The organism is Klebsiella sp. KE9456 (assembly GCF_043832615.1).
GTDB classification, from domain to species: domain Bacteria; phylum Pseudomonadota; class Gammaproteobacteria; order Enterobacterales; family Enterobacteriaceae; genus Klebsiella; species Klebsiella indica.
The window spans coordinates 57,672-101,052 of sequence record NZ_JBDYQK010000020.1; the positions used below are offsets into that span (position 1 = coordinate 57,672).

The 43,381-nt window shown below is 54.6% G+C and carries 40 protein-coding genes (1 of these 40 running past the window's edge); 16 read left to right on the forward strand and 24 right to left on the reverse strand.

What is annotated here, in order from left to right:
- From ABK821_RS19210 to ABK821_RS19230, 5 genes are all read left to right on the forward strand, one after another.
- A protein-coding gene (locus ABK821_RS19210; protein ID WP_138358115.1) for an NIPSNAP family protein crosses the window boundary here: on the forward strand, positions 1 to 239 show its 3' portion. 82 nt of this gene lie to the left of the window's left edge; 239 of the gene's 321 nt are visible here — the last part of the coding sequence; its start codon lies beyond the left edge, outside the window; the stop codon is at positions 237 to 239.
- Between the two features lie 10 nt (positions 240 to 249).
- Positions 250 to 1,953, forward strand: coding sequence for an FAD-dependent oxidoreductase (locus ABK821_RS19215; RefSeq protein WP_343178337.1), 1,704 nt, complete (start codon positions 250 to 252; stop codon positions 1,951 to 1,953).
- 65 nt (positions 1,954 to 2,018) lie between these two features.
- Entirely contained in the window at positions 2,019 to 2,837 is an 819-nt protein-coding gene (locus tag ABK821_RS19220; protein ID WP_308561231.1) for a TIM barrel protein, read from the forward strand.
- A 10-nt stretch (positions 2,838 to 2,847) separates the two neighbouring features.
- On the forward strand, positions 2,848 to 4,212 hold the full coding sequence (locus ABK821_RS19225) for an aromatic acid/H+ symport family MFS transporter (protein ID WP_343178338.1): 1,365 nt from the start codon (positions 2,848 to 2,850) through the stop codon (positions 4,210 to 4,212).
- Positions 4,213 to 4,457: 245 nt separating this feature from the next.
- Positions 4,458 to 5,822, forward strand: coding sequence for an MFS transporter (locus ABK821_RS19230; RefSeq protein WP_343178339.1), 1,365 nt, complete (start codon positions 4,458 to 4,460; stop codon positions 5,820 to 5,822).
- 245 nt (positions 5,823 to 6,067) lie between these two features.
- On the opposite strand, the gene ABK821_RS19235 is transcribed toward ABK821_RS19230, so the two are convergent.
- Positions 6,068 to 6,559, reverse strand: a complete 492-nt coding sequence (locus ABK821_RS19235) for a YajQ family cyclic di-GMP-binding protein (RefSeq protein WP_138358125.1) — start codon at positions 6,557 to 6,559, stop codon at positions 6,068 to 6,070.
- Positions 6,560 to 6,701: 142 nt separating this feature from the next.
- Here ABK821_RS19235 and panE point away from each other — a divergent pair, with 142 nt between their 5' ends.
- Positions 6,702 to 7,613 carry a 2-dehydropantoate 2-reductase gene (panE, locus tag ABK821_RS19240; protein ID WP_138358127.1) on the forward strand — a complete coding sequence of 304 codons (912 nt, stop codon included), beginning with the start codon at positions 6,702 to 6,704 and terminating at the stop codon, positions 7,611 to 7,613.
- Complete coding sequence (gene yajL / locus ABK821_RS19245) at positions 7,576 to 8,166, forward strand: protein deglycase YajL (RefSeq protein WP_142501773.1); 591 nt, start codon at positions 7,576 to 7,578, stop codon at positions 8,164 to 8,166. Before panE ends, yajL begins: the two co-directional genes overlap by 38 nt.
- A 57-nt stretch (positions 8,167 to 8,223) precedes the next feature.
- Here the strand turns inward: yajL and thiI are convergent, their stop codons facing one another.
- Positions 8,224 to 9,672 carry a tRNA uracil 4-sulfurtransferase ThiI gene (gene thiI / locus ABK821_RS19250; RefSeq protein WP_138358131.1) on the reverse strand — a complete coding sequence of 483 codons (1,449 nt, stop codon included), beginning with the start codon at positions 9,670 to 9,672 and terminating at the stop codon, positions 8,224 to 8,226.
- A gap of 199 nt (positions 9,673 to 9,871) precedes the next feature.
- Between thiI and xseB the strand changes: the two genes are divergently transcribed.
- The 4 genes from xseB to ABK821_RS19270 are packed head-to-tail and all read left to right on the forward strand — an operon-like array spanning position 9,872 to position 13,930.
- Positions 9,872 to 10,114, forward strand: a complete 243-nt coding sequence (xseB, locus tag ABK821_RS19255) for an exodeoxyribonuclease VII small subunit (RefSeq protein ID WP_138358133.1) — start codon at positions 9,872 to 9,874, stop codon at positions 10,112 to 10,114.
- Positions 10,115 to 11,014, forward strand: coding sequence for a (2E,6E)-farnesyl diphosphate synthase (ispA, locus tag ABK821_RS19260; protein ID WP_138358135.1), 900 nt, complete (start codon positions 10,115 to 10,117; stop codon positions 11,012 to 11,014). It begins immediately after the preceding gene.
- 18 nt (positions 11,015 to 11,032) lie between these two features.
- Positions 11,033 to 12,895 carry a 1-deoxy-D-xylulose-5-phosphate synthase gene (gene dxs, locus ABK821_RS19265; protein WP_343178340.1) on the forward strand — a complete coding sequence of 621 codons (1,863 nt, stop codon included), beginning with the start codon at positions 11,033 to 11,035 and terminating at the stop codon, positions 12,893 to 12,895.
- Positions 12,896 to 12,955: 60 nt separating this feature from the next.
- On the forward strand, positions 12,956 to 13,930 hold the full coding sequence (locus ABK821_RS19270) for an aldo/keto reductase (protein WP_343178341.1): 975 nt from the start codon (positions 12,956 to 12,958) through the stop codon (positions 13,928 to 13,930).
- Positions 13,931 to 13,962: 32 nt separating this feature from the next.
- Here ABK821_RS19270 and pgpA read toward each other — a convergent pair whose 3' ends face one another.
- The 6 genes from pgpA to nrdR all read right to left on the reverse strand — a co-directional run bounded on the left by pgpA (position 13,963) and on the right by nrdR (position 18,063).
- The gene (gene pgpA, locus ABK821_RS19275) at positions 13,963 to 14,478 is read right to left on the reverse strand and encodes a phosphatidylglycerophosphatase A (protein ID WP_138358141.1); all 516 of its coding nucleotides are present in this window, start codon (positions 14,476 to 14,478) and stop codon (positions 13,963 to 13,965) included.
- Positions 14,456 to 15,433, reverse strand: a complete 978-nt coding sequence (gene thiL / locus ABK821_RS19280) for a thiamine-phosphate kinase (protein WP_142501775.1) — start codon at positions 15,431 to 15,433, stop codon at positions 14,456 to 14,458. The genes pgpA and thiL overlap by 23 nt, the downstream gene beginning before the upstream one ends.
- Positions 15,434 to 15,508: 75 nt before the next feature.
- Positions 15,509 to 15,928 (reverse strand): transcription antitermination factor NusB, encoded by a 420-nt coding sequence (nusB, locus tag ABK821_RS19285; protein WP_138358145.1) that lies wholly within the window; start codon positions 15,926 to 15,928, stop codon positions 15,509 to 15,511.
- Positions 15,929 to 15,947: 19 nt separating this feature from the next.
- A complete protein-coding gene (gene ribE / locus ABK821_RS19290) occupies positions 15,948 to 16,418 on the reverse strand; it encodes a 6,7-dimethyl-8-ribityllumazine synthase (protein ID WP_045440500.1) in 471 nt (156 codons plus the stop codon).
- An 88-nt stretch (positions 16,419 to 16,506) separates the two neighbouring features.
- Positions 16,507 to 17,610 (reverse strand): bifunctional diaminohydroxyphosphoribosylaminopyrimidine deaminase/5-amino-6-(5-phosphoribosylamino)uracil reductase RibD, encoded by a 1,104-nt coding sequence (gene ribD, locus ABK821_RS19295; protein ID WP_343178342.1) that lies wholly within the window; start codon positions 17,608 to 17,610, stop codon positions 16,507 to 16,509.
- A 3-nt stretch (positions 17,611 to 17,613) separates the two neighbouring features.
- Complete coding sequence (gene nrdR / locus ABK821_RS19300; RefSeq protein ID WP_138358149.1) at positions 17,614 to 18,063, reverse strand: transcriptional regulator NrdR; 450 nt, start codon at positions 18,061 to 18,063, stop codon at positions 17,614 to 17,616.
- Between the two features lie 146 nt (positions 18,064 to 18,209).
- On the opposite strand from nrdR, the gene ABK821_RS19305 reads away from it, so the two are divergent.
- Both ABK821_RS19305 and ABK821_RS19310 read left to right on the forward strand, forming a co-directional pair.
- Positions 18,210 to 18,752 (forward strand): DUF3251 domain-containing protein, encoded by a 543-nt coding sequence (locus ABK821_RS19305; protein WP_343178343.1) that lies wholly within the window; start codon positions 18,210 to 18,212, stop codon positions 18,750 to 18,752.
- A 296-nt stretch (positions 18,753 to 19,048) separates the two neighbouring features.
- Entirely contained in the window at positions 19,049 to 19,903 is an 855-nt protein-coding gene (locus ABK821_RS19310; protein ID WP_138358153.1) for a nucleoside-specific channel-forming protein Tsx, read from the forward strand.
- 76 nt (positions 19,904 to 19,979) lie between these two features.
- Here the strand turns inward: ABK821_RS19310 and yajD are convergent, their stop codons facing one another.
- From yajD to queA, 6 genes are all read right to left on the reverse strand, one after another.
- Entirely contained in the window at positions 19,980 to 20,327 is a 348-nt protein-coding gene (yajD, locus tag ABK821_RS19315; protein WP_138358163.1) for an HNH nuclease YajD, read from the reverse strand.
- A 331-nt stretch (positions 20,328 to 20,658) separates the two neighbouring features.
- Positions 20,659 to 21,630: a protein translocase subunit SecF gene (gene secF, locus ABK821_RS19320; protein ID WP_138358169.1), complete on the reverse strand. Its 972-nt coding sequence runs from the start codon at positions 21,628 to 21,630 to the stop codon at positions 20,659 to 20,661.
- A 10-nt stretch (positions 21,631 to 21,640) separates the two neighbouring features.
- Positions 21,641 to 23,488, reverse strand: coding sequence for a protein translocase subunit SecD (gene secD / locus ABK821_RS19325; RefSeq protein ID WP_138358171.1), 1,848 nt, complete (start codon positions 23,486 to 23,488; stop codon positions 21,641 to 21,643).
- A gap of 27 nt (positions 23,489 to 23,515) precedes the next feature.
- On the reverse strand, positions 23,516 to 23,848 hold the full coding sequence (gene yajC / locus ABK821_RS19330) for a preprotein translocase subunit YajC (RefSeq protein WP_004099423.1): 333 nt from the start codon (positions 23,846 to 23,848) through the stop codon (positions 23,516 to 23,518).
- A gap of 22 nt (positions 23,849 to 23,870) precedes the next feature.
- Positions 23,871 to 24,998, reverse strand: coding sequence for a tRNA guanosine(34) transglycosylase Tgt (gene tgt / locus ABK821_RS19335; RefSeq protein ID WP_138358174.1), 1,128 nt, complete (start codon positions 24,996 to 24,998; stop codon positions 23,871 to 23,873).
- Positions 24,999 to 25,106: 108 nt separating this feature from the next.
- Positions 25,107 to 26,171 (reverse strand): tRNA preQ1(34) S-adenosylmethionine ribosyltransferase-isomerase QueA, encoded by a 1,065-nt coding sequence (gene queA, locus ABK821_RS19340; RefSeq protein ID WP_138358176.1) that lies wholly within the window; start codon positions 26,169 to 26,171, stop codon positions 25,107 to 25,109.
- Between the two features lie 252 nt (positions 26,172 to 26,423).
- Here queA and acpH point away from each other — a divergent pair, with 252 nt between their 5' ends.
- Together acpH and ABK821_RS19350 are read left to right on the forward strand one after the other, a co-directional pair.
- Positions 26,424 to 27,005 (forward strand): ACP phosphodiesterase, encoded by a 582-nt coding sequence (gene acpH / locus ABK821_RS19345; protein WP_138358178.1) that lies wholly within the window; start codon positions 26,424 to 26,426, stop codon positions 27,003 to 27,005.
- A gap of 221 nt (positions 27,006 to 27,226) precedes the next feature.
- Positions 27,227 to 27,829: a peroxiredoxin gene (locus ABK821_RS19350; protein ID WP_138358180.1), complete on the forward strand. Its 603-nt coding sequence runs from the start codon at positions 27,227 to 27,229 to the stop codon at positions 27,827 to 27,829.
- 242 nt (positions 27,830 to 28,071) lie between these two features.
- Here the strand turns inward: ABK821_RS19350 and ABK821_RS19355 are convergent, their stop codons facing one another.
- The 3 genes from ABK821_RS19355 to ABK821_RS19365 all read right to left on the reverse strand — a co-directional run bounded on the left by ABK821_RS19355 (position 28,072) and on the right by ABK821_RS19365 (position 31,306).
- The gene (locus ABK821_RS19355) at positions 28,072 to 29,940 is read right to left on the reverse strand and encodes an amidohydrolase (RefSeq protein WP_343178344.1); all 1,869 of its coding nucleotides are present in this window, start codon (positions 29,938 to 29,940) and stop codon (positions 28,072 to 28,074) included.
- Positions 29,941 to 29,964: 24 nt separating this feature from the next.
- Complete coding sequence (locus tag ABK821_RS19360; protein ID WP_138358184.1) at positions 29,965 to 30,510, reverse strand: antibiotic biosynthesis monooxygenase; 546 nt, start codon at positions 30,508 to 30,510, stop codon at positions 29,965 to 29,967.
- A gap of 154 nt (positions 30,511 to 30,664) precedes the next feature.
- Positions 30,665 to 31,306: a hydrolase gene (locus ABK821_RS19365; protein WP_138358187.1), complete on the reverse strand. Its 642-nt coding sequence runs from the start codon at positions 31,304 to 31,306 to the stop codon at positions 30,665 to 30,667.
- A 284-nt stretch (positions 31,307 to 31,590) separates the two neighbouring features.
- Between ABK821_RS19365 and ABK821_RS19370 the strand changes: the two genes are divergently transcribed.
- Positions 31,591 to 32,493: a LysR family transcriptional regulator gene (locus ABK821_RS19370; RefSeq protein ID WP_142501780.1), complete on the forward strand. Its 903-nt coding sequence runs from the start codon at positions 31,591 to 31,593 to the stop codon at positions 32,491 to 32,493.
- Here ABK821_RS19370 and malZ read toward each other — a convergent pair.
- The 7 genes from malZ to ABK821_RS19405 all read right to left on the reverse strand — a co-directional run bounded on the left by malZ (position 32,490) and on the right by ABK821_RS19405 (position 43,024).
- Positions 32,490 to 34,307 carry a maltodextrin glucosidase gene (gene malZ / locus ABK821_RS19375; RefSeq protein ID WP_185929222.1) on the reverse strand — a complete coding sequence of 606 codons (1,818 nt, stop codon included), beginning with the start codon at positions 34,305 to 34,307 and terminating at the stop codon, positions 32,490 to 32,492. The genes ABK821_RS19370 and malZ overlap by 4 nt on opposite strands.
- Positions 34,308 to 34,457: 150 nt before the next feature.
- Positions 34,458 to 35,828: a proline-specific permease ProY gene (gene proY / locus ABK821_RS19380; protein WP_138358193.1), complete on the reverse strand. Its 1,371-nt coding sequence runs from the start codon at positions 35,826 to 35,828 to the stop codon at positions 34,458 to 34,460.
- 121 nt (positions 35,829 to 35,949) lie between these two features.
- On the reverse strand, positions 35,950 to 37,269 hold the full coding sequence (gene brnQ / locus ABK821_RS19385) for a branched-chain amino acid transporter carrier protein BrnQ (RefSeq protein ID WP_138358195.1): 1,320 nt from the start codon (positions 37,267 to 37,269) through the stop codon (positions 35,950 to 35,952).
- 623 nt (positions 37,270 to 37,892) lie between these two features.
- Positions 37,893 to 39,242 (reverse strand): GntP family permease, encoded by a 1,350-nt coding sequence (locus ABK821_RS19390; protein WP_138358197.1) that lies wholly within the window; start codon positions 39,240 to 39,242, stop codon positions 37,893 to 37,895.
- Between the two features lie 105 nt (positions 39,243 to 39,347).
- Positions 39,348 to 41,315, reverse strand: coding sequence for a xylonate dehydratase YjhG (gene yjhG, locus ABK821_RS19395; protein WP_138358199.1), 1,968 nt, complete (start codon positions 41,313 to 41,315; stop codon positions 39,348 to 39,350).
- Positions 41,316 to 41,325: 10 nt separating this feature from the next.
- Positions 41,326 to 42,231, reverse strand: coding sequence for a dihydrodipicolinate synthase family protein (locus tag ABK821_RS19400; protein ID WP_138358201.1), 906 nt, complete (start codon positions 42,229 to 42,231; stop codon positions 41,326 to 41,328).
- Positions 42,232 to 42,235: 4 nt separating this feature from the next.
- Positions 42,236 to 43,024 (reverse strand): IclR family transcriptional regulator, encoded by a 789-nt coding sequence (locus tag ABK821_RS19405; RefSeq protein WP_138358203.1) that lies wholly within the window; start codon positions 43,022 to 43,024, stop codon positions 42,236 to 42,238.
- Positions 43,025 to 43,381 lie beyond the last annotated feature (357 nt).

The window sequence follows — 43,381 nt, forward strand, 5'->3', positions numbered from 1 at the left end:
CCGTTCAGACCGAACATCTCGGTAAACTCATCGGCTTCTTCTTTACCGAAATTGGCGTCGTCAATCAGGTGGTGCATATCTGGGCTTATGAAAGCCTCGACGATCGTCTGGCACGTCGTGGGCGAATGGCCCAGGACCCACGCTGGCTGACTTTCTCGCGTAAAAATCGCGAACTGGCCGCCGTTGAACGCCTGGAGTCGGTACTTCTGCGCCCCACTGATTTTTCACCACTGCAATAAGGAGCCAGCGATGAGCGGACAGATGAACGTTGATGTTCTGGTGGTCGGCTCCGGCGCGGCGGGGCTCTCCGCCGCCGTTACCGCCGCGCTCGGCGGCGCCAGCGTGCTGGTCGCGGAAAAGGAGTCGGTCATTGGCGGCACCAGCGCCTGGTCCGGCGGCTGGCTGTGGATCCCACATAATCCGTTGGCGCGCGAGGAGGGCATTACCGAAGATCCCGATGCGCCGCTCACCTATCTGCGACATGAAATGGACGGGCAGGAAGCTGACGCGCGCCTGCGCGCCTTTCTGAAGTACGGGCCGGAGATGATCGACTTCTTCCGTCGTCACACGGCGGTGCAGTTTCTTTCCGGCAGCAAAATGCCTGATTTTCATAACTCTCCGGGATATGCACAGGGCGGCCGCTCGGTCACGGCCCGGCCTTTTGATGGACGCCTGCTGGGGGAGTGGTTATATCGCCTGCGCCCGCCGCTGGAAACCATCAGCCTCGCGGGAATGGGCATTGCCGGCGGGACGGATATGGCGCACTTTTTCAACGCCACCCGTTCACCGCGCTCGGCGCTGTATGCGACCCGTCGCCTGCTACGTCACGGCTGGCAGCGTCTGCGCGCCGGACGCGGACAGCACCTGGTGAACGGCAATGCGCTGGTCGCCCGCCTGCTACGTTCGGCGCTGGACGCAGGGGTTAACTTTCAGCTTAACGCGCCGGTACAACGCCTGCTCACCGCCGACAACCGCGTTGAAGGGGCGATATTGCACTGCGATGGCGGCGAGATACATGTCCGCTCCGGGGCGGTGATCCTTGCCTGCGGCGGCTTTCCTCACGACAGACAACGGCTGGCGGAAAATGTGCCGCACGCCGCCAGCGGCTATGGACACTTCTCCGCGGCGCCCCCGGGCAATCAGGGCGACGGTATTCGGCTCGGCGAATCGGTCGGCGGCCAGTTTGATACCTCGCTCAGACACCCCATGGCCTGGGCGCCGGTCTCGCGCGTCACCCTCGCCAGCGGGCTGCAACTGGTGTTCCCGCACCTGGTGGAACGCGCGAAACCCGGCTTTATTGCCGTGTTGCCCAACGGCAAACGCTTCACCAATGAAGCCGACTCCTATCACGATTTTATCGCCGCGCTGCTTAAAGCGACGCCACCCGGCGAAACGCCGCAAGCATGGCTGATTGCCGATAGTCGGGCGCTGCGGCGGTATGGATTAGGCCATGCCCGCCCCTTCCCTTTTACCCCGGAGGCCTGGCGACGGACCGGCTATCTGCACACCGGCGAAACGCTGAAAGCACTGGCGGAAAAATGCGCAATCAATCCGCAACAGCTGGTGGAAACCATCGCCCGCTTTAACGGCTTTGCCGACAAGGGCGAAGACACAGACTTTCAGCGCGGCGCATCGGCCTATAACCGCGCCCAGGGCGATGCCAGCAGCTCAGGCCACCCCACGCTGGGAAAACTCAGCGATGCGCCTTTTTATGCCGTGCGCATTCTTCCCGGCTCTTTAGGTTCCTTTAGCGGACTACAAACCGATGACTGCGCCCACGTGCTGGATGCCCGGCAACAGCCGATTCCGGGCCTTTACGCCATCGGTAACGATATGTCGAGCGTGATGCGGGGATTCTATCCCAGCGGCGGCATCACGCTTGGGCCAGCGATGACCTTTGGCTATCTGGTCGGAAAAAAATTAACGGAAAGCATTAATAAAACAATGCATTAAAAAGATTTTACCAGGGACGGCGATACACATAACAACAACCACCTGCAACTGTACTGGAGTCCATTATGAACATGCGTACCCTGTCACTCGCTGCGCTTACCCTACTCGACGTCCCTCCGCCGGAACAGGTGCGGATCGCGGCACAAACCGGTTACAGCCACGTAGGCCTGCGCCTGCTCCCCGCAACACCGTCCGACCCGGATTATGACATGCTCGGCGATACCGCCACCGTCCGTGATACCCTGGCGGCGCTGAAGGAAACCGGTATTGGCGTCTCAGACGTTGAGATCGTCCGCCTGACGCCGGATTTTTCATTGAACGCCCGTCTGCAGCGGTTCTTCGACACCGCTACGCGCCTGGGGGCCAAACAGGTACTGGTCGCCGGAAACGATGAAAACCTCGCGCGCAGCGCGGAAAATCTCGCCCGCCTTGCCGAAGCCGGTCGGGAGTATGACTTAACCATGAACCTGGAACCCATGCCCTGGACTCACCTGCGCACCATCGCCGATGCCCGGGCGCTGATCGACGCCAGCGGCCGCTCAGATATCGGTATTTTGATCGACGCGATCCACTTCTGGCGGGCTGGCGAGTCGCTTTCGACGCTCGCTGAACTGCCCCAAAATAGCCTCAACTATATGCAACTTTGTGATGCCTCGCCGCTCATGCCCGCTGATGAACAGGAACTGATTTACCAGGCCCGCGCCGCACGTAAGGTGCCCGGCGAAGGCGGGCTCGATCTGCATGGCCTGATGGCGGCGCTTCCGCCCATGCTGCCGGTCTCGATCGAGGTTCCACTGAGCGGAGAACGTGGCGCGTTGCCGCCGCTGACTCGCGCGCAACTGCTGTTTAACGCCGCGCAGTCCTATCTGCGCCCTTGCGCATAAGGAGAGGCTAATGACACAGACTCATCGCCTTGACGTTCGGGAGTTAATCAACGCCAATCCGCTCAGCCGATTCCAGAAACTGGTGGTGTTTTTAGGTTTTTGCGTGATCGCGCTGGACGGTTTTGATATCGCCATCATGGGTTTTATCGCCCCGGCGTTAAAACAGGAGTGGGGAGTAAGCAATCACGAACTTGGCTTCGTGATTAGCGCGGCGCTGATCGGCCTCGCGCTGGGCGCCATTTTCTCCGGGCCGCTCGCCGACTGGCTGGGGCGGAAAAAAATTATCATCAACAGCGTCTTTTTCTTCGGCTTCTGGACCATCGCCACTGCGCTTTCACACAATATCGAACAGATGGTGTTCTTTCGCTTTATGACCGGGCTGGGATTAGGCGCCGCGATGCCGAATATCGGCACTCTGGTATCGGAGTACGCCCCCGAGCGCCAGCGTTCGTTTCTGATTACGATTATTTTTTGTGGTTTCACCTTTGGCGCGGCGGCAGGCGGTTTCTCCGCATCATGGCTGATCCCGAAATTTGGCTGGCATTCACTGATGCTGCTCGGCGGTATTCTCCCGCTGTTGTTCGCGCCGCTACTCATCTGGCTGTTGCCCGAATCAGTGCGCTTTCTGGTGGTTAAGCGAGCGCCAGCCGAACGCATTCGCAAGATTTTGCGGCGCCTCTATCCCGGACAAATCGCCGATAATGCCGAATTCAGCCTCCCGGTACAGCCCGCCAGTACCAATGCGATGCGCATCGTGCTCTCCCGCCAGTATCGCTTCGGTTCGCTGATGCTATGGCTGGTTTACTTTATGGGGCTTTTTTTGGTTTATCTCCTCGGTAGCTGGCTACCGACGCTGGTTAAAGAGGTGGGCCTGACGGTCAGCCAGGCGGCGGTGATGACGGCAATGTACCAGGCGGGCGGAACTATTGGTTCGCTGTTCGCTGGCTGGCTGATGGACCGAATCAACCCGCATCGGGCACTTGGGTTTATTTACGCGGTGGGCGGCCTGTTTACGATGGCGATGGGCTATGCGGCGGCAAGCTTTGCGCTCATTTGCCTGCTGGCATTTATCAGCGGTGCCTGTTTAAACGGCGCAAATACGGGTATGAACGCGCTCTCCGCCCGCTATTATCCCACAGAAGCGCGGGCCACTGGCTCCAGTTGGATGCATGGGGTTGGTCGGATGGGGGCCATCCTCAGCGCCTTTGCCGGGGCTGAAATGCTGGCGCTGAACCTCCGCTTCGAAAGCGTTTTCCTGATCCTTGGCATTCCCGCCGCGATCACCGTCGCCGGGCTGGTGGCTAAAAGTATTTTTGCCGCCGATGCGACGAAAAAATCCGCATCCCCGGCGGCGGCAATCAGGAGCGCGCCATAAATTAACCGCGCGGAACCAGGACAAAAACCACCGGAGCCCCCGGTGGTTTCAGATTGGGCTGACCCGTTATCCGTCATTCATCCTCGCCGTTGCGTCTGACCCGCATCGGTGCCGCTGGCAGACCGTCCGGCGATTACCGCCTCCCCTCATCATGCAACACTGTCGTAATATCTGTTAAACAAACATTTATTTACGCTTCATGCTACCACCACTACACTAGTCGCAATTTTTATATTGAGGTAGTAATGAACGATAACAAAATGACGCCAGGCGAACTGCGCGCGACCTGGGGTTTGGGGGCCGTATTCTCTCTGCGTATGCTCGGCATGTTTATGGTCCTGCCGGTTCTGACCACCTATGGCATGGCGTTACAAGGCGCCAGTGAAGCGCTCATCGGTCTGGCAATTGGCATTTACGGGCTGGCCCAGGCAATATTTCAGATCCCTTTCGGCCTGCTTTCTGACAGGATCGGGCGCAAACCGCTGATAGTCGGCGGTCTGTTAATCTTTATTCTCGGCAGCGTTATCGCCGCCCTTTCCGACGCTATCTGGGGCATTATTCTGGGCCGTGCGCTGCAAGGCTCCGGGGCGATTGCCGCGGCGGTAATGGCGCTGCTTTCCGATTTAACACGTGAACAGAATCGCACGAAAGCCATGGCCTTTATTGGCGTCAGTTTTGGCATCACCTTTGCTATCGCGATGGTTCTCGGCCCCATAGTGACCCATCAGTTGGGCCTGCATGCGCTCTTCTGGATGATTGCCGCTCTGGCAACGCTCGGCATTCTGCTCACGCTATGGGTGGTGCCAAACAGCCGTCATCACGTACTGAATCGTGAGTCCGGGATGGTAAAAGGCTGCTTCAGTAAAGTGCTTGCTGAACCCAGACTGCTAAGACTCAACTTCGGCATTATGTGTCTGCATACCATGCTGATGTCCACCTTCGTCGCCCTGCCGGGACAGCTTGAGGCCGCCGGTTTTCCCGCCGCCGAACACTGGAAAATCTATCTGGTCACCATGGTGGTCTCCTTCATCGCCGTGGTGCCGTTTATTATCTACGCCGAAGTAAAGCGCAAAATGAAACGCGTTTTCCTGCTGTGCGTTGCGATCCTGCTGATTGCTGAGATCGTGCTCTGGGGTGCCGGGGGCTACTTCTGGGAACTGGTGGCGGGCGTGCAATTGTTCTTCCTCGCGTTTAATCTGCTGGAAGCGCTGTTGCCATCGTTAATCAGTAAAGAATCACCGGCCGGTTACAAAGGCACCGCAATGGGGGTTTACTCCACCAGCCAGTTCCTCGGCGTGGCGATTGGCGGAGCTATTGGCGGCTGGGTGGATGGCTTCTTTGACGCACAAACCGTGTTCCTGCTTGGCGCGCTGCTGGCAATGCTGTGGCTACTGGTGGCCAGCACCATGAGTGAACCACCGTACGTCAGCAGCCTGCGGGTCGAGATCCCCGATGATGTCGCTGCGGATGTGATATTACAGGAACGTTTACAGGCCAAAGAGGGCGTAAAAGAGGTGCTGGTGATTGCTGAAGAGCGTTCGGTCTACATCAAAATAGACAGTAAGATCACTAACCGCTTTGAGATTGAGCAGGCTATCAAAGGGGTATAAAAAAGGTTCATCGCAGGTTAGCGTGAACCAATAGAAAACGGCAGTCAGCATTTGCAGGCCGGGTCAGGCGTCAGCCGCCACCCGGCATATAAAATCAATAATATCATATATGTTATGGGTTTTTCGTAGGCCCGCGCAAGCGAAGCGCCGCCGGGCAATTCCGGAAAAACGCACTTTGTCAGCAATCTGAAGCGGGGTTAACCCGCTTTTATAGTAATATCAATCCTGCAAAGGCTCCCGCGCGCTTAATCGCGGAAGTTTTTGAACTGGAACGGCTGGCCTAAATCACCGCCGCGCACCAGCGCCATAACCGACTGCAGATCGTCGCGAGACTTACCGGTAACGCGAATTTCTTCCCCTTGAATCTGTGCCTGTACTTTCAGCTTGCTGTCCTTAATAAGCTTGACGATTTTCTTCTGCGTCGCGCTCTCAATCCCTTGCTTCAGCTTTGCATCGACAAACCAGGTTTTACCGCTGTGCACAAACTCATCCGGCACCTCGATTGAGCTGCCTTCAATGCCGCGTTTCAGCAGCTTGGCGCGCAGGATATCCAATAGCTGGTTAACCTGAAAATCAGACTCGCTGAGGACCTTGATGGTCTCGTTTTTTTCGTTCAGTTCAAAGCTCGCTTCAACGTTACGAAAATCAAAACGCGATTCAACCTCACGGCCCGCGTTCTCTACGGCGTTTCGAACTTCCTGAAGATCGACTTCAGAGACAATATCGAAAGATGGCATCTTTTCCTCTCCTTCCGTTTCTTTTGCGTTGCATAATACCTGCAACGCAACATAACTCAACTTGTTATCCCGAGAGGATAACTGATAACGCTATACTTTAGCCATGAACACCTGATGCAGCACTTACAGGTGAGGAGGAATAATGAAAGTAACCGTACTCGGATGCGGTGCACTGGGACAGTTATGGCTAACTGCGCTGTACAAACACGGACATGAAGTCCAGGGCTGGCTACGCGTCCCTCAACCATTCTGCAGCGTTAATGTGATTGAAACCGACGGTAGCGTGTTTAACGAATCCTTCACCGCTAACGATCCTGAATTCCTCGCCAGCAGCGACCTGTTGCTGGTGACGCTAAAAGCCTGGCAGGTTTCTAACGCAGTGAAAAATCTCAGCGCCGCCCTGCCCGCATCATCGCCGGTTCTGTTAATGCATAATGGCATGGGCACTGTGGATGAACTTAAAACCATCAAACAGCCGTTGCTGATGGCTTCGACAACCCAGGCGGCCCGTCGCGACGGCAACGTCATCATCCATGTCGCCAACGGTACCAGCCATATTGGCCCGGCAAAAAACTATCCGCAGGACTACAGCTATCTCGCCGATGTTCTGCAGCGCGTGTTGCCCGACGTTGCCTGGCATAACAATATCTATCCCGCAATCTGGAGTAAGCTGGCGGTGAACTGCGTGATTAACCCGCTGACGGCGTTGAAAAATTGCCGGAACGGCGAGTTACGCGCATACCCGCAGGAGGTCGCCGCGATTTGTTATGAGGTTGCGGCGGTTATGGAGCGCGAGGGAATGCATACCTCGCCGGAAAACCTGTTATTCTATGTTCATCAGGTTATTGAAAGTACGGCAGAAAATACCTCTTCTATGCTGCAGGATATTCTCGCCCAGCGCCATACGGAAATCGACTATATCACTGGTTTTCTGTTAAAACGCGCTCGCGCCCACGGCATCGCCGTACCGGAAAATACCCGTCTGTTTGAACTGGTAAAGCATAAGGAGAATGAATATGAGCGCGTCGGCACTGATTTGCCTCGCCCCTGGTAGCGAAGAGACCGAAGCAGTCACCACCATTGATTTACTCGTTCGCGGCGGCATCAGGGTCACCACGGCGAGCGTCGCCAGCGATGGCGATCTGACCATCGTCTGCTCACGCGGCGTCAGGCTGCTGGCCGATGCGCCGCTGGTTGACGTGGCCGACGGCGATTTCGATATCATCGTTTTACCCGGCGGCATTAAGGGGGCAGAGTGCTTCCGCGACAGCCCGCTGCTGGTCGAAACCGTTAAGCAGTTCCACCGTTCCGGGCGTATTGTCGCCGCGATTTGTGCAGCGGCCGCCACGGTGCTCGTTCCGCACGCTATCTTCCCCATCGGCAATATGACCGGCTTCCCGGCATTGAAAGACAAAATCCCCGCCGAACAGTGGCTGGATAAACGTGTGGTATGGGACCCTCGCGTAAAACTGCTCACCAGTCAGGGGCCGGGAACAGCAATTGATTTCGCCTTGAAGATAATCGATCTGCTGGTTGGGCGCGAAAAAGCGCACGACGTCGCTTCACAACTGGTGATGGCGGCGGGTATTTATAACTACTATGAATAGACGCAAAACGGCAACCCAGGATTGCCGTTTTTCATGTTTGCGCCTTGATGCAAAAAACTAAGGGCGATACACCTTCACGTTGTCAAAGCCCTGCTCGCGCAGATACAGCGCCTGCAGACGGCTCATCACGCCGCGCTCGCACCACAACAGCCAGGTTTTACTCTGGTCGAGATCGCCAAATTTGGTGCTCAGCTTATAGAACGGCAGAGAAACCACCTCCACGCCGTCCACCTTCAGCGGCTTATCGTCCTGTTCATCAACAGAACGGATATCGAGGATCATGTCATCGGGGCCGAAACCGCTGACGGTCTCCACTTCCACCACGTCCTGCCCGGTCTGCTGAGCGATATCGCGAATATCAATGTTATTCGCTTCCGCCACCACTTTATCAAGGATACTGAAATCGAAATGCTCTTCTTCCGCCTCGATCCTGGCCTTCACCGCTTTCACCGTCGGACTTTTCGAAATAACGCCGCAATATTCGGGCATGGTGCGGGCAAAATCTTCGGTGCCGATTTCGCGCGCCAGATTAATAATGTGCTCTTTATCGTGCGAAATCAGCGGACGCAGAATCAGCGTATCCGAAACGTTGTCGATCAGGCGCAGGTTGGTCAGCGTCTGACTGGAGACCTGGCCTAAGGCCTCGCCAGTCACCAGCGCCTGCACGCCGTAGCGCTCGGCAACTTTTGACGCCGCGCGGACCATCATACGCTTGAGCACCACGCCCATCTGGCCGTCATCGACTTTCTCAAGAATTTCACCAACCACCGGTTCAAAGTTAATCGCCACAAAACGGACACGATGAGAACTACCGAAGCGATTCCACAGGTAATGCGCCACCTGACGCACGCCGATTTCATGCGCCGCGCCGCCAAGGTTGAAGAAACAGTAATGCACGCGGCAGCCGCGACGCATCAGCATATAGCTGGAGACGCCGGAATCGAAACCGCCGGAAATCAGTGACAGGACATCTTCCTGAGTACCGATCGGGAAACCGCCAATACCTTCGTAGCGCCCTTTCACCAGCAGCAGACGATCGTTTTCGATCTCAAGGTTGACCGTCACATCCGGGTTGGTCAGCTTCACCCGCGCCGTTTCAATATGCTGGTTTAAACCGCCGCCGACGTAGCGTTCTACTTCAATAGAGGTAAACTCATGCTTACCGCGACGCTTAACGCGCACGCAGAAACTTTTGCCTTCCAGCGTTTCACGCCATAGCGGCAGAGTCTGTTCGAAAATGTCGTGCAGGGAAGTAAAAGGAACATCTTCAACTTCCAGAATATGGTGAATACCGGGAATGCGGGTCAGCGCGTCGCGGATAGCCGGGCGCTGATTTTCATCTTTCGCCCGGACTTCGATATGGTCCCAGTGACGAACGACGGCAAGCGTCTCATCATAGTTCTTGAGAACGTTACGAATGTTCCCGGTTAAGATTTTAATGAAGCGCAATCGCACAGATTGGCTTTTGATGGTGATTTCCGGGAACAATTTAATGATAAACTTCATAGCGACAATAGTTCGTTAGCAAGCCCGGTGGGCTTTTAAGCATAAAAAGTTGTACAGGCGCGATCGGCGTCTGCATCCAGGGCGCGGAGTATACCACTATTGGGCGCTTTTCACCTGGCATTGCGCGTTATTTGATTAACCGCGCGACTTCGTTACCATATTGATCGCTATTAAGACATGACAAGAGTCTATATTCACTATGCCAAAGAAAAATGAGGCCCCGGCCAGTTTTGAAACCGCCCTGAGCGAGCTGGAACAGATTGTTAATCGTCTGGAAAGCGGCTCACTGCCGTTAGAAGAAGCGCTCGGGGAATTTGAGCGCGGAATACAGCTGGCGCGCCAGGGGCAGGCCAAACTGCAGCAGGCAGAGCAGCGCGTACAAATTCTGCTGGCGGATAGCGAAGACGCGCCGCTTACATCTTTTACGCCGGACGCTGAATAAATGGACTTTCCCCAACAGCTACAGGCTTGTGTTGAACAAGCCAACGATGCCCTTCGTCGCTTTATCGCGCCTCAGCCTTTTCAGAACACTCCGCTGGTCGAAGCCATGCAATATGGCGCACTCTTGGGCGGCAAACGCCTGCGCCCGTTTCTGGTTTATGCCACCGGCGACATGTTTGGCGTCAGTCGTTCCACGCTGGACGCCCCCGCCGCCGCCGTTGAGTGCATTCATGCTTATTCGCTGATACACGACGATCTGCCGGCGATGGATGATGACGATTTACGCCGCGGCCAGCCGACCTGCCATATTAAATTCGGCGAAGCGAACGCTATTCTTGCCGGAGACGCCCTGCAAACGCTGGCGTTTTCTATACTGAGTGATGCCTCCATGCCGGAAGTGCCGGATCGCGATCGTCTGGCGATGATTTCTGAACTGGCGCAGGCCAGCGGCATCGCCGGTATGTGCGGCGGTCAGGCGCTGGATCTGCAGGCGGAAGGTCAGCAGGTTGATCTGCAGGCGCTGGAGCGTATTCATCGCCACAAGACCGGGGCGCTCATCCGCGCGGCGGTGCGACTGGGAGCATTGAGCGCGGGGGATGCGGGGCGTAAAGCGCTGCCCGCCCTTGACCGCTATGCGGAAAATATCGGTCTGGCTTTCCAGGTCCAGGATGACATTCTTGATGTAGTAGGGGATACTGCGACACTCGGCAAACGTCAGGGAGCCGACCAGCAGTTGGGCAAAAGCACCTACCCCGCCCTTCTGGGACTTGAGCAAGCCCGGAAAAAAGCCCATGATCTGATTACTGATGCTCGCCAGTCGCTAAATGAACTGGCCGCGCAATCTCTGGATATCACGGCGCTGAACGCGCTCGCGAATTACATAATTCAGCGCGATAAATAAACAATAAATGAGTCTCTGATGAGTTTTGATATTGCCAAATACCCGACCCTGGCGCTGGTGGATTCCACCCAGGAGTTGCGTCTGTTGCCAAAAGATAGTCTGCCAAAACTGTGCGATGAACTACGGCGTTATCTGCTGGACAGCGTCAGCCGTTCCAGCGGGCACTTTGCCTCCGGCCTCGGTACAGTAGAGCTCACTGTGGCGCTACATTACGTCTATAACACGCCGTTTGATCGCCTGATCTGGGACGTGGGCCATCAGGCATACCCGCATAAAATTCTGACCGGTCGCCGCGACCAAATCGGCACCATCCGCCAGAAAGGCGGGCTTCATCCTTTCCCGTGGCGCGGAGAAAGCGAGTATGACGTACTGAGCGTTGGTCACTCTTCAACCTCCATCTCCGCCGGGATTGGGATTGCGATCGCCGCGGCCAAAGAAGATAAGCAGCGCCGCGCGGTCTGCGTTATCGGCGATGGGGCAATAACCGCCGGGATGGCATTTGAAGCGATGAACCACGCGGGCGACATCAAACCCGACCTGTTGGTGGTCCTCAATGACAATGAAATGTCGATCTCCGAAAATGTCGGGGCGCTAAACAACCATCTGGCGCAACTGCTCTCCGGCAAGCTTTATTCCACACTGCGTGAAGGCGGCAAAAAGGTCTTTTCAGGCGTACCGCCCATCAAAGAGTTGCTCAAACGCACCGAAGAACATCTCAAAGGCATGGTGGTACCGGGAACGCTGTTTGAAGAGCTGGGCTTTAACTACATTGGGCCGGTGGATGGCCACGATGTTATCGGCCTGGTTAATACGCTGAAGAATATGCGCGATCTGAAAGGACCCCAGTTCCTGCATATTATGACCAAAAAAGGCCGCGGCTATGAGCCCGCCGAAAAAGACCCGATTACCTTCCATGCGGTGCCGAAATTCGACCACACCAGCGGCGTGCTGCCCAAAAGCAGCGGCGGTCTGCCTACTTACTCAAAAATCTTCGGCGACTGGCTGTGCGAAACCGCCGCGAAAGATGACAAATTAATGGCCATCACCCCGGCGATGCGCGAAGGCTCCGGGATGGTCGAGTTCTCGAAAAAATATCCTGACCAGTATTTCGACGTCGCTATCGCCGAGCAGCATGCGGTGACTTTTGCCGCCGGGCTGGCGATTGGCGGCTACAAGCCGGTGGTGGCGATTTACTCCACCTTCCTGCAGCGCGCCTATGACCAGGTGATTCACGATGTCGCGATCCAGAAGCTACCGGTGCTTTTCGCCATCGACCGTGCGGGGATCGTCGGCGCCGATGGGCAGACCCATCAGGGCGCGTTTGATATCTCCTTCCTGCGCTGTATCCCGGATATGGTTATCATGACCCCGAGCGATGAGAACGAATGTCGCCAGATGCTGTATACCGGCTATCACTACAACGATGGCCCGAGCGCCGTGCGCTACCCGCGCGGTTCAGGTACCGGCGCGGCATTTGAACCGCTGTCTTCGCTGGCTATCGGTAAAGGGGTGGTGAAACGCGAAGGTAAGAAGATCGCCATGCTTAATTTCGGCACGCTGCTGCCGCAAGCCGCAAAAGTAGCGGAAAAGCTTGATGCCACTCTGGTGGATATGCGTTTTGCCAAACCGCTGGATGACGCGCTGATCCTGCAACTGGCCGCCGAACATGAAGCGCTGGTGACCCTTGAAGAGAATGCCGTTATGGGCGGTGCGGGCAGCGGCGTGAATGAGCTGCTGATGTCCCGCCGCCGCATGGTTCCGGTGCTGAATCTTGGCCTGCCTGATTGCTTTATTCCGCAGGGAACGCAAGAAGAGGTTCATGCCGACCTCGGCCTCGATGCCGCCGGTATTGAAGCCAAAATCCACGCCTGGTTAGCATAATTCCCATCACGGCTCCTGCTATGCTTAAACGATATTCTTTATTCGTAGCAGGAGCGCATTATGCACTACATTCCCCTTGGCAATACCGATCTGCGCGTTTCCCGGCTGTGCCTCGGCTGTATGACGTTCGGCGAACCGGATCGCGGTAACCACGCCTGGACCTTACCGGAAGAGAGCAGCCGTCCGCTGATCAAGCATGCCCTTGAAGGCGGCATCAATTTTTTCGACACCTCGAACAACTATTCCGACGGCAGCAGCGAAGAGATCCTCGGTCGCGCGCTGCGTGAGTATGCCCGCCGCGATGCCGTTATCGTCGCCACGAAGGTTTACCATCAGGTGGGCGATCTGCCCCAGGGACTGTCACGGGGGCAAATCCTGCGATCCATTGACGACAGCCTGCGCCGTCTCAACATGGAGTATGTCGATCTGCTGCAAATCCACCGCTGGGATTACGCCACCCCGATTGAAGAGACCCTGGAAGCGCTAAACGATGTCGTTAAGGCGGGTAAAGCGCGCTATATCGGCGCCTCGTCGATGCATGCCCGGCAGTTTGCCCAGGCGCTGGCGTTGCAGGAGCAGAATAACTGGGCGCGCTTCGTCACCATGCAGGACCACTACAATCTGATTTATCGTGAAGAGGAAAACGAGATGTTGCCGCTGTGTAGCCGTAAAGGCGTCGCGGTGATGCCGTGGAGCCCGCTGGCGCGCGGTCGCCTGACTCGCCCGTGGGGGGAAACCACCGCCCGTCTGGTATCGGATGAATTCGGTAGGTCCCTCTACAACACAACGGATGAAAACGATAAACAAGTTGCGGCAAACCTTGCCGAAGTCGCGGAAGAACTTGACGCCGGGCGCGCTCAGGTGGCGCTGGCCTGGCTGTTAAGCAAGCCGACCGTGGCCGCGCCGATTATCGGCGCCTCAAGACAGGAACAACTGGATGAGCTGCTTCATGCGGTCGATTTAAGCCTCACGCCGGCGCAGATTGAAAAGCTGGAAGCGCCATATAAACCGCATCCCACAGTGGGATTCAAGTAAACACAACGCCCGGCCTGCTGGCCGGGTTGTCGTCAGAACAGGCCTATCGGCCAGTGATGGCCAATTACGTACAGGACCCCGGCGGAAATCACTCCGGCGACGATATCGTCCACCATAATGCCCATCCCGCCGTGGATATTGCGATCGAACCAGCGGATCGGCCACGGCTTCCACATATCAAAAATACGGAAAATAACAAACCCTGCGGCAACCCACTGCCAGTCCAGCGTCGGCAAAGCCATCAGGGTGATCCACATCCCGACAAACTCGTCCCAGACGATACTGCCGTGATCGTGGGTACCCATATCTTTCGCCGTACGGTGACAGATATACACGCCGATGCAGATGCTCATCATCACCACCAGCGAATAGAGCTGCCAGGGGAGAAAAGTCATCAGATACCAGAATGGAATCGACGCCAGCGATCCCATGGTTCCAGGCACGACAGGACTTAACCCGCTGCCAAAACCGGTCGCCAGCAGATGCCAGGGATTACGCATCTTCAGGCGGCTTTTCGCGACATCTTTACTCCGCACCAAAATGGTCATACCCCTTAAAGTTCAGCGTGACCGCCTTCCCCTCGCGGGTAAAGTGCAGACCTTCGTTTTCCGGCAGGATCTGCCCGATACAGGTAAAACGCGCGCCAAGATGGGCGAGAGCGACATCCAGGGCCCCGCGGTTAAGTTCAGGCACGGTAAAGCACAGCTCGTAATCTTCGCCGCCGGAAAGCGCCCAGCGGAGCGCCTGCTCCGCGTCAACCTGGCGCAGCATCGCATCCGAGAACGGCATCATATCCAGATCAACGCGCGCGCCGCAGCCGCTGGCGTTGAGAATATGCCCCAGATCGGAAATCAGGCCGTCGGAAAGATCGATGGCGGAGCTTGCCAGATCGCGCAGCGCCTGGCCCTGCAGAATACGCGGTAGCGGGCGCAGATGGCGCGCCAGCAGATAATCGGCATCGGCCGCGTCTTCAACCTGTAGCCGCGCCTGCAAAATCGCCAGGCCCGCAGCGCTATCCCCCGGCGTCCCGGTGACATAAATCCAGTCGCCCGGCTTCGCTCCGGAGCGCTTCAACGCACGTCCCGGCGGCACGAAGCCGTGAATGCCCAGCGTCATCGACAGCGGCCCGCGAGTGGTATCGCCGCCAATCAGCTGCATATCATAATAGCTAAGCTGAACAAACAGGCTGTCGCTAAAGGCCTCCAGCCACGCTTCGTCCGCTTCCGGCAGGGTCAGAGCCAGCGTTAACCACGCCGGTTCAGCGCCCATTGCCGCAAGGTCGCTCAAATTCACCGCCAGCGCTTTATAAGCCAGGTCGGCAGGGTCGATATCAGGTAAAAAATGGTTTCCCGCCACCAGAGTGTCGGTGCTGATTGCCAGCGTTTTTTTCTCGGGGATATTCAGGAGTGCGCAGTCGTCACCAATGCCGGTTTCAACATCAAGACGGGCGCTTTTTACACGATCAAAATAACGGGCAATCAGGGAAAATTCGCCGCATGCCATACGTTATGCCTCAGCAAAAGAAAAAAATAAGACCGGATTGCAGAGAGCAGAACTCTGCAAAACCGGCCCTGGCGTTTACTTTTTGTTGGGACGAATTACCGGGGCTGCTTTGTCCAGCACGCCGTTGACAAACTTGTGGCTATCTTCAGCGCCAAAGGTTTTTGCCAGCTCGATGGCTTCGTTAATCGCAACTTTGTACGGTACATCGCTGCGCTTTGCCAGTTCAAACAGCGCGATACGCAGCACTGCCTTTTCCACCTGACCCAGCTCGTCCAGCAGACGAGACAGGTACGGCTTCATCAGGCCGTCGAGATATGCGCTGTTAGTCGCCACTCCGGACAGCAGCTCACGGAAATACAGAATGTCCACATCTTTCACATCCTGTTCCGCCAGGAACTGGTATTCGACATCAGCGATGTCGTTCTGGGACAACTGCCAGGAGTAAAGCGCCTGGACAGCACACTCACGAGCGCGGCGACGAGCAGCAGGTTTCACGGAATTCCCCTTACAAAAATCAGGCCTTAATGGCTTTCAATACGTTAATCATTTCCAGCGCGGTCAGCGCGGCTTCAGCGCCTTTGTTACCGGCTTTGGTACCAGCACGTTCGATGGCTTGTTCAATACTTTCAGTGGTCAGAACACCGAAGGCTACCGGAATGCCGCTATCCTGAGCGACGTGCGCCAGGCCATTGCTTGCTCCGCCAGCCACATATTCAAAGTGCGCAGTGCCGCCCCGAATAACGGTACCCAGCGCAATCACCGCGTCATATTTACCGGTTTTTGCCAGCGCGCCAGCCGCCAGCGGCAGCTCATACGCGCCGGGCACCCAAACAACGGTAATGTTTTCATCTTTTACCTGACCAATGCGTTTCAGGGCGTCAATCGCACCCTCCAGCAGGCTGTCATTGATAAAGTTGTTGAAACGCGCAATGGTGATGGCGACGCGAGCGTCCGGGGTAGCAACGTTAGCTTCAATAATGTTCATACTCTTCCTTCGGGTTCATTTGGCCCCGCAAGGGGGGCGGATTCTATCACAATAATCGGCACACTGCTTTCCCTTTTGACCGGGGAAATCAGGCATTCACTAAATGCAGGCAAATATCCGGGCCTACATGACGTATCTCGTTGAATTTGAAATGGGGCGCCTGGCTAAGTTTCTCAAGCCCCGGCAATACGCACAATCCCCGCGCGTCGTTGCCTAACAGTTTAGGCGCAATATAGACGATAAGCTCATCCACCACCCCGGCCTGTAACAGCGCGCCGGCGAGCGCTGGTCCGGCCTCGACCCAAATCGAGTTAATCTGCTGTTTCCCCAGCAGCATCATCAGCGAAACCAGGTCAAGATGGCCGTTATGCGCCGGCACCAGCAGGCTACGCACGTTCTCCGGCCACTGGCGTTCATCTTCGCGGGTACGGGCAAACAGCGTTTCGCCTGCCTGCTGCACAATACGATGCCGCGGCGTCACGCGATTCTGGCTGTCGATGACGATCCGTAAAGGCTGGCGCAGGTCTTCTTGCGGATACAACGCCTGGGTATCGGCATCCAGTTCCTGCCAGCGCACCGTGAGCGCCGGATCGTCCGCCAGCACCGTGGCGCCGCTGGTGAGGATGGCGTGGCTTTGCGCGCGCAGACGCTGCACGTCGCGTCGCGCCTGCGGTGACGTTATCCACTGGCTCTCGCCGCTGGCCATCGCCGTGCGGCCATCCAGCGACGCGCCCATTTTAAGCTGGACATACGGGAATCCCGTGCGCATCCGCTTCAGAAAGCCTTTATTCAGCGCTTCGGCCTCGTTCATCATCAGCCCGTGGCTGACGTCAACGCCTTCCTGCTGCAGACGGTATAAACCGCGCCCCGCGACCTGCGGATTCGGGTCCTGCATCGCGGCGACCACCCGGGCCACGCCCGCCACAATCAGTGCTTCGCAGCACGGCGGCGTCCGCCCGTGATGACTACAGGGTTCCAGCGTGACGTAAGCCGTCGCCCCTTTTGCTTTTTCGCCCGCCATGCGCAGCGCATGAACTTCCGCGTGCGGTTCGCCAGCGCGATAGTGAAAACCCTCGCCGACAATCTCGCCGTCTTTGACGATCACGCAGCCGACATTCGGGTTGGGATGCGTGGTGAAGCGGCCGCGCGCAGCAAGCTTAAGCGCGCGCGCCATGTACATTTCGTCCTGCATGGCTTAATCCTGTAGACGGGCGATCTCTTCGCCGAACTCTTTAATATCTTCGAAACTACGATAGACGGAAGCAAAACGGATATAGGCGACTTTATCGAGCTTTTTCAGTTGCTCCATCACCAGATTGCCGATCATTTTGCTCGGCACTTCGCGCTCGCCGGTGCCGCGCAGGTGGGTTTTAATGTGGTTTATCGCCATTTCCACGTCATCGGCGCTGACCGGGCGCTTCTCCAGCGCTTTTTGCATCCCGCTGCGCAGTTTGTCCTCATTAAAGGGTTCACGCACATCGTTGCTTTTTACCACCCGAGGCATCACCAGTTCCGCCACCTCAAACGTCGTAAAGCGTTCATTACAGACCAGACACTGGCGACGACGGCGCACGGAAGAGCCCTCGCCCACCAGACGAGAGTCGATAACTTTGGTATCTACGGCGAAACAGAAAGGGCAGTGCATAGCGCGTCCTGACATGTAGTTAAACTGGCGGGTAGTTTACCGCGAAGTGACCCGACAACAAAGAAAGAGCTTTTGAGATAAAGGATCTATGGTGCGCTATCCGGACAGACTACCATTAATCATCCTCTGTTAACGGAATCCCAACGATGACAAGACGTTATTTAAAACTGGCCCTCATGGGCAGCCTTTTCACCCTCAGCGCCTGCGCACAGCAAAGCGAAATCCACCAGATGAACCAGAGCGTGAGTACGCTGAGCACAGAGATGAGCCAGCTAAATCAGCAAACGATAGAAATCACGCAGCAAAACGCCCTGAATGCGAAATCAAGCAGCGGCGTTTACCTGCTGCCGGGAGCGAAAACGCCTGCCCGGCTCAAAACTCAGATTGGCACCCTGCGTATGTCGCTGCTCAACATCACTCCGGAGGGCGACAGTACCCGACTGACCCTGCGCATCCAGGGAGAATCCAACGATCCGCTACCCGCTTTTAGCGCAACGGTCGCCTTCGGGCAGATCCGCGGTACAACCGACAGCTATCAGGAAGTCAACGTACAAAATCAGCTCATTAACGCGCCAGCCAGCATTCTGGCGCCGAGCGATATCAATATTCCGCTGTGTCTGAACGGCGTCTCCCCGGAGCAACTCGGCTTTGTCCGTATCCACGATATCCAGCCCACAGAGATGCAGTAACCTTGTTTCGCCGGCGGTCACAAACCGCCGGCGCTTTCCCGCCTTACGAATCCATTCACAAATTTCCTGATAGGTTCATTAGAAATTGACAATTCTTATGAATTTTAATGGCATTTCGTCAATCAATGCATAAAAATGTGAACGCAATCGATTGCTTATGTCTTCACCATATGAAAAAACACATATTTTTGTGAGCAATGATTCATATAATATACACCACAGAAATATGAAATATTCAGAAACGCTTCGGCGATTCTTGTAACGCCTTCAGGCTTAATTTAAACAGTGGCATCAATATGAAAAAAACATTACTGGCAGCTGGCGCAACTCTGGCCCTTTCCGCATCTTTCTCCGCCAGCGCGGCAGAAAACGACAAACCGCAATATCTGTCTGACTGGTGGCATCAAAGCGTAAACGTGGTGGGGAGCTACCATACCCGTTTCGGGCCGCAGCTACGTAACGATACCTACCTGGAATATGAGGCGTTTGCGAAGAAAGACTGGTTCGATTTCTACGGCTATATGGATGCCCCGGTATTCTTCGGCGGTAACACCAATGCGAAGGGGATCTGGAACCACGGTTCTCCCCTGTTTATGGAAATTGAGCCGCGTTTCTCTATCGACAAACTGACCGGGACAGACCTGAGCTTTGGCCCGTTCAAAGAGTGGTATTTCGCCAACAACTACATCTATGATATGGGCCGCAATAAGTCTGGTCGTCAGAGCACCTGGTATATGGGTCTGGGTACCGATATCGACACTGGCCTGCCGATGAGCCTCTCCCTGAACGTCTATGCGAAATATCAGTGGCAGAACTACCTGGCTGATAACGAAAACGAGTGGGATGGCTATCGTTTCAAAGTGAAATACTTTGTGCCGCTGACCGACCTGTGGGGCGGTAACCTGAGCTACATCGGCTTCACTAACTTTGACTGGGGCTCCGATCTGGGCGACTCTCAGTACCGTACCAGCAACTCTATCGCCTCAAGCCACATTCTGGCGCTGAACTACGATCACTGGCACTACTCCATCGTAGCGCGTTATTTCCATAACGGCGGACAGTGGGAAAACGACGCTCAACCGGTATGGCAATCCGAAACGGTTAAGTCTACCGGCTGGGCTGGTTACCTGGTCGTTGGTTATAACTTCTAAGCGGTTTATTTACCGCCCGCCCAACATAAGGCCGGGCATAGAGAAAGCACCGAACGAGCCACTCGCCGGTGCTTTTTTATTTCTTTTTATCCATCATCGCTTTCAAATTAGCGAAGGGATTATGCGTCGCGACGCCGACATCTTTCTGCGCGTCCTCCCCGGCAATCACGGTCGATCCATACTGATCCGCTTCGGTATATTTCGAATGCTCATGATCGTGACAATACAGGCATAGCAGTTCCCAGTTACTGCCGTCTTCCGGGTTATTGGTGTGGTCGTGATCGATATGATGGACCGTCAGCTCACGCAGGTTGGAGTAAACAAATTCGCGAGAGCATCGCCCGCATACCCATGGGAATAATTTGAGCGCCTTTTCACGATAGCCGTTTTCCAGCCGAGTATAGTTTTTAGGGATAATCGCCATAATGACTCTGTATCTGCGTTAAAGGTAGGGTTAGGGGGAAGTTTAACACTCTGCGCGCGCCATTGCCCGTGGAGGATGCATAAGCTAGCGTTCACCGCTGGATTTTTATGGCCTGTTTTCACGGCGTACTTTACGTAAAAAATCGCTTAACCCAGGAGCGTTATGATCCAATAGGCACGGACGTAAGTAGCCCCGAATGAGAGAGAAATTCACTGGCATTACGCCATGTCAAAGGCCATTCATCATAAAGCGTAGCGAGGATGTACACTGCTGTAACCATAAAAAATCCCGGCCAGATGGCCGGGATCCCAGTGATAACGTGAACGCGTAATTAAGGCAGAATAGACGGCTGATCCGCCCCTTCTTTCTCCACTTTCTGCTGCAGCATATGCTCGCGCTTCATGCCCAGCTTCAGCGCCAGCGCGGACGCCACGTAAATAGAAGAAGCCGTACCGATAGAGACGCCGATCAACATGGTCAGCGAGAAGCCCTGCAGAATCGGACCGCCAAAGAGATACAGCATCAGGATAACCATCAAAGTGGTCCCGGATGTGATCAAGGTACGGTGCAGCGTCTGTGTTAACGACACGTTAAAGATTTCGTACGGCGTACCGCGGCGAATCTTACGGAAGTTTTCACGAATACGGTCAGATACCACGATACTGTCATTAAGCGAGTAACCGATAACCGACATCAACGATGCCACGATAGTCAGGTCAATCTCAACATGCAGTAGCGACAGTACGCCCATCGTAATCACCACGTCGTGCGCCAGCGCGATAACCACCCCGGCAGCCAGACGCCATTCAAAGCGGAAACCGACGTAAATCAGGATGCATACCAGCGCGGCGATCAGCGCCAGGGCGCCGGTCTGAGCAAGATCTGCTCCGACGCTCGGCCCCACAAACTCAATGCGTTTAACCGTTGCGTTCTGGCTGGTTGAGTCGTTAATCACCTGTACAACTTTGCTGCCCAGCTCCTGGCTACCTTTGGCTTCATGTACCGGCGGCATACGCACCATAATATCGCGACTGCTGCCGAAGTTTTGCAACTGCGGCTCTTCAAAGCCCGCCTTCTGCAGCGACGCGCGCACCTGGTCCATATCGACAGGTTTTTCGAGGGTAATTTCAATCACCGTACCACCGGTGAAATCAAGCCCCCAGTTAAACCCGCGCACGCCCATGATAATGATGGACAGAATCAGCAAAAAACCCGAAATGCCGAAGGCCCAGTAGTCCCAGCGCATAAAGTCCCAGACTTTACGGCCGTGGTTCAATTGTTCAACAGTATATTCCTGTGCCACAACGCACTCCTCAGATAGACAGCTTTTTAACGCGCTTGCCGCCGTACAGCAGGTTCACGATGGCACGGGTGCCGACGATAGCGGTAAACATTGAGGTCGCAATACCGATACCGGTGGTAATCGCAAACCCTTTAATGGCGCCGGTACCGACTGCGTACAGGATGATGACTTTAATCAGCGTGGTGATGTTGGCGTCAAAGATGGAACTGAACGCGCCGCGATAACCTTCGTCAATCGCCTGCTGCACGGTACGCCCGTTACTCAGCTCTTCTTTAATACGCTCGTTAATCAGAACGTTGGCGTCAACCGCCACCGCAAGGGTTAACACGATCCCCGCAATCCCCGGCATGGTCAGCGTCGCCCCCGGAATCAGGGACATAATGCCGACAATCAGCACCAGGTTTGCAATCAGCGCCGAAGTCGCAATCAGGCCGAACTTCTTGTAGAAGAAAATCATAAACAGAATAGAGACCACCAGACCGGCCAGACAAGCCTCCAGGCCCTGCTTGATGTTCTGCATACCCAGAGTTGGGCCAATGGTACGCTCTTCAACAATCTGAATCGGCGCAATCAATGCGCCCGCACGCAGCAGCAGCGAGAGCTGACGCGCTTCGGTGGCATTGCTGATGCCGGTAATACGGAAGCTATTCCCCAGGCGAGACTGGATGTTGGCGATGTTAATCACCTCTTCCTCTTTTGCCAGAATCGCACGACCGCTGGCATCTTTCTTACCGCTGTCTTTATACTCCACAAACAGGGTCGCCATCGGTTTACCGATGTTGTCCTTGGTGAAGTTAGACATGATGTTGCCGCCAGCGCTATCGAGAGAGATATTAACCTGCGGCTGGTTGAACTCATCCATGCTCGACGTCGAGTCAGTGATATGGTCACCAGTGAGGATCACCCGCTTATACAGCACAACCGGCTGGCCTTCACGAGTATATTTCACTTCCGAGTCGCCCGGAACGCGGCCTGCAGCGGCTGCGGCGCTGTCAACGTTGGTGTTAACCAGACGGAATTCCAGCGTCGCGGTTGCGCCCAAAATCTCTTTCGCGCGCGCGGTATCCTGGATACCCGGCAGCTCAACCACAATACGGTCAGACCCCTGACGCTGAACCAGCGGTTCGGCAACGCCCAGTTGGTTTACACGGTTACGCAGGATATTGATGTTCTGCTGAACGGCATATTCGCGGGCTTCTTTCAGGCGATCATCGGTCATCACGGCCTTCAGACCGGTACTGCCCTGGGAGGAAATAACCAGATCGCGGTGACGCGGGCTAAGGTAAGAGATAGCCTGGTCGCGTGCCGCGCTGTCGCGAAAAGCGATGGTCAGGCCGTAGTTATCGGCTTTACGCACGGTGGTGTAAGGAATGCCTTTATCACGCAGCTCGCTGCGCAGGCTGTCGATATTCTGCTCCTGCAGTTTACTCAGCGCGGTATCCATGTCGACTTCCATCAGGAAGTGCACGCCGCCCCGCAGGTCAAGACCCAGCTTCATCGGCTCGGCGTACAGGGCCGCCAGCCAGCGTGGCGTTGCCGGAGCAAGGTTTAGCGCCACGACGTATTTGTCACCCAGCGCGCCCATTAGCGCTTCGCGCGCGCGCAGCTGGATATCGGTGGTGTCGAAGCGCGCGAGAATTGCGCCCTCTTCCAGTGCCACAGACTTCGCGGTAATTTTTTCTTCTTGTAGTGTTTTCTGGACCTGGATCAGCGTTTGCTCACTGGCGGCGACGCCGCGCGCGCCAGTGATTTGAACAGCCGGATCCTCACCATACAGGTTGGGAAGCGCATAGACTAAGCCGACGACAATAACGACGACCAGCATGACGTACTTCCACAAAGGATAACGGTTTAACACGGCAGTTCCCTTAGGGAAAATGAATAATTACAGCGCCTTCATTGTGCCTTTCGGCAGAACGGCAGCTACGAAGTCACGTTTGATAACCACTTCGGTGGTATCGTTCAGCGCGATAGCGATGTATCCGCTTTCAGCAACTTTAGTAACGCGACCAACCAGACCACCGTTGGTCAACACTTCATCCCCCTTGGCGATGGAGTTCATCAGGTTTTTATGTTCCTTGGTGCGTTTCTGTTGTGGACGCAGGATCATGAAGTAAAAAATCAGACCAAACACCACCAGCATCAGAATCAGAGACATCGGGCTGCCCTGCGCCGCGCCGCCAGTTGCCGCTACCGCATCAGAAATAAAAAAGCTCATTGAAATTCCCTCATTATTAAAATTAGTCAACGTTTAAAGGTGGAACAGTTCGCCCCTGACGTTGGTAAAAATCGGTCACGAAGCTCTCTAATTTACCCTCTTCGATAGCCTTGCGTAAACCAGCCATTAAGCGCTGATAATAACGCAGGTTATGAATGGTATTGAGTCGCGCGCCCAATATTTCGTTGCAACGGTCAAGATGATGCAAGTAAGCGCGTGAATAGTTGCGACAGGTATAACAATCGCACTCTGCATCCAGCGGCGAAGTATCGCTCTTATGCTTCGCGTTACGAATTTTCACCACGCCATCGGTGACGAACAGGTGGCCGTTGCGCGCGTTGCGCGTCGGCATGACGCAGTCGAACATATCGATCCCACGGCGCACCCCTTCAACCAGATCTTCCGGTTTACCGACGCCCATCAGGTATCGCGGTTTGTCGGCCGGGATCTGCGGACAGACGTGCTCCAGGATACGGTGCATATCTTCCTTCGGCTCGCCGACAGCCAAACCGCCGACAGCGTAGCCATCAAAGCCAATCTCTACCAGACCTTTAACAGAGATATCGCGTAAATCTTCGTAAACGCTGCCCTGAATAATGCCAAACAGCGCGTTTTTGTTGCCCAGACCGTCAAAACGGTCGCGGCTGCGCTTCGCCCAGCGCAGAGACATTTCCATCGAGCGCTTAGCATAGTCCCATTCCGCCGGGTACGGTGTACATTCGTCGAAGATCATCACGATGTCCGATCCAAGATCGTACTGAATCTCCATCGATTTTTCCGGATCGAGAAAAATCGGATCGCCGTTGATCGGATTGCGGAAGTGTACGCCCTGCTCGGTGATTTTACGAATATCCCCCAGGCTGAAGACCTGGAAACCGCCTGAGTCGGTCAGGATCGGCCCTTTCCACTGCATAAAGTCGTGCAGATCGCCATGTAGCTTCATGATCTCCTGACCCGGACGCAGCCACAGATGGAAAGTATTACCGAGAATAATTTGTGCCCCGGTCGCTTCAACTTCCTCCGGCGTCATTCCTTTTACGGTACCGTAGGTGCCAACAGGCATAAATGCTGGCGTTTCAACGACGCCTCGCTCAAACACAAGACGGCCGCGACGCGCGCGCCCATCAGTGGTATCTAACTCAAATTTCATTATTGCTCCTGCGTCAGAAAAACAGTCTGACGTTTAACGACTCGCTACGGAATGATCCCATAGCGAATAAATCCTGAAGGCGTCAAAATGGCAAGCAAGATCGCCTTCTTATGGACGCTCAAAAATAGCCTGCGGATTGTACGTGATAAACATCGCGTCCCCGTAGCTAAAAAAACGATATTTTTGTTCTACCGCAGCCTTATAGGCATTCATGGTGTGCTGATAACCAGCAAACGCCGAGACCAGCATAATCAACGTCGATTCAGGCAGATGGAAGTTAGTCACCAGCGCGTCGATCACTTTGTACTGATAGCCCGGATAGATAAAAATCTGCGTCTCGTCGAAGAAGGGCTCAATCAGATCATTTTTCGCCGCCTGCGCCGCGCTTTCAAGTGAGCGTACTGACGTTGTCCCTACCGCAATAACCCGGTTGCCGCGGGCTTTTGCCGCCAGCACCGCGTCGACCACTTCCTGCGGCACCTCCGCATATTCAGAGTGCATAATGTGGTCTTCAATAGCGTCAACCCGCACCGGCTGGAATGTACCGGCTCCCACATGCAGCGTGACAAACGCCGTCTCAATGCCTTTTTCACGCAGTTCCGCCAGCAACGGCTCGTCAAAGTGCAGACCGGCGGTCGGCGCGGCGACGGCGCCGGGTTTGCTGCTGTAGACGGTCTGATACAATTCGCGATCCGCGTCTTCATCCGGGCGATCAATATACGGCGGCAGCGGCATATGACCGATAGCATTCAGAATATCCAGTACCGGACGCGGGTCGTTGAATTCGACTTCAAACAGCGCGCCGTGACGCGCCAGCATGGTGGCTTTAATACTTTCATCATCGCCAAGCAGCAGTTCCGCGCCGGGTTTCGGCGCTTTAGAGGCACGAATATGTGCCAGAATACGTTTATCATCAAGCATGCGTTCAACCAGCACCTCGATCTTACCGCCGCTGGCTTTGCGGCCAAACAGACGGGCCGGGATCACGCGGGTATTGTTAAAGACCAGCAGATCGCCTGGATTGAGCTTGTCGAGTAAATCGGTGAAAGTACCGTGCGTCAGCGCGCCCGTCGGCCCATCTAATGACAGCAAGCGGCAACGACTGCGCTCAGGCATGGGATAGTGGGCAATCAGGGATTCGGGTAATTCAAAGGAAAAATCAGCAACGCGCATGACGGTAACTCAGACTTAATAAAGAGGCGGGTAGTCTAGTGCCCGGGCGTTCTCCCTGCAACCTTTACCCCGCCGCAGAGTTAGAATACTCTGAATGATTCGCGTTGCCGGGCAAAACGCCCAGCCGTTTTAAACCGCGCTCGCGCTAGCCTCGTAAGGATGAGGCCGACGGGCCGAATCTCATGGAATCTCATGGATGAGACGCGTCACTCAGAAGCCAACACACCTGCAACTTGAAGCATGGCGAGTATTATGAATTTTCTTGCACATTTACATTTAGCCCATCTCGCTGACAGCTCGCTTTCCGGCAATCTGCTGGCCGATTTTGTCCGGGGAAACCCGGAATCGCACTTTCCGCCAGAGGTCGTGGATGGCATTCTGATGCACCGTCGCATTGATGTCATGACGGATAACCTGCCGGAAGTCCGCGAAGCGCGCGAGTGGTTTCGCCGCGAAACCCGACGTGTCGCGCCGATTACGCTCGACGTCATGTGGGATCATTTTCTGTCACGTCACTGGACGCAACTTTCTCCTGACTTTCCGCTGTCGGCGTTTGTCGGCTACGCCCATACCCAGGTAGCGCAGATCCTGCCCGACTCCCCGCCGCGTTTTGTTAATCTCAATGAATACCTCTGGTCAGAGCGCTGGCTTGAACGCTACCGGGATATGGATTTCATTCAGCGGGTACTAAACGGTATGGCCAGTCGCCGTCCGCGCCTCGCGGCACTCAGCGACTCGTGGCAGGATCTGGATACTCACTACGTTCGGCTTGAACAGCAGTTCTGGCGTTTCTATCCGCAGATGATGGCGCAGGCCAAAATGCGTCAGCTATAAATGAACATTATTGCGCGGCATCATCTTGCCGGTTCATTCGCCATGCTTTTCTGATTGCGCTTTTTGCCAAAAAGACTATTCTGAACGGGTAACATTTAACACTCATCGATAGACAAGAACTATCTCATCAATTGTCAGCGTTACGTTGAGTTTCACCGGCGCTCTTCATATACTTGCCCGCGTTGCGTTCCAATTAACCTTAATATTAACAGGAGAATCATATGGTTCTGGTGACTCGTCAGGCTCCGGATTTCACAGCAGCTGCGGTACTGGGTAGCGGTGAAATTGTTGAAAACTTCAACTTCAAACAGCACACCAGCGGTAAAGCCACCGTTCTGTTCTTCTGGCCGATGGATTTCACTTTCGTATGCCCGTCTGAACTGATCGCTTTTGACAAACGCTACGAAGAATTCCAGAAGCGCGGCGTAGAAGTGGTTGGCGTTTCTTTTGACTCCGAATTCGTTCACAACGCATGGCGTAACACTCCTGTCGATAAAGGCGGCATCGGTCCGGTTAAATACGCAATGGTTGCTGATGTTAAGCGTGAAATTCAGAAAGCCTACGGCATTGAGCATCCGGAAGCGGGTGTTGCGCTGCGTGGCTCTTTCCTGATCGACGCGAACGGCGTTGTTCGCCACCAGGTGGTTAACGATCTGCCACTGGGCCGTAACATCGACGAAATGCTGCGTATGGTTGACGCGCTGCAGTTCCACGAAGAGCACGGCGAAGTTTGCCCGGCACAGTGGGAAAAAGGCAAAGAAGGTATGAACGCCTCTCCGGAAGGCGTCGCTAAGTACCTGACCGAGAACGTTTCCAGCCTGTAATCGGCTCGAATGGAGAAAAGGCTCGCAATGCGGGCCTTTTTTGTTTTTACCGCGTGGTTTTACCACCAGGCCCCTTTCTTCAAAACAGGGGGGCGGCGCATCTGGAAAACATGCGGGAACACAGGAACGCATCCAGAACTGGCCGCCAGAACAGCGACCAGAGGGCAGAACAGGTAATCGCGAGCCTCCCGCTCTGCCAGATGAAGCCGGATCGAACCGCGCCGCGATGGGTTTATTACGCGCTAAAACGCAAAGCAGGAGCAGCCCAGCACGCCCCAGAAAGCCTGCGCATCCGCAAGCGGAATCGACGATTTCCGCGCAATATCATGCCGATGCCCATGAACCCCGCAGCTACCACAGCACTGATGCATCTGGGCTATCGCGCCGATTTTCGCCGCTGCCGGCGGCGCTGAGCGGTAATGACCCGGCACCTGCACCACAGGCGACCATTCTGGCAGCACCGGAATGGGCGGCGACGCCAGCGGTGTAAAGTGACCAGCGGCATAAACAACGTTACCATCGACAATCGTCATCACCGACTCAATGCCCTTGATCTCCTCTTCCGGCACGCGGAAATAGTCCTTCGACAGCACGACCAGATCAGCAAGCTGATCTGGTGCGATACGCCCTTTCTTACCCTGCTCGCTGGAGAACCACGCGCTGCCCGCGGTCCACAACTCCAGCGCCACATCCCGCGGCAGGCGATTACTGTCGTCGTACATCGCCATCCCGCCAACGGTACGCCCGGAAACCAGCCAGTAGAGCGCGGTCCACGGATTGTAGCTTGCCACGCGGGTGGCATCGGTTCCCAGCCCCACCGGAACGTCCAGCGCAAGCATTTTCGCCACCGGAGGAGTATGTTTGACCGCTTCTTTGCCGTAACGATCGACAAAATATTCCCCCTGAAAAGCCATCCGGTGTTGCACCGCAATACCGCCGCCCAGCGCCCTGACGCGTTCAATATTGCGTTCGCTGATCGTCTCCGCATGATCGAAAAACCAGTGCAGACCATTGAACGGAATATCGCGGTTCACCTTTTCAAACACATCCAGCATCCGGCTGATAGACTCATCGTAGGTGGCATGCAGGCGAAACGGCCAGCGGTGCTCGACAAGATGGCGCACCACCCGCTCCAGTTCATCTTCCATGCCCTCAGGCAGATCCGGACGCGGCTGCAGAAAATCTTCGAAATCCGCTGCCGAGAAGACCAGCATCTCTCCGGCGCCGTTGGCGCGATAAAAGTCGGTTCCCTGCCCCGGCTTCAGCATATCGGTCCAGCGCTCAAAGTCTTCCAGTTCCTGCTGCGGACGCTGAGTAAACAGGTTATAGGCGATGCGCACGGTCATCTGCGCTTTAGCGTGGAGTTGCTCGATTATCTCGTAATCTTCCGGGTAGTTCTGGAAACCGCCTCCGGCATCAATGGCGCTGGTCAGTCCCAGGCGATTCAGCTCGCGCATAAACTGGCGGGTTGAGTTGATCTGAAATTCCAGCGGCAGCTTCGGGCCTTTCGCCAGCGCCGAGTAGAGGAGCATCGCGTTAGGCTTAGCGATCAGCATCCCGGTTGGATTACCATTACCATCGCGGACGATCTCGCCGCCCGCCGGATCGGGCGTCGCTTTGGTATAGCCCACCGCCTTCAGCGCCGCGCGATTAAGCAATGCGCGATCGTAAAGATGCAGGACAAAAACGGGGGTATCCGGCGCCGCTTCGTTAAGCTCCTCCAGGGTCGGCATCCGCCGTTCGGCAAACTGAAATTCGCTCCAGCCGCCCACCACGCGAACCCACTGCGGCGATGGCGTACGATCGGCCTGATCTTTCAGCATCCGCAGCGCGTCGGCCAGCGAGGGAACCCCCTCCCAACGCAGCTCCAGATTGTAGTTAAGCCCGCCGCGAATCAGATGCAGGTGCGAATCATTCAGGCCAGGGATCACCGTATGACCTTTGAGATCGATAACTTGTGTTCCCTCCCCGGCAAAACTCATGATCCGATCGTTGCTACCGGCGGCGATAATTTTACCCTCAGCGATGGCGACCGCATCGGCCAGTGGGTTTTGACGATCGAGAGTATGAATCTGACCATGGGTCAGGATCAGTGTGGCAGTTTGCGACATAACACGCTCCTTCAGGCGTCTGGCTCAGCTTTTCTTTAGCCAGCCAGCAAACAGACGGGTCACGATGGGCATCCAGAGCCAGACCACCAGCGCGACCACACAGGCATCATTGATCAGATGCAACAGCACGCTTCCCCTTAGCGAGGGCAACAGTATCCCGGTCATCCACGGCACCAGATTGGTGCTGGGAAAAATCACCAGCAGAGTGATGAAAAATTGCTTCCAGCGCAGTGGCTGACGCTGATTAGCGACAGGCGGAGTAAACCAGAATGCCGGTTCAGTGCGCACTTCGATCCGATCGCCTTCACTCAGCAATGGCGCGATTTCCGCCACCAACTGACGACGGGTTTCCGACTGTGTCCAGGCATAAAGATGCTCAATGGTGTCAAAGCGAATAATGACGCTCCATAGATTCTGTCCGGCGACCGGACGAATAACGTTTACGCCAAGATGACCGGGAAATTCCGCCGCTATCGGCATAATTTTGCCCAGCCACGCTTCATAACGTTCGCCGTGCTCCGGGTCGAGCACATGACTGATAACCAGAGTCACCGATTTCTGTTGCGCCATTAAGCGTTCCTTACTGAGGGGGAATGGCAATACACAACATCATTCAGGTGGCATCGGAGCGGCAAGATTGTACGTCCCCGGAAGCTTGCGTAAGTTCAGTGACCGGGGCGGGAAAAGGACGCTAACCAAGAGGCCGCCTGAGGATGACGTGTGTTCAGCCCTTGCGCGCCGGCGCGCCGTGTACCATGGTATAAGCGTAATCCACGCCCATCCCATAGGCACCGCCATGTTCGCGGACCAGGTCCATCACCGCGTCATAAGTTTCTTTACGCGACCAGTCGCGCTGATACTCAAGCAGTACCTGCTGCCAGGTCACCGGTATCGCGCCGGCCTGCACCATACGGTCAATTGCGCGCTCATGGGCATCAACCGAGGTACCGCCAGAGGTATCGGTCACGACGTAAACTTCATAGCCTTCATCCAGCGCCATAAGAGCCGGAAAGGTCAGGCAGACTTCGGTCCACAAAGCGGAAATAATCAATTTCTTACGCCCGGTCGCTTTTACCGCAGCAACAAAAGCGGCATCTTCCCAGGAGTTCATCGACGTACGTTCAATTGGCATCACTTCCGGATGTACAGCCAGTAATTCTGGCCAGATATAACCGCTGAAGCTTTTCGTTTCTACAGAAGTATAAATCACCGGAACAGCAAATATTTTCCCGGTTTTAGCTAAAGCCACCGTATTATTTTTCAGCGTCTGGCGGTCAATGTTCGCCACACCGAATGACATTTGCGGCTGGTGATCGATAAAAATAAGCGCAGAGTTAGAGGGATCGATAAGTTCACGAATAGACATAATATATCCTGTTAATCAATAAGTTAAAAAGATACTGCCATCACCGCGGTATTGTTCAAATCCTGGCTGATAAAAGGCGGTGAGTATAGTCAGTAATTTCTAACAAGTTATTAAGTATTTTTTTATGATTTATTTTTAAGATAAACAATCATGGATATTTAATTAACTATTCACCGCATTGTATTTATCGAAATTTTATCGTGAGCTATACTCAGCTATTAACTCGAATTGAATACCGTCTTTCAGTAAAACAGAATCACAATTCTGATACAGGGAGTTGACTTATGCGTTTAAACCTCGATGTTCTGTTAATTCTTGATGCGCTGGATAAACATGGTTCATTTGCCACTGCCGCCGAATCGTTATTTAAGACTCCCGCCGCGCTAAGCTATATGATTCAAAAGCTGGAAAACGATCTGAACATCGCCCTGTTGGATCGCTCCGGTCACCGGGCCAAATTTACCGATACCGGCAGAATGATGCTGGAAAAAGGCCGCTTGCTGCTTAATGCGGCAAGAGATCTGGAAAAACAGGCGGTGCAACTGAGCGCCGGTTGGGAGCGGGATCTGGCTATCGCTCTGGATGACTCCTTCCCTTTTAGCGCGCTGCTGCCGCTGATCGACAAATTCTATTCGCAGCACCCGCAAACCCGGCTTAACTTTTCCCATCATACCCTGGCCGGTGCGTGGGAAGAACTTACGCACAACGGCGCGGATATTATTCTTGGGGCGATCAATGAACCACCGACTTCCGCAGCATGGTCGTGGAAGATGCTCGGCACAATGGACAATATTTTCGTCGTCGCGCCGGGGCATCCGCTGGCGCAAACCACTCAGCCGCTGACCAACAAACAGCTGAGCCTGCATCGCTCGGTAGTGATCAGCGACAGCGCCCGCTACTGTCATCCGTTCAACAGCAATCTGCTCGACGAACAGCAGCAAATTCGCGTTGATGATTTCGCCAGCAAAATCGAGATATTATGCTGCGGACTGGGATGCGGCTTTTTACCGTATCATATCGCCCGACCATTGCTGGAAAGCGGCAAGCTGCTGGAAAAAACCGTCATCTCTTACCGCGAAAAAGATATTGCCTATATGGCCTGGCGCAACGGTAATGACGGGCTGGCTCAGCGCTGGTGGCGCGAGGCCATTCTCAACAACGACCCCCTGAGCCAGTACTATCATTAACGGCTAAACCACACGCTGGCAGAAATAGCAGGCAGTATCAGAACGCCATTATCCCACGTACCGTGCCCCTCTTTCAGTTGCCAGCCTTTAACATTGAGCAAAGGAGAATCCTCGACCACCGTCTCGCAGGCTTCGCCGCGATTTATCGCCACCAGCACGCGCTGTTGCTTATACACGCGCGCAAACACCACGACGTTATCCTCGGCATAAATCACCTGGCAGCCGCCATAGCGTAGCGCCTGACTCGCCTTACGCAGCCGGCTCATGCGTGTATACAGCGCCAGCAGTTGGCGATCCTGCAACGCCGGATCCCACGGGAAGGGCTTACGGCAAAAGGGATCGTTGTTGCCATCGACGCCCACTTCATCGCCGTAATAAATACAGGGTACGCCAGGCCAGCTAAACAGCCACACCACCGCCAACGGCAAACGTGCGACATCCTGACCTAACAGCGATTTAAAACGCGCGGTATCGTGGCTATCGAGCTGATTGAACATCCGCAACTGCTGCTGATGCGACAGCCCGGCGCGATAATTCTCCATCCACGACATGCAGGTTTGCGCATCGATTTTCTGCGGTTCGTAAGAGATATCGGTATTCGCGAGAAATCCCCACAATGGGAAAGTAAAACCGCGATAGTTCATCGCAGAATCTTCAGCATCGGCCTGTAGCCACTGGCGCGCATCGCCAAAATGCTCGCCAACAATATAAGCGTCAGGCTGCGTCTCTTTTGCCGCACGGGTAATTCCGGCGACATGGCGTAAGTTATTGCGCGCCCCTCCGCCTTCCCCCAGCATATGCGCCACGTCCAGCCGCCAGCCGTCCATACTCCACGGCGATTTTAACCAGTGACGTACCACGCTGTCTTCTCCGGCATAGATCTCATTAACCAGACTCGTCGACTGATAATCCAGCTTCGGCAGGCTAGGATATCCCAGCCAGTTGTGGGCAACACCTTCAGGAGAGAAATGATACCAGTCGCGCCACTGCGAGTCGGCATTATGGCAGGCGCCGCCGCTGCCACGCTGATAGCGGTCGAACCAGGGGTGAGAATCGCCGCTGTGGTTGAATACGCCATCCAGGATCAGACGCATACCCTCCTTTTGCGTGTTATGCCGCAGGCGCAGCAGCGCCTCATCGCCGCCAAACTGCGGATCAACATGACGGTAATCTTCAGTATCGTATTTATGCACGCTGGGCGCGACAAATACCGGATTCAGATACAGCGCCGTGACGCCAAGCTGTTTCAGGTACGACAGCTTTTCGCTAATCCCGTCGAGATCGCCGCCGTAAAAGGTGGAGCCGCCCGCCTCGCTGGTTAGCGGTTCATCCCACGCTTTACGCACAATATCGTGACCGGCGGCGTGATGGTAATAAACGTTACCCTGCCCGGCTTCACGGGATCGGCTGCGGGCAAAACGGTCAGGGAAGATTTGATAAAATACCTGATCGGCCACCCACTGCGGCCCGCTGTCCGGGAGATCTATCGCAAACTGCTCCAGCCGGGCCGGAGGAAAGCGATTAAATCCTTGCGGCGTGAACCACATCTGGCGGTCAGCCCACAGCAGCTTGAAGCTATAGCGCCGACGCGGCTGCCCGTGAGCGAGGTTGATTTCCCCTCGCCAGGCCACTACGCCCGGATGCGGCGCCTTGCGCAGGCGATGCATGGGCAACGACAGCTCTTCGTTGTCCTCTTCCGCGCGTAACGTCACCCGCCGCGGAAGATCGTTGCCGCGTAACCATAACGTAATCAACAGTCGTTCCTGCTGCTCCTGAATAAATGGAGCGACAGGGAGGTGCCATGCCTTCAACATCACTCTTCCTCGCTTCGCAGAATGGGCACACCTTGCCACAGCATACAGGCGTCTGGCTCATCATCAGCAGAATTATTGGGGGAGGATGACAGGGGTGGAGAGAGCTTTGCCGGATAACCTGAACGTATCCGGCAAGAGAGGACAAAATGATTACGCCTTCACCCGCTTACCGCCGCGGCGGGTTTTAAACTGCCAGCCAACCAGCAACAGGGCAATCCACGCCAGACCAACATACAGTGAGATGCGGGTATCCGGATGGTAGCCAATCAGCGCAATGATAAAAACGAGGAACAACAGCCCGATAACCGTGGTCGTTACACCACCTGGCACCTTAAACTTCAGCGCCTTCGCCTCTTCCGGCGGCAAACGACGGCGGAAGGCGATCTGCGACAGCAGGATCATAATCCACACCCAGACGGTAGCGAAAGTCGCCAGCGAAGCAATCACCAGGAAGACGTTCTCCGGCATGATGTAGTTCAGATAAACCGCAAACAGCAGCGCAATCGTCATCACCATTACCGTTACCCACGGAATACCGCGACGGGATGTTTTAGCGAACACTTTCGGCGCGCTGCCCTGCTCCGCCATGCCATGCAGCATGCGCCCGACGCCAAAAACGTCGGAGTTAATCGCCGACAGCGAGGCGGTCAGCACCACAAAGTTAAGGATGCTGGCGGCAAAAGTAATGCCGAGATGCTGGAAGGTTAAAACGAACGGGCTACCGTTAGTGCCAACCTGATCCCACGGATAGATAGACATAATCACAAACAGCGTGCCCACGTAGAACACCAGAATACGCATCGGCACTGAGTTAATGGCCCGCGGAATGGATTTCTCCGGGTCCTTCGCTTCACCGGCGGTGATGCCGATGATTTCAATTCCGCCGTAGGCGAACATCACCATCTGCAATGACATCACCATCCCCAGCCAGCCATTGCTGAAGAAGCCGCCGTTGCTCCACAGATTATGAATGCCGGTCGGCTGACCACCGTTACCGATACCCCAGATAATAATACCGAAACCGGCCAGGATCATGATGATAATGGTGGCGACTTTGAAGAAGGAGAACCAGAACTCCAGTTCGCCGAAAACCTTGACGCTCATCAGATTAACGGCGCAGATGATCAGCACCACGCTGAGCACCCAGACCCAGTGCGGCACCGCCGGGAACCAGACGCCCATATAGATACCGAAGGCCGTGACGTCAGCGATGGCGACAATCAGAATTTCAAAACAGTAGGTCCAGCCGGTGATATAGCCCGCCAGCGGGCCAAGATAATCCTGCGCATAGCGTGAAAATGAGCTGGCCGCCGGGTTATGCACCGACATCTCGCCCAGCGCGCGCATAATAATGTATGCCGCGACGCCGCCGATAATATAGGCTAACAAAACGCTCGGTCCCGCCATTTTAATCGCATCAGCCGAACCGTAGAAAAGGCCGGTACCGATTGCCGACCCCAGCGCCATAAAACGAATATGCCGGGTACTTAGCCCGCGCTTAAGCTTGTTACTACTTTCCATCGTGTTCCATGTCGTTTATCCCTCCGCCTCCGCGGCAGCAAAGTTCAAGAGGGCATGACCAAAAAACAAAAAACCACGGAACCTGAAATCCCGTGGTTAAACACCGGTGTAAAGCGCCAGTTTAGTGGGCGCTGGACACCACCTGACGCCCTGCCGCGCGATCCCAGATAACCGCCAGAATCACCATAACGGCGGTGGGCATCAGCCAGGCCAGCCCTTGCTCTGCCAGCGGCAAACGAGCGGTCCAGGCGGGCAGAATATCGGCGAACGCCGACGCTTTAATGCCGTCAATGATACCAAACATCAGGCTGATAAACATTGCCGGAGAAATTACGCGAGCCGAATGATGCCACCATCCACGGGTGAAGCTTAATACAACCAGTGCGATACATGGCGGGTAAATCGCCGTCAACACCGGAATGGAAATCTGAATCAGGTGGCTCAATCCAAGGTTGGAGACCGCCATTGAGAACAGACCGAGGATAAAGACCAGCGTACGGTAGGAGAATGGCAGGTACTGGGCGAAGAACTCCGCACAGGCGCAGGTCAGACCTACCGCTGTCACCAGACAGGCGATAAAGATCAGCGCCGCCAGCAGGAAACTCCCCGCGCCGCCAAAGGTGTGCTGTACATAAGCGTGGAGAATCGCCGCGCCGTTAGCGGATTGCTCGACCAGCGTGCCGCTATCCGACCCAAGGCGGAACAGCGCCAGATACAACAGGGTCAGGCCAACGCCAGCCATCAGGCCAGCCCAGACGGTGTAACGGGTCAGCAGACGGGCTTCTGTGACGCCGCGGGAACGCGCGGCGTTGACAATCACAATACCGAAGACCATTGCCCCCAGGGTGTCCATTGTCAGATAACCATTGACGAAGCCATTAGAAAACGGCGCGATACGGTAGGCTTCCATCGCGTGGCTCAGCGGCCCGGCTGGCCAGACGATCGCCGCAACGGCAAGAATAATCAGGGCGATAATTTTCAGCGGCGCAAGGAAATTCCCCACGGTATCCAGCAATTTGCCCGGATAGAGCGAAACAAGGATCACCAGCGCGAAATAGATAACGCTGTAAATCAGCAGCGGCAGCGCGCCGTCGCCGGTCAGCGGGGCAATCCCCACTTCAAATGAGACGGTGGCGGTACGCGGCGTGGCGAACAACGGACCAACGGCCAGATAGCAGATCACGGCCAGCAGAATACCGGCGACTTTACCGATTGGCGTACTCAGGCTTTCTACGCCGCCACCGACTTTCGCCAGCGCTACCACCGTCAGCACCGGGAGACCCACGGCGGTGATAAGGAAGCCAAAGGCAGCGCTCCAGACATGTTCACCAGCCTGTAAACCAACCATTGGAGGAAAGATAATATTGCCTGCGCCAACGAACAGCGCAAAGGTCATAAAGCCCAACGCCATAATGTCGCGAGATTTTAACTGATGGGTCATAAATTCATTACTGCCTGTGGATGTGGTGTTGTAAAAACGGGAAAATACCGCACCTTTCCTCTGGGGATGATACAGCGGCCATTGTCAGCAAACTCAGCGGGATATGCTCCAAAATTGTCGTGGAATAGAATTGTTTTTTGAATTACCACGCAAAAACAGTCTGTCTGCGACTTTAGGGGGGCAATTTAAACGCTTATAACGTTTTAAAGCAAGGCAGGATCGTAAAAGCAGGTTATTATGCTAAGCATATCATTCAACCAAGAATTATTAACCAGATTAATGGAACCAATATGGCTAATCATGCGAACAAAAAAGCAGCTAACGCTCATTAATTATGCGGTACAGATTTGACTGCAAACCTGAGTGACCGGCTCTGATGGGTTTCTGGCAAGTAATGCTGACAGGCGGGGCAAACCACCGAGCGCCGTTCACAAGGTCAGGCGTCCATCCCTCCAACAGAAATCCTGGCACAGAATCTCATGCAGGTTTGTCATCCGTCTCAACACGCGATGAGTCTGAGTGAAAGCGAACCATGTTCTGATGACTCAGGGCAAAAATAGCAGCCCTGAGCGAGAAACAGAAGAATCAGTGAACCAACTGAGCGGTTCACTGGCGAGAAGCGGTTACAACATCATGCTGGCGAGCAGAATAAACAGCAACCCGAACAGAGATAACAATGTTGACATCAGCGTCCAGGATAACAATGTCTCTTTAGTGGTCAGGCCGAAGAAGTCTTTAATCATCCAGAAGCTGGCGTCGTTTACGTGGGAGCAGATACAGGAGCCCGCGCCAGTCGCCAGCGTGATCAATGCCAGGTTAGTGTTGGGATGCACCGCCAGCAACGGGATCACCAGCCCGGCGGTAGAGATCGCCGCAACAGTGGCGGAACCCAGACAAATGCGCAGAAAAGCAGCCACACCCCAGGCCATCAGGATCGGGTTGATATCCATGCCAGAGACCAGCGTAGAAATGTACTGACCGACACCAGAATCAATGAGCACCTGCTTGAATGCGCCGCCGCCGCCGATAATCAGTAGCAACCCGGCAATACCGGCAATCGCCTTCCCGCACGAATCCATCAGCTCAGGGATCGTTTTCCCGCGGCCCAGGCCCATGGTATAAATCGCGAACAGCAGTGAAATCAGCATGGCAATTGTCGAGTTGCCTAAGAACAGCAACACGTTGTAGAACATGCCCGAATCCGCGGCATTTTTGGCATGAGTCATCTGGATAATGGTGACTACCGCCATCAGGATCACCGGCAACATCGCAGTGAGAAAACTGATGCTGAAGCCAGGCATTTCACTTTCGCTGAACCGCCGGGTCGCGCCGAGGGAGGCAATATTGCCCTCTTTTTTAAATGCATCAGGAATAATCCGCTGGCAGAATTTATTCAGTAGCGGGCCGCACAGAATAAAGGTTGGAATACCGACAATGATGCCGTATATCAATACCAGTCCCACATCAGCACCATATTCACGGGCGATAACTGTCGGACCAGGGTGCGGTGGTAAAAATCCGTGGGCGACCAGTAAACCGGAAAGCATAGGTACACACATATACATCGGCGATATTTTCGCCTCACGGGCAATAGCGAATAAAATAGGAACCAGAAGAATTAATCCGACTTCGAAAAAAAGTGCAATACCGACAATAAACGCTGAGCAGACCACCGCCCAGTCAAGTTTATTTTTCCCGAAATAATTCAGCATAGTCAGCGCTATTCGCTGCGCACCACCCGCGTCGGCCAGTAAGCGACCGAGCATAACCCCAAAGCCGAATATCAAACCAATATGGCCCAATGTCCCGCCAAGGCCCGATTCAACCGAAGCGACGACTTTATTCAATTCCATCCCACTGGCAATGGCGACGACAATCGAAACAATAATTAAAGAAACAAACGTATTAAGCTTAATTTTTATGGTTAACAGCAGGAGTAAAGCAATCCCTGCCACAACGATAATTAGTGGCATAACGTCCTCTCATATAGGGTAGCGACCCGTCATAATCCAGCTACGCAATTTATCAATGATGCGTAGTCGGATTATTCAGATGTCTGGATGTTCTTATTTTCGCTTTCAGTTCTTATTTATATAATCGCGCAAGGCTGTGCCGATCTTATTCACGTCATAAACACATCCCGTCCATGTCCCACCGCTGACAGCCTGGAGCATTGCCCAAAGCCGGGTATCATCTGGCAGTTCAGGATCAGGAAGTAAATGCTGATGGCTGGCCCTGGCGTTTAATATTGCGGTAGCCTCCTCCCGTGAAGGTAATATTTCATCGTTACGGGTTCCAAGGAAATTGACCTCGCCCTGAAGTTCGCGACAATCAATTTTAATTTCAATAATATCTCCGGTGCGTAATTTACCGATGGGGCCTCCCGCCAGCGCTTCCGGCCCGACATGACCGATACACGCACCGGTGGAAACGCCCGAGAAACGCGCATCGGTGATCAGCGAAACATGCTTACCGTAAGACAGATGTTTTAAGGCGCTGGTGACCTGATAGGTCTCCTCCATCCCGGTACCAGAGGGCCCAACACCGATAATGACCAGAATATCGCCCGCTTTAATCTTGTCGTGCTTGATATCATAAATCGCGTTTTTCTCGGACAGATAAACCTTCGCCTCACCTTTGTGGTAGTAGATACCCTGTTCATCAATGACCGAAGAGTCGATAGCGGTAGATTTGATCACCGATCCTTCCGGTGCAATATTGCCCACCGGGAAAGTAATGGTTGAAGTTAAGCCGCGCTCCTGCGCACGCTGCGGCGACATGATCACCTCATCGGCATCAACCTGCTCTTGTTCGCGCAGAAGCTGTTTGAATCGCAGTCGGCGTTCGGAGTGCTCCCACCAATCCAGGTTTTCCTTCAGTGTGCTGCCGGTTACGGTCATCACGTCTTCATGCAGCAATCCAAGGTTGCGCAGATGTAACATTACTTCCGGCACCCCGCCTGCCATGAAGGCATTAACCGTCGGATGATAAACCGGACCATTGGGTAGCACGCTCACCAGTCTCGGCACCCGCTTATTAATGCGGATCCAGTCATCAACGGTCGGGATATGACAACCGGCCTGGTGAGCAATTGCCGGGATGTGCAACAGCAGGTTGGTTGAACCGCCAAACGCCGCATGGACCGTCATCGCATTCTCAATCGCTTTATCGGTGAGAATTTCCCGGGTAGTGATGCCTTTTTTACACAGGTTCAGCGCCGCTCGTGCGGAAGCTCTGGCGATCTCCTGCCACACTGGCTCGCCGGAAGGCGCCAGCGCAGAGTGCGGGATCGCCAGCCCCAGTCCTTCCGCTACCACCTGCGATGTCCCGGCAGTACCCAGAAATTGACAGCCGCCGCCAGAGGAAGCACAAGCCTTGCAACCTGCACGGCGTGCGTCCTGTAACGACAGCTCGCCATTGGCGAATCGCGCGCCGATGGTCTGCACCTTGCCGTTGTCTTCTCCGTCTTTTGCGGGCAGCGTCGCGCCACCGGGCACCAGCACGGTCGCGATATCGTGCTGTGCGGCAAGCGCCATCATGGTGGCCGGAAGCCCCTTGTCACAACTCGCCACCCCAATAACGGCTTTCGCATCGGGCAGAGAGCGGATCAGGCGGCGCATCACCATTGAGGCGTCATTACGATACGGTAGCGAATCAAACATACCCGTCGTGCCCTGAGTACGTCCGTCACAAGGATCGGAAACATACACGGCATAGGGCAGTGCGCGGTTTGCCTTAATAACTTCAGCCGCCGCTTTCATCTGGATATCCAGCTCGTAGTGCCCCTGGTGCAGTGCCAGCGCAACGGGCTTACCGTCTTTACCGCGTAAGCCGCCCAGCGTGCTGAGCAGTAAAATACCGTCCCGATCCAGTTCATTCGGCGCCCAGCCCATGCCGGCATTCATTGTCATACCGAACAAATCCCCACTTGGGCGATTAATCAGCATCTCCGGCGTTAACGGCAGTTCCCCTTCAGGACCATCGGCATGTGTTCTGACCGTATAAATATCAGGACTTTCGTCAACAAAAATATTACCAACAGACATGATCTTCTCCTCAAACCGGTAGAATGCCCTGCTCGACCAGCAGCGAGTGGACTTTATCTTTGGCCTCTTCTGACACCTCAAGAATCGGCGGCAGACACCAGGTTTCCACCGGTAATCCCACGCACTGCATGCCATATTTGATCAACGAGACGAACGGCGTTTCCAGAGCGTAAATCGATGGCAGTTGCAGTAGGTTTTTGTTCAGGGTCGCGGCGGTTGCCAGATCGCCCTCGCGCCATGCGCGATAGATACCCACGGAGAGTTCCGGAGCAAAGTTAGCGCTGGCCGATATAGCGCCATCCCCGCCCAGCAGCAAAGTGTTGAGCAAATGATCGTCATAACCACAAAATACCGAGAATGCCGGACGTACCGACTTGACGGTGTTAATCATCGTGCGCAAATGGCTGACGCTGTCGATCGTGTCTTTGATACCAATGATGTTGTCATTTTGCAGGACCAGACGCTTCACTATCTCCGGGGTTAAGTCCTGCCCCGTCAGGTCCGGGAAGTTATACAGGATCACGGGTAACTTCACGCTACGGGCGATCTGCTGGTAATAGTCGTCAAGATTTCGCGACGCAACCTTCCAGTAATAGGGATTGATAGCGACAACACCATCAGCGCCGCAGGCTTCCGCATGCCGCGCCAGTTTGACCGCCTCATCCGTAGAGGGCGAACCAACGCCAATCAATACCGGAACCCGCCCGCCGACGATAGCCACAGCCTCTTCGGTGAACGCCATACGCTGGTCGGTATTCATCTGGCTGAATTCACCACCTGTGCCCAGGTAAAACAATCCATCAACACCTTTATTAATCAAGAAGTCGGCAACGGCGCGCATTGCCGTTTTATCAATGGTTCCGTCACGGTGAAACGTGCTGGATACGGGTGGAATAATACCGCTGAACTTTTTCATTACCTCAGTTTCCTTTTCGTAAATGCTCATTTTCATTTCTGTATCCCAGACCATATGATATTTGCCCGGCGCATTTGCGGAGCAATTCCAGATAGCCATCGATCTTATTTCCTGAATAGACCACCGGATCGCCAGAAAGCGAGATCGCATAGTTAACCCGGTTATACATATTGAATACCGGCATACTTAAACATACCGCACCATAGGTCGATTCCTCGTTATCTATGGCCCATCCCCGAAGCCGTGTTTTTTGCAGCTCCTCCAGAAATAACTTCTTATCGGTAAACGTATTTTTGGTGTGCGATGTCAGAGTGAGCGCGTCTAAAAAATAATCCAGTTCTTCCCGCGTTTTCCATGCTAATAAGGCCTTACCTAACGCGGTAATATGTAATTCAAGTTTTTTGCCTATCCAGCTTTTGTTCGTCGGCACTGAATCCGGACTTTCAATCTTATCAAGATAGATAGCTGAATAGCTCTCCATGGCGCCCAGGTGGCAGACCAGACCACTTTTCAGCGACAGTTCCTGCATTGGCCGCTTTGTCACCTCAAAGATATTCTGGCGGTGCAGCGCCTGACAGCCCAGCTCATAATTTTTGATGCCCAGCGCATAGTGGCCATTTTTATTTTTAATTAAGAAACCACACTCCACCATTATATTTAATAAATTGAGCAAACTGCTTTTGGGATACTGGAATTCTTTTAATAATTCCATATAACTCGCCACGCCTACCCATGCAATATGGGTTAATATTTTCTCGGCACGAATTAATGAATTACACCCTTTGCGAACCATAATCGTATCCTTTTACTATTGGAATAAATGATATCGACAATGAACAGTAGAAAATACGCCTTGTTCAACATGCTGAACCGTAATTCGGTGATTAAATGTGATCCTGTACGCAGTTTGAATCGTGGGATTATTATACCCAGATCCGGAATGCAATAAGGACACCAGCGAATGTTGTATCGATTATGCATTCGACATACTTCGAAAGAAATATAATCCGCTATTTGACTATATATACCCGTGATCATTGAAGATGCTTGATTTTTCAGTAACAGGAGATCATGCTGTCCCCATGAAAATCTTCATCACTGACCAACAAAAAGCGGAACTTGAGCGTCTTCATGACTCCAGTCGTGACGG

Coding starts and splice junctions, on each gene's coding strand:
- ABK821_RS19215 (WP_343178337.1), top strand. CDS start 250: ATGAGCGGACAGATGAACGTTGATGTTCTGGTGGTCGGCTCCGGCGCG.
- ABK821_RS19220 (WP_308561231.1), top strand. CDS start 2,019: ATGAACATGCGTACCCTGTCACTCGCTGCGCTTACCCTACTCGACGTC.
- ABK821_RS19225 (WP_343178338.1), top strand. CDS start 2,848: ATGACACAGACTCATCGCCTTGACGTTCGGGAGTTAATCAACGCCAAT.
- ABK821_RS19230 (WP_343178339.1), top strand. CDS start 4,458: ATGAACGATAACAAAATGACGCCAGGCGAACTGCGCGCGACCTGGGGT.
- ABK821_RS19235 (WP_138358125.1), bottom strand. CDS start 6,559: ATGCCATCTTTCGATATTGTCTCTGAAGTCGATCTTCAGGAAGTTCGA.
- panE (WP_138358127.1), top strand. CDS start 6,702: ATGAAAGTAACCGTACTCGGATGCGGTGCACTGGGACAGTTATGGCTA.
- yajL (WP_142501773.1), top strand. CDS start 7,576: ATGAGCGCGTCGGCACTGATTTGCCTCGCCCCTGGTAGCGAAGAGACC.
- thiI (WP_138358131.1), bottom strand. CDS start 9,672: ATGAAGTTTATCATTAAATTGTTCCCGGAAATCACCATCAAAAGCCAA.
- xseB (WP_138358133.1), top strand. CDS start 9,872: ATGCCAAAGAAAAATGAGGCCCCGGCCAGTTTTGAAACCGCCCTGAGC.
- ispA (WP_138358135.1), top strand. CDS start 10,115: ATGGACTTTCCCCAACAGCTACAGGCTTGTGTTGAACAAGCCAACGAT.
- dxs (WP_343178340.1), top strand. CDS start 11,033: ATGAGTTTTGATATTGCCAAATACCCGACCCTGGCGCTGGTGGATTCC.
- ABK821_RS19270 (WP_343178341.1), top strand. CDS start 12,956: ATGCACTACATTCCCCTTGGCAATACCGATCTGCGCGTTTCCCGGCTG.
- pgpA (WP_138358141.1), bottom strand. CDS start 14,478: ATGACCATTTTGGTGCGGAGTAAAGATGTCGCGAAAAGCCGCCTGAAG.
- thiL (WP_142501775.1), bottom strand. CDS start 15,433: ATGGCATGCGGCGAATTTTCCCTGATTGCCCGTTATTTTGATCGTGTA.
- ribE (WP_045440500.1), bottom strand. CDS start 16,418: ATGAACATTATTGAAGCTAACGTTGCTACCCCGGACGCTCGCGTCGCC.
- ribD (WP_343178342.1), bottom strand. CDS start 17,610: ATGCAGGACGAAATGTACATGGCGCGCGCGCTTAAGCTTGCTGCGCGC.
- nrdR (WP_138358149.1), bottom strand. CDS start 18,063: ATGCACTGCCCTTTCTGTTTCGCCGTAGATACCAAAGTTATCGACTCT.
- ABK821_RS19305 (WP_343178343.1), top strand. CDS start 18,210: ATGACAAGACGTTATTTAAAACTGGCCCTCATGGGCAGCCTTTTCACC.
- ABK821_RS19310 (WP_138358153.1), top strand. CDS start 19,049: ATGAAAAAAACATTACTGGCAGCTGGCGCAACTCTGGCCCTTTCCGCA.
- yajD (WP_138358163.1), bottom strand. CDS start 20,327: ATGGCGATTATCCCTAAAAACTATACTCGGCTGGAAAACGGCTATCGT.
- yajC (WP_004099423.1), bottom strand. CDS start 23,848: ATGAGCTTTTTTATTTCTGATGCGGTAGCGGCAACTGGCGGCGCGGCG.
- tgt (WP_138358174.1), bottom strand. CDS start 24,998: ATGAAATTTGAGTTAGATACCACTGATGGGCGCGCGCGTCGCGGCCGT.
- queA (WP_138358176.1), bottom strand. CDS start 26,171: ATGCGCGTTGCTGATTTTTCCTTTGAATTACCCGAATCCCTGATTGCC.
- acpH (WP_138358178.1), top strand. CDS start 26,424: ATGAATTTTCTTGCACATTTACATTTAGCCCATCTCGCTGACAGCTCG.
- ABK821_RS19350 (WP_138358180.1), top strand. CDS start 27,227: ATGGTTCTGGTGACTCGTCAGGCTCCGGATTTCACAGCAGCTGCGGTA.
- ABK821_RS19355 (WP_343178344.1), bottom strand. CDS start 29,940: ATGTCGCAAACTGCCACACTGATCCTGACCCATGGTCAGATTCATACT.
- ABK821_RS19360 (WP_138358184.1), bottom strand. CDS start 30,510: ATGGCGCAACAGAAATCGGTGACTCTGGTTATCAGTCATGTGCTCGAC.
- ABK821_RS19365 (WP_138358187.1), bottom strand. CDS start 31,306: ATGTCTATTCGTGAACTTATCGATCCCTCTAACTCTGCGCTTATTTTT.
- ABK821_RS19370 (WP_142501780.1), top strand. CDS start 31,591: ATGCGTTTAAACCTCGATGTTCTGTTAATTCTTGATGCGCTGGATAAA.
- malZ (WP_185929222.1), bottom strand. CDS start 34,307: ATGTTGAAGGCATGGCACCTCCCTGTCGCTCCATTTATTCAGGAGCAG.
- proY (WP_138358193.1), bottom strand. CDS start 35,828: ATGGAAAGTAGTAACAAGCTTAAGCGCGGGCTAAGTACCCGGCATATT.
- brnQ (WP_138358195.1), bottom strand. CDS start 37,269: ATGACCCATCAGTTAAAATCTCGCGACATTATGGCGTTGGGCTTTATG.
- ABK821_RS19390 (WP_138358197.1), bottom strand. CDS start 39,242: ATGCCACTAATTATCGTTGTGGCAGGGATTGCTTTACTCCTGCTGTTA.
- yjhG (WP_138358199.1), bottom strand. CDS start 41,315: ATGTCTGTTGGTAATATTTTTGTTGACGAAAGTCCTGATATTTATACG.
- ABK821_RS19400 (WP_138358201.1), bottom strand. CDS start 42,231: ATGAAAAAGTTCAGCGGTATTATTCCACCCGTATCCAGCACGTTTCAC.
- ABK821_RS19405 (WP_138358203.1), bottom strand. CDS start 43,024: ATGGTTCGCAAAGGGTGTAATTCATTAATTCGTGCCGAGAAAATATTA.